Below are 49334 nucleotides of genomic sequence, written 5' to 3' on the forward strand. Positions count from 1 at the left end.
GCGCCGATGCTACTGGGGCCTGAGCCCTGGGAACGTAGGTCCACGCACCACACAACACAACAAACCCCACCGCCCGTTGGCAAAACCTGCCGACGGGCGGTGGGGTTTTTGGTTTTGTGGCTAGTGCGTATCTTTGTGCGCTTTATCAGCGGTATAAGGTGTAGTTCTAAATTCGTGTGAACTGACCAATTGATGCCGTAGGAGGAAGCCCGATGCGCATACGCAATGCCAGATGGTTGGGATGGATATTGATGATTGTCGGTTTGCTTGTTCTGGGCGGGGACCCAGTGTGGAGGCATACTGCGGCTCTAGCGAACCCCGCTGCACCCCTGATGCGCTATGAAAATGGACACCTGCTCTATGGTGAGTTTCGTGCGTATTATGAAGCACATGGCGATAAGGCAAGCTTTGGCTTGCCCATCACGAGTGTTTTTGTTGATGCGGGTGGACTGACCGTTCAGTATTTTGAGCATGCTCGCTTTGAGTGGCATGACCAGGTACGTCTTGCTCATCTTGGACGGTTTTTTGCTCAGCAGCATCAGATGGAGGGAGCCTTTACCTGGCGTGAGCCAGATGAAGCGCTAGAGGAGGATCGTCTCTATCTGGTTGATGCCGGGCATACGCTTCGTGGTGCTTTCCGGTGGTACTGGCAGCAAACTGGGGGGGTGCTCAGGCATGGGTTGCCGATTTCAGAAGAGTTCTATGAAGCGCAACCTGATGGGGTATCTCGTCTGACTCAATATTTTGAGCGAAGCATTCTGATCTATCAACCAGGATTTGAGGGCACATCAGATGAAGTGATCCGTGAACCTCTTGGGCTGCGCTATGCGCACCTCTATGTGGAACCCCTTCGCCTTGAACCAGAAGGTTCTTTGCAAATATTGGCTGAGGCTAGTCTGCCTTTTCATCCTACGAGTCCAGATGGACATAATATTGCTCTTGCAGCTAGTCGGCTTAATGGTGTTATGGTGCTTCCGGGTGAGCGCTTGGGGTTTCTCGCAACAATTGGCGAGGTTTCGGCGGCGAATGGCTACGTGCCTGGTAGTGGTATCGAAAATGGGGTCATTGTCAATAATATGATCGGAGGAGGGATCTGTACGGTCTCGACCTTGCTGTATCGCGCTGCGTGGTATGCCGGGTTACCTATTTTTGAACGCACAGGCCATCGTTACTGGCTGCGGGCCTATGCTGATCAGCCAGGGCTTGAAGCGGCTGTTGCGGTTCCAGATCTGGAATTATCGTTTGGCAATGATACGCTTGGGGAACTGATCGTCGAAGCCGAGGTGATCAATCAGTTGGTTCGTGTGCGGATCTGGGGGCGTTCTGATGGACGTACTGTGGTTGTTGCGCAACCAGAGATACGGACAGAAGGACGTGCATCAGCGCGCCGTGCTGCAGTGGCCGAGACTGAAGGGAGCAGGTCTAGCTTTGCGGCCTTGGAGAATACGCCACAACAGGCAAGGGAAGTGATCAACCGGCGCACCATTCGCGGTGCTGATGGCAGTATTGTCCGTCAGGAACAGGTATTGACACGGTATGCTACGCTTCCGGTGCGAGTTGCGCCAACCGTGACTCCTTCGCCCCCTTCGCCCTCTGAAGAGGTACCTGATGGCAATCGTGTCAAAGGTCGAGGGTGATGAGGGTGCCTTGCCAGCATGGGTGGGCTGAATGAGCGCATCTCGCTTGCTCATCCAGCCCACCCATGCGTTTAGTTTATGGCTTCATCGGCAGCTAGCGCTAGGGCGATATCTTTGTCGGTTAAGCCTCCCGCATCGTGGGTCGTGAGGGCGAGGGTGACTTTGTTGTAGCGAATGTCAATATCGGGATGATGTGCTGCGGCTTCAGCGAGAAACCCTATCTGGGTCACAAAAGCAATGGCTCGTGGAAAGTCAGGGAGTTTGAAGGTTTTGCTCAGCATATCACCCTGCCGATGCCATCCCCGGAGGTTCTCAAGGGCTAGGCTGATTTGTTCCTCGCTCAATTTTGTCATACTCTACTCCTGAGTCTAGTATCTGATCACGAATGAACCGGTATCTTCAGTATACACCAGAGTATCGTAGTGAGTTGGGAGGATGTAGATGTGTAGCCAGGGCTGGTATAATGATGGCACACATCTTCCGTCTATGTGACTGGCAGGGTGAGGAGTGAGTGGATGTACCTTCCAGATGCTGGTTGCAATGACGCCAATACAGGGGGCAGGTACCTATGCATGCATCAGTCAACTTCGCGTCGGCTTCCGCGCTCTCGATGGAAGCGCTGGCGGATCTATTTACGCGCTCGTTCGAGGCCTACTTCTATTCGGGGGTGACGACACCGGAGACTTTATCGCGGCGGATCGCATCAGAGAATATTGACCTGTTTTCTTCACTTATTCTATGTATTGATGGTCAGCCATCTGGTGTTGCGCTGCTTGCGCGGCGTGGCGCACGTGCCTGGTGTGGTGGGTTTGGCATTGTGCCCGAACATCGGGGTAATGGTTATGCCAAGCACCTCACCGCAGCAATGATTGAGCAAGCGCAAAAAGCAGGTGCTCGCCAATTGACCCTGGAAGTGTTGACGCGGAATATTGCTGCATTGCGGACATATGAGCATGCAGGCATGCATGTGACCCGTCGGTTATTGATTATGGCGTGGCATCTTGGGGATGATGAGTTTGGGCGCAGACCAAGGGTCGATGAACTTGAGGCCGAACCGCTCGTGCTTGACTATTTTGCTGACCTCCATCCGGCTCATGCCTCGTGGCAACGTGAGCCGGCTACCCTGCTGGCACTACCCAATTTACGTGGCATGGTATTGCGTGAAGATGGTGATGTAACAGCCTATGCACTGGTTACAGGCGATGAAATCAGTATGCGCCTGTTTGATCTGGGCGCGTGTGATGAGATGGCTGCGCGTGAATTACTTCATGCACTTCAGGCGCATACAGCCAGCTTAACCTGCATCAATGAGCCTGCTGATAGCCCACTGACGGGTGCCTTTTTGCGGTCTGGTTTTGTGGTGCCTGATGAGCAGTATGAGTTGACAATGGTGTTGTAAGATACGTGTAACCAGCATCATGAGTGACTCGTTGTGATGGTGGATTATGCTGAATAGATCATGGTAATGGAGCGCTACAATGCAACTTGGACCACGTATTACTGAAGGCAAAACGAAGATTGTGTATGCACACCCTGATGAGAGTGGGCTTTGCATTCTTGTGCATAAAGATGGCATTACGGCGGGAGATGGAGCGCGGCGTAATGAGATTTCTGGCAAAGGGGCGCTGGCTGGGCGGACGACGGCGAATGTGTTTGCCTTGCTTGAGCGTGCGGGTATTGCGACGCATTTTATCCAAGCCCCTGAACCAACGATTACGGTGGTACGTCGTTGCCTGATGTTGCCACTTGAGGTTGTGATGCGGCGTCTGGCGGCTGGTTCGTACCTGCGACGCCATCCCGAGGTTGCTGAGGGGACACGTTTTGACCCGCTGTTGGTCGAGTTCTTCTTGAAGGATGATATTGCGCACGATCCGCAAATTAGTGAACATGAGATTGCGGTGCGGAATCTTGCGACGTCTGATGAAGTTCGTCAGATGATTGAGCTTGGCGTCGAGGTCTTTACCCTGTTAGAACGAGCCTGGGCGGAGCAGGATGTGGCACTGGTTGATCTCAAGATTGAGTTTGGGCGTGCGGTCAGTACTGAACAGGGGGCAAACCTGCTGGTTGCTGATGTGATTGACAACGACTCGTGGCGGATCTGGCCCGGCGGAGAAGCGGGACGGATGCTTGACAAGCAAGTCTACCGCAATGCGGCCACGGTTAATGAAGGTGTGCTGGCGGATGTACGCTCACGGTATGAGCAGGTAGCTCAGCGGACTGATCGTTTCGCTGAGTTTGAGCTGAATTAAAACCCAGGTTGGTAAGAGCGATATGATTGCAGAGTGGCTCAGTTTGCTTCCGCTCGTAGGGGCTATTTTACATTGGATCCTCTTGATTGGCGCACTCTTTACGGTGCCGGTCAATCGCAAGCCCTCTTCGGCAACAGCTTGGTTGATGTTGATTGCGCTTTTTCCCTTTGCGGGACTCGTGCTCTTTTTGCTGATCGGGAGCCCCAAGCTTCCCTATGAGCGTCGGCTCAGGCAATTGACGATGGACGAGCTGGTGGCGAAGGTGATCAGCGAAGCGCGTGAGCATCCGGTGTTTGGCCCATTGTTGAATCCTCATGTGCCTGCACGGTATCTTCCGTTTGCGAAGCTCAATGCGCATCTTGGTGGTATGTCCGCATTTGCCGGTAATGATGTTGTGATCATTGACGATTACGATGAGATTATCCGTCGTTTGGCTGAGGATATTGACACGGCTGAGCGTTGCGTGCATATCCAGTTTTATATTCTCAACTATGATGAAGCGACCGAAGTGGTCTTTCGCGCCCTTGAGCGTGCGCATCAACGGGGTGTGCAGGTGCGCATCATGCTCGATGATTTTGGCTCAAACCGTTATCCTACGAGCAAGCAGACAGATGCTTACCTGAAAGCGGCTGGGTTTGGGTACGAGCGTATTTTGCCGATTCGTTTGCGTAAAGGCCAGTGGTCGCGACCGGATTTACGTAATCACCGAAAAATTGCGGTGATTGATGGCAAGCTTGGATATACTGGTTCGCTCAATCTGATCCGGCGCGACTATTTTCGCAAGGATGACCTCTATTATGATGAGGTGGTCGTGCGGGTGACTGGGCCAATTGTTGGGCAACTTGATGCGGTCTTTATCACCGATTGGTACAGCGAGACAGATACCCTCTTGACGCGAGATGAGCTTTATCAGGGTGAGGAAGCGATCGTTGCGACAGGGACGATGCTTTGCCAGGTCTTGCCGAGTGGTTCAGGACATGACGACGAGAACAATCTCAAACTCTTTACCGCGATGATCCATGGTGCGCAGCATAAACTGACGATTGTGAACCCCTATTTTGTGCCTGATGACAGTCTGATGCTGGCTTTGACCAGTGCGGCACAGCGTGGTGTTGATGTTACGATGATCAACTCGGAGGCACCGGATCAGTTTATGGTCTATTATGCGCAGCATTCGTTTTACGACGAATTATTACGTTGTGGCGTGAAGATTGCGCTCTACAAAAAGCCGATTCTGCTGCACTCGAAGTTTATGACGATTGATGATGATATTGCGATGGTTGGCTCGAGTAACTTTGATATGCGGTCGTTCCAGTTGAATCTCGAGGTAAGCATGATCTGTTACGACCGCAAGGTTGTAGCGGATCTGCGTGCAATTGAGGCGAAGTACCTCGAGCGGTCGATCATGCTCAACCGTGATGCCTGGGCGATTCGTCCGCTTTATCGTCGGCTCTTCGAGAATATTGCCCGTCTGACGGCGGCCTTGCAGTAGCGTCATTTATCCTTCTGGTGGGAGGGCGATGGTGCCCTGGGTATCGCTGACCCGATCGTTGAGCAACCATGCGGATAGCCCAACCGGATGCTGTTGTTCAGGGGGCAGGGGCGAGACGTAGGTAAAGCCGGCGGTACGGTGGTCAAAATCGGCGCGTACAGCGGCGCGCAATTCAGCATCAGTGAGGAGGTCGAGCGTCATCAGGGCGAGCACGTGCGCGGCGGCAACGGCACCTTTCAGCCCGATGGTCGTGCCCCCACAGGCGGTGACCGGCCAGGTGTGGAGAGCGACATGCAGCGGCATCGTTGGCATCGTAAGCCCCATTGTTGGTGTCTGCCAACTCACTTCGGCGACGTCAGACGACCCCCCAATTGTGCGCTCAGGCTGAAGGGGGAGGATCTTGGTGGCAAGACCGTGTTCGGGAAGGCCACACTCGTGTTGACAGGCCTGGGCGAAAGCTTGTTCTTCCTCGTTCCACTGCGGCACACCGACCTGTTCAAGATGCACGTGCATGCGTTCGGCCAGGGGGGTATTGGGCAAGAGATCGTGGACCCCGTAATAATGGTTGACGCGTGCCTCGGTCTGGGTGGCAAGGGCGGCCCCTGCGGCGATCTGTTCGACCCAGGTCGTGATAGCGGTCACGTGGGTGCGGTCAAGATCGCGTACCTTGAGCCAGAGGCGGGTATACGCAGGCACCACGTTGGGGGCGGTACCGGCGGCTTCAAAGACATAGTGGACACGGGCGGTTGGCTCGAGGTGTTCACGCATCAAATTGAGCCCGTGGGCGGCCAGTTCCATGGCGTGGAGGGCACTGCGGCCCTGCCAGGGTTCCATGCCGGCGTGGGCGGTACGACCAAAGAACTCGATCTTCAGCGAATTATTGGCCGCAGTACGCGCACTCGCGACAACGGCCATGGGGGCGGGGTGCCAGTGGAGGCAAGCGTCAAGGTCATTGAAGAGGCCTTCGCGGGCCATATAGACCTTGGCCCCTTCGGTCTCTTCGGCGGCACACCCATAGAGGCGGAGCGTGCCTGGGATTGCCTCGGTCTCCATCACATGCTTGACCGCGATGGCGGCACCGGCAAGCCCGGCGCCGAGGAGATTGTGCCCACAGCCATGCCCACTGGTCTTGCCATCGTCACGCGGCTGTTGGCGGGGTACTGGGGCATTGCCGAGCTCGGGCAAGGCGTCATATTCAAGCAGGAAGCCGACGATCGGGCCACCGGAACCCTGGGTCCACTCAGCGATAAAGGCGGTGGGGACGCCAGCGGTACCGACGCTGACCAGGGTGAAGCCGGCGGCCTGTAAGATACGCTGATAGAGTTGGGCTGACTCAACCTCGTGGAGGCTGAGCTCGGCCAGATTCCAGACTTCAGTTGCGAGTTGGATGATCGTTGGCCGGGCGAATTCGAGCGCCTGGAGCAGTTCAGCAGTGGGTAGTGTGGCTGGCATAGGATCTTCCTTGATGCAGCGCAACCATTGGTGCGAGGTCATTTTATTCGGCGGCGGCGGCGAATGAAGCGGAGGGCACTGATGTCCGTGTTTGCCGGGCAAAGCCGGGGACATCGACTTTGTATACCAGGATAACACAAATCGCAAGACCGATGGCTTCGAGAAAGAAGACGAGACCATAGGCAATGTTGAGTGAGCCCGTGGTGATCAGGCCGAGATCGCGGATCAAACCACCGAGGAAGATCCCGAGACCACGAAAGAGCAACTGAGCGACGGTCCAGAGCCCGAGGTAAGCCCCAGCGCGGTGGTCAGAGGTCATCGCCATCAAGAGCGAAACGGCACCGACGGTATAGATACCAAACCCGAGGCCAAAGGCAAAAAGCACCGGGATCAGCATAGCTTCGGCTTCGGTGATGGCAATCACGCCGAGGAGAGCGAGGGGGATGCTGGTAAGGATCAGGCCGATCATCGTGGTACCAGTTTGCTCGTGGGCCTGGCGGTTCCGGGTATAGATAACGGTACCGATGAGGCTGAGCACAACCCCGGTACCCCAATACGCATTGAAGCGGGTGGTTTCGCCAACCGAAAGTCCGAACACATCACCACCGAAGGGTTCGAGCACGGCGTCTTGTGCAAAGGCGCTGGTGGCACCGAGGGCGAGGAAAAGAAAGAAGAGCCGGGTACGGCGGTCGCCCCACATCTCGCGCAGGAGCGTACGAAAAGGCAGTTGTTCTGATGGAGCGTCGGCGACAATGGTACCATGGCGTTGTTCTTCGCCGAGCAGCGAGAAGAAGAAGGCCATCGTCGCAATGCCCATGCCAAAGAGCACAATCTGCCAGAAGGTGGCCGGATCGTAGACTGGCATCATCAGGCCATAGACGACCCCGGCGATAGGAAAACTGATCACAAGGAACGTCTGCACAATGCTCATAGCCTGCCCGCGTTTTTCTGGGGGAGCGCTATCACGCACAAGGGCGAGGAACGTGCTGCCCGAGAGCAGGGTACCGACGCCATAGATGAGGAAGGAGAAGACGGCGAGTGACCAGGCGAGGATCGAGCGTGGATTGGCGGCGAGCATGACCGTAATGATGGGGAGCAAGGGTAACGAGAGCACCATTGGAATGCGTCCACCCCAGATATAGGGCAGACGATGAAAGCCAAAGATCGGGCGGGTATCGGAGCGATAGCCAGCCCAGATGCTCAACGGGGCGAGCAGATAACGCAAGGCTGAGAGCAAGGCGACCGGGGCGGCCCAAATATTCAAGTCTGAAATCAGGATGCGATTGAGCACACCTGAAGTTAAGAGATCAACAAACGACGAACCAATATGAAAAGACCCGATCTTCATCGTGCGTAGCACACTAAAACGACGTGGCTCATCACTCACAGACAACTCCTGGGGTTCTATCACACGAGCTTATTGATAACTCTGGGCAACGGCGAGATGGACTTCATTGGCAACTTGACTGATACGGCGTAAGAGGCGTGCCCGGTCTTCATTGCGTGGCCGGGTCTCTTCGGAGAGTTGCATCGCCGAGTCGACCAGGGTATCACGAAAAAAGAGAGCGGCTTCGAGGGCCGCGGTCAGGGGCATGCCTGCACGGAGGGCCAGGGTGCCATACTCGCCGCCGATCCGTCGGGCCTCGCGCAGCAATTCTTCATCATCGTGGGGATTATTGATATAGTGCAGGACGACGCCCATCAACTGTTGCCCGATACGGCGCCAGGCCTCACGGTCAGCCTCGGGGATGCGGGTGAGCCAGGCGCGATGGGAATGGGGCGCAGCGGCAATTTCGCTCCGCGTTTGGGCGGAGGTACGCGTGGCGAGTTCTGAGCCAAACGCGCGACTGGTAAGCGACGTGCGGCGGGCAAGGGTCTCGATATCGTGACGGGCAAAACGGCGGTGCCCGCCGGGTGTGATGTAGACTGGCACCGAGCCTTCATCGGCCCAGCGGCGCAGCGTAGTGCTATGGACACCAAGCAACTTGCTGGCTGCGGAAAGTGAGAGAAAGGTGACCTCATCACGCTCGGGCATGGTGAACCTTTGATAAATCTATAGAAATCTTAGTAAACGTCTTTAATTATAGGCAAGGTTGGTTGTTTCTGTCAATTGCATTGAGATTTTTTTTCGCTCGTGGAAAAAGCCAGCTTAGCTGGCTTTTTCCACGAGCGAAGGGCGAGGGCCGGGTGTTTCGATAGCGAAGGGAAAGGGCCGGGGGGTTAGACGACGTAGCGCCCTGGATTGAGGCGGTTGGTCGGGTCAAACTGGTGTTTGATCCTCCGCATGACTTCAACGGTTGTGGGTGGTTGGCCCCAGGCTGGCATTTCGCGGCGCAGGTGGAGTGGGCCGCCGAGGACGGCGGTGGTGGGTTGATGGGCATACAAACGGTTGTGCCAGGTGCGGAGTTGTTCATCGTTGCCGCGTGCGCGGAGGTAGGCAACCCCATTCAATGACCGCGCACTCACGGTCAGGGTGATACCAAGTTCGTGGGCGGTGGTGCGTGCCCTGGTCAGGGCGAGGGCCAGTTGACTGGGGAGGGTCGTGAGTCGGATGACCAGTTCATCATCGGCGACGGTGGCAGTTTGGGGCAGATCATTGAGTTGTGCCCAGAGTTGGCGATGGGCCTCATCGTGCAGGGGATAGGCTTGTCCCCCGGCCTGTGCGGTACGCGCTGTTAGCTCGTGCAGATGGCGTTCGACGGCGGCGGATAAGCCTTCGGTGCGCAGGGCGACCTGGATGGTGCTGTTGGTAAAGGGCGCAAACGTGAGCCCCTCGACATATTCGAGCGCCATCGGGGTCAACTGACTTATTCGGACGCCCTCGATCAACTGAAAGGCCTGTTCTGGTGTGGCAAAAGAGCAGAGGAGGCTGGCCTCGGCATTGGGCCGAGGGATGAGTTTGAAGTTGGCGGCCACGATGATGGCGAGGGTGCCCAGGCTGCCGGTGTAGAGCTTCATCAGGTCGTAGCCACTGACATTCTTGACGGTCATCCCACCGGCCTTGCTGATGCGCCCGCTTGCCTCGACCACCTGGACACCAAGGAGGAGATCGCGACTGGTGCCGTAGCCCAGGCGGCGAGGCCCGTCCATCGCAGTGGCGAGGAGGCCACCGATGGTACTCTGGTGGGGCAAAGGCACATCAAGCGGGAACATCTGGCCATTGTCGGCGAGCGTTGCGTTGAGCGCGGCGGCGGTCATGCCTGCTTGAAGCGAAATAGTCAGATCATCGGGCTCATAGATCAAGACCTGATTGAGGCGTGTGGTGCGCACGACCACGACATTGGTACTGGCGACTGGTGCGCCCCAGGCCTGGCGTGTGCCGCCCCCATAGGGAACAACCGTCATGCCTTCAGCGGCAACAGCGGCGACGACCTGGGCGACTTCCTCCACTGAACCTGGCTCAACGACGAGGGCGGGAACCTGATGGTGGAGGGCAAACGGAGCGCAAGCTGCGGGGTCTTCCCGGAGATGGGCCTCACCAACAAGTTCGGACAACTGGCGGGCAAGCAGTGCATGTGACATTCGTTTCCCCAATTTTGTATCAGGAGTGGGCCAACCAAGCTAGGCAACGTCACGATCGGCGAAGGCCATGGAGTGGCGTTGTTCGGCGAGATCGCGTGCGTTCTGGGTTTTAGGGAAGATTTTGCCGGGGTTGAAACGACCCTCGGGATCGAAGCCCTGGTGGAGGGCGGCCATTGCGGCGAGATCGTCTTGATTGAAGAGGTAGGGCATAAACTCCTGTTTTTCCACACCGATGCCGTGTTCGCCGCTGATCACCCCGCCCTGTTCAATGCTGATGAGCATCATACGATTGACGGCCTGGAGGGCGCGTTCATTCTGGTCGGGATCGCGCCGGTCGAAGAGGATAATCGGGTGAAGATTGCCATCGCCGGCGTGGAAGACATTGGCGACCGGTAGATTCAACTCTTGGGCGATCTGGGCGACCTCCTCCATCATTTTGGGGAGGCGGGTACGCGGAACAACCGTATCAACGAGGTGGTAGGTTGGGGCAAGGCGGCCCATAGCGCCGAAGGCATTTTTGCGGGCAGACCAGACGCGCACCTGTTCGGCGGGGGTACGAGCGGGGCGGACATCAAGGGCACCATTTGACCAGCAGATCGCCACAATATCATTCAGCAGTTCATCGAGGCCGTCGGTGACCCCATCAACTTCTACAATCAGCAGGGCGCCAGCCTCATCGGGCATGCCGAGGCGATACATAGTATTGACCGCCTTGATCGCCAGGCGATCCATGATTTCGAGGGCGGCGGGCAAGAGTCCGCGGGCGATCACCTGGGAGACGGTACTGGTTGCCCCGGCGATAGTAGGATAGAGGGCGAGCACAACGCGGATCGCCTCGGGCAACCGGGTAAGGCGCAACCAGGTTGCGGTCACGATCCCGAAGGTACCTTCAGAGCCATTGATCACCCCGGTCAAATCATAGCCAGCGCAATCAGGTGTACCGTCCCCTGTCCAGATCACCGAACCATCGGCGAGCACCATTTCGACACCGAGCACGTGGTTGGTGGTCACGCCATATTTGAGGCAGTGGGGGCCACCGCTGTTATTCGCGATATTGCCACCGATGGTGCATGCTTTTTGCGAAGAGGGATCGGGAGCGAAATGGTACCCTGAGAGCGTAAGGTACTGGGTCAACTCCCAATTGATGACCCCTGGTTGGACAAGCACGCGCCCATTGGGGAGATCGAGTTCAAGGATTTGACTCATGCGGGAGGTGCCAATAATGATTCCGCCGTGCATCGGGGTTGCCCCGCCGGAGAGGCCGGTACCGGCCCCACGGGGAACCACAGGAACGTCGTGCTGCGCGGCCAGGCGCACGATTGCGCTGACCTGTTCAGTTGAAGTAGGGAGCACGACGACGTGTGGGGCGTGAGTATCCATAACACACCCATCGGCATCATAGGTCATCAAGGCATCAGGATCGGTGACGACACCAGTGACACCGACAATCTGCTTTAGCTCAGCGATCAACCGGGTAGGTTCCATACCTTATTCCTCCAAGAAGGGCAACAATGCGCTTCGCCAGCCCTGGTGTCAGGGCTAAAAGCTATGCTTGTGATGCTAAGACAAGGATAGAGCTGAATTGTACCATAGCCAGAGGCTTACGTTCATCGGCGGCGCGTTACGCCCTTAGGGCGATTGCATTATACGAAACCGGATGCAAACATACGCGCTCTGTGGCAGCATGTGCATGCAACCAGCGGCGCAAACGGCGGCCCCCGGCAACACCAGGGCACCCGCAAGGGGTGCCCCTACAGGCGGGGTACGGGCACCCCTTGCGGGTGCCCTGGTGGGGTGCATACACGGAAGATGCAATCGCCCTGGTTACGCCTCTCCTAGTTCTTTTCGCCTAGCTGCACCATCTGCTGTTGAGGCAAGGGCAATTAGCCTCGTGCGCTGATGGCAAGGCCGGGTGTAACCAGTATGCTTGGGGACAGGATATGGTTGAAACCGAAAAAGGAGTCTATGATGTGCCGTATTCAGGAGCAGACGCGAACTTCCCGTTACCCGGCTGAGGGTGAGACGGTGCAATTGGGGGCATTGGAAGGGACGAGTCGGCAGTGTGCGGGGCGTTTCCCGTGGTGGATGCTCTGGGTCGCCTGGCCGTTCTTTTTCCTGGTGAAGGGCTCGTGGCATATCGCAAGCCCGCTGGTAGCGTGGCTTGGGGAGCCGTTGGTGTTGACGGTGACGCCGTTGCCATTATTGCTGGTTGCGATGGGGCTTGCGGTGCTGGTGATTGATCGCGTGCGGCGGGGATAGGGGCACGGCGGCGCCGTGCCCGTACGGGGGGGGCTGAGATAGAAGAGGGATGCGCAATGGCTACTATATCGGCACAACCGATGACGGCGGAACTTGAGGGTGAGTTTGTGGTGTTTCTGATTGGGATGCGGATCAATCAGTGGTGGAATGTGCCAGCCTGGTTACCGGCATTTTTGGCGATGCCGCGGATGTTGCGTGAATTGCAGGCGCAACCTGAGTTGGGTTTTCTTGGTTCGATCGGGATGTTGCCAGTGATGGTACAGTATTGGCGCTCGTTTGAGCATCTGGAGGCGTATGCCCGTAGTCGTGAGCATGCGCATCTGCCGGCGTGGCAGGCTTTTCAGCAGCGGGTGCGCAAGAGTGGCGGTGCCGTGGGAATTTGGCACGAGACTTATCGGGTGACGCCCGGCAATTATGAGACGCTTTATGCCGGGGTTCCCGCGCTTGGCCTGGGCAAAGCTGGTCGTTTGACGCCGGTGGTGCGCGGCAAGCAGAGCGCCCGGGCGCGGATGGGGCAGGAGGTGCATACGGTTGTTGAGGCCGATGGGGGGTCATTGTTATAATGGGGATGAGGCCCACTTCCCCAACCCTCGCCCGCTGGAGGTTGAAGGGCAATACCTTGCAAAGAAGGCGGTTTTTTTGACACAAAGGCGCAAAGGCGCAAAGCTGTGTGGAGATGGATCAAACAAACCCAATCGGGCGCACAGGAGAGTTTAGGTTGTCTATGGTTGCAGAGAAGATGCGGCCTGATGATCCCTTGTTTGATCATCAGGATGTTATCCCCCATCGAAGTGCGCTGAATATGTCGGGGGTGCTGGCTGCGCTGGTGAGCGTTGGTTTGCCGTTGACAACCGGGGTGATCGAGGGATGGTCGTTGCTGCGGATGGTGGCCTATCTGGTGCTGGCGGCTGGCTTTCTTGGCCTCGTGATGGGCTATCTGCTCTGGTCGCGGATCACGTGCTGGGCGAACAGACGGATCGGGCTCTTTTTGACGCTCAGTGGACTTGCGGGTGCGGGGTTGCTTGTCATAAGCGGCGAGCATCGGACGCAGCCGCTGGCGTTGACGGTGCCGTTGGTGATTGCGGTGCTTAGCCTTTCTCCCCGTCAGGCAAGTTGGGTGGGTGTGAGCTACCTGATGCTCATCCTGGGTGGGCTCTGGTTGGGTGGGGTCAGAGTTTCTGAGGTGCTCTTTACATCGGTAGCGATCTACGCCTCGATCTTTCTTTTTATGTATGCGGTCGTGCAAATTGCATTGAGTCAGGCGCGACAACGGCAACAGGCGACGGCACTGGCAGATGAGAATGCGCGTCTGGCGCGTGAGGCGGGTGCTGCGGCGACGCTTGCCGAGCGCAACCGGATTGCTCGTGAGTTGCACGATACGATTGCCCAGGGGTTGACTGCGATCACGATGCAACTTGAGGCGGCGCAGCGAGCTTTTGAGCGTGACCCCGAACGGGCGCGTGTGCGGCTGGCGCGTGCTCACGAACTGGCTCGCACGACGCTTGGCGATGTGCGTCGGAGTGTCTGGACGCTCGCTGAGACTTCGCTTTCTGACCAGCAGATTGATTTTGTTTTGCAACAACAGGCATGCCAGTTTCAAGACCGGACTGGCATTGCGACGACGTGGATCTATGCTGGCCCAGGGCTTGCGTTGCCACCTGAGCAGGCTGAGCAGGTGGCACGCATTGTGCAAGAGGCTCTGGTGAATATCGAGAAACATGCATACGCCAGGCATGTTGAAGTGGGCCTCGATTCTGATGAGGCGGTGTATCGGGTCTGGGTACGTGATGATGGCGTTGGGTTTGATGCGGCGCTGCCAATTGCGAGCACGCATGGGGGCGGCTTCGGGTTGATCAGCTTGCGCGAGCGAGCGCGGCTTGCGGGCGGCGATCTCCACCTTGCGAGTCGTGTAGGCGGCGGCACGACGTTGAGCCTGATCCTTCCGGTAGATCAGAAACGAGATGAAGAACGATGAGCACGGCGACACCGATTCGTATTTTGATCGTGGAAGACCAACGCATTGTTCGTGAAGGCTTGCGCGCCCTGTTGGAGGATGAGACGGTGGTGTGCTTGGTAGGCGAGGCGGCGCATGGTGAAGCTGCGGTTGCGCAGTACGAGGCCTTGCGTCCTGATGTGGTCTTGATGGATCTGCAGATGCCGGGGATGGACGGGGCCGAGGCGACGCGGCGGATACGTGCGCTCGATCCACAGGCGCGGGTGCTGGTGTTGACGACGTATGCGACCGACGAATTTATTTTTGCGGCGCTGCGAGCCGGGGCGAAAGGCTACCTGCTCAAAGATGCCTCGGCGGACGAATTGATCGCGGCGATTCAGGCGATCTATGCTGGACAGACGCAGTTATCGCCTGCGGTTGCGGCGCGACTCGTCGCGGGCGTTGGTGGGGGTGGCCCCGAGCCACTGACCGCCCGTGAACTCGATGTGCTGACCTTGATCGGGCGGGGGCAGAGCAACGATGCCATTGCTGTCACACTCAATATTTCGCCGCGCACCGTCAAAGTGCATGTACAGAATATTCTTGGCAAACTCAACGCCGCGAATCGCACCGAAGCGGTAGCGATTGCGGTGCGGCAGGGGGTTCTTTCGCTCTAAGGCGTGCTCCGCACGCCTTAGAGCGGTTGGTGTGCTTCTCGCGCAGCGGATTACGCGGGTACGACCTCGAGGATCACCGGGGTGATGCGGCGAATCTTCCAGAAGAAGCCAAAGGCACGGTACATCAAACCGTACTTTTGCTGGAGGACTTGATGACCGACAGTGCCCTCTTCGAAGGAGAGCACACGGGTTGTGCCTGCGACTTCTTCGCCGAGCACTTTGCCCCGCGCGTCGCTGGGTGCCAGCGTGACTTTGCCATTGTTGCGGATGCGTTTGACCTTCCCCGAATTGTCCTCCGTCACAATGTACATCCGCTCACCTTGCAGGGCGAACCAGACCGGGGTGGGGACGCCTTCACCACTCTTGCGGTAGGTGGTTAGGTTGAGATACTTGTGACCCTGTAGATAGGCAAACGCTGTTGACTCGGTCATGATCTGGTGCTCCTTTGGTTGTCTTAATTGACATAAAACCTTTGACATAGGCAGATTTCCAGGCCATTGGTTGCTGGCAACCTTTCTGCGCAGCTTACGTGCTGATGCAGGTAGCATACACTGTTCTGATTCAGGGTACATCAATGTCAAGGGCTATGCTATCATACCTCAAGAGCGTAGGCTGCGTTTCTATCAAAAGAACTATGGGACGTTCATGTTTATTTCGACTGGTCAATTGCCTGCTGATGCACAGGTTCAGGCGCTTGTTGATGAGGCGTATGCACAGTTTCGGGAGCGTGACGAAGGCGAGAATGCACAGCATTATCCGGCACTTGCCCGGGTCCCCCGTGATCTCTTTGGGATCTGTGTTGTCGGGGTCAATGGCAAGATCTATGCCGTTGGCGATGCCGAAGTCGAATTTACGATTATGAGTGTGGCCAAGCCGTTTGTGCTAGCGCTGGTTTGCCAGGCGCTTGGCCCCGAGGTGGTGCGCGAGAAGATCGGCGTCAATGCAACGGGTCTGCCTTTCAATTCGATCATGGCGCTTGAACTCCATGCACAACGCTTGACGAATCCGATGGTCAACACAGGTGCGCTGGCGGCAACCAGCCTGATCCCCGGGGCGACGGCGGAACTCAAATGGCAACATATCCAGGAGGGGCTGTCGGCGTTTGCCGGGCGTTCCTTGACGGTGAACGAAGAGGTTTATGCATCGGCGTCGGCAAGCAATCACCGCAACCGCGGGCTAGCCGCGTTTCTCTGGGGCTACGACCGGCTCTATTTTGATGCGCCTGCGACGCTCGATCTTTATACGCGCCAGTCGTCACTCAATGTCACCACGAAAGATCTGGCGATCATGGGGGCGACGCTCGCTGATGGCGGGGTCAATCCGGTCACCGGGGTGCGGGTGATGGACGCAGGGGTGTGTCGGTATGTGCTGGCGGTGATGGCGACGGCCGGGATGTACGAGACCTCGGGTGAATGGTTGTATGCGACGGGCTTGCCTGGCAAGAGTGGGGTTGGGGGCGGCATTCTCACGATCGCACCGGGCAAAGGTGGCTTGGGCACATTTGCGCCGCCGCTTGATGCGGCAGGCAACAGTGTCAAAGGTCAGCTTGTGGCGCACTTTCTTTCGGCGCAGCTTGGCCTCAATTTATTTGCATCGCAGCCTTTATGAGCAAAAAGCATTTCTACGCGGTGGTCGCCGGGCATACGCCGGGCATCTATACGGCCTGGGTTGGGGCGAATGGGGCTGAGGTGCAGGTCAAAGGCTTTCCTGGCGCAATCTTCAAAGGGTTTGCCACCCATGCTGAAGCCAAGCGCTGGTACGAGCAGCGTGCCGACCGCGTTCGCCGTAGTGAATCGTCGGCCGATCTGGGAGGGAACCAAGCCGCCCCGGCTCACTCTGGGGAGCCTGGGCGTGCCTCTGAGGCGGTCGGGGAGGAAGCCATCCCGTCTGAGCCGACTCGTGCCTCCAGTTTCAACCCGAGCCTCCATGAAGAGGCGTTGGCGCAGGGCAAGGTGGTGCTTTACACCGATGGCGGGTGCCAGGGCAATCCTGGCAAAGGGAGTTACGGGGTGGTTCTGTTGTACAAAGATCACCGCAAGGAATTTTCGGCAGGCTATGCGTTTACGACAAATAATCGCATGGAGATCATGGCGTGCATTGCTGGCCTGAAGGCACTCCAAAAACCGTCACACGTCGTCCTGTTTAGTGACTCAGCCTATGTGATCAACACCATGACGAAAGGCTGGGCCAAGCGATGGCGTGCCAACGGGTGGCAACGCAAGGTAGAGGGCGAGTTTGTGCCGGCGCGCAATGCCGACCTGTGGCAAGCGATGCTGGATCTCTGTGATTATCACGAGGTCACATTTGTGAAAGTGCGGGGTCATGCTGGCATCCCTGAGAACGAACGCTGCCACGAACTCGCCTCGCTTGCGATGGGGCAGGGTGATCTGTTGATTGATCATGGATTTGTTGGTGGATGAGATGCCGACGATCTGGCTGCGGCGGTGCTGCCGTTCCTCCGGCAGACAGCCCGTGCGTGATTATGGTTGCTGCGGTGCTTGAGGGTGCGCATCGCCAGAGATCGAGTCGATCATTTTGAGCAACGTCTTTAGGTTTACTGGTTTGCTCAGGTAGGCGTTTGCGCCGGCCTGCAGACAGCGTTCGCGGTCGCCGGGCATGGTCAGCGCGGTCAGCGCGATAATTGGTGTGTTTGCAAAGCGCACATTGGCGCGTAAACGTCGCATCGCTTCCAAACCATCCATCACGGGCATCTGGATATCCATCAAGATCAGGTCTGGCGTGATCGCCTCCGCCATCTGAATGGCTTCCAGGCCGTTTTCGGCGCTAACCACGTTGTAGCCATAGCTTGCGAGAAAATCCTTGATCGTCATAACCGTCATCGCATGATCCTCGACCAGTAAGATCGTGCCCTGGTGCCTGGATGCAATGGGGGCGATCTTTAAGCCGTCGATGGGCGGGTGGGCCAGCGAGGATGCATTCTCCTCGCTCACCCAGGGCAAACTGACGGTGAAACAACTACCCTGGCCAACGTCACTTTCGACTGCGATACTCCCGCCGTGCAACTCGACCAGGCGGCGCACCAGGGCCAGACCAAGCCCGGTACCCTCCTGTGCTCTAGTGAGACTACTATCGACCTGGGTAAAGGGGCTAAATAGTTTGGGTAGTTCATCAAGGGCAATACCGATACCGGTATCACGAATGACAAAGCGTACCAGTCCCTGCTTGGCATCCGCGTGAACTTCAAGGGCCACCTTGCCGTTGGCTGGCGTAAATTTGACCGCATTGCTGAGCAGATTGACCAAGATCTGCTTGAGTCGGCGCGCATCGGCGGTGATGATGAGCGGGTTCGATGTGGCGCGGTAGCTGACCTCGAGGGCTTTCTTGAGGGCCATTTCTTTGATGAAGATCAGGCTGGCCTGACATATATCGTTCACGGATACCGTTTCGAGGTTGAGATTGATCTTGCCCGCATCGATCTTCGCGAGATCGAGGATGTCGTTAATCAAGCTGAGCAGGTGTTGTCCACTGGCATAAATATTTTTAACATACAGCTGTTGTCTTTCATTGAGCGGGCCGCGCAGACCTTCGTTTAGAACCTCGGCCATACCCATGATGCTGTTGAGCGGGGTGCGCAGTTCATGACTCATATTCGCCAGGAAGGCGTCCTTGGCTCGGTTGGCATGCTTGAGCTCGGCGTTTGTGCGATACAACTCGGCGGTGCGTTCAGCCACGCGCTGTTCAAGCTCGGCATTGGAGCGTTGGAGGTTCTGGAACAATTGCGCATTGTCAATGGCAATGGCAGCCTGGCCTGCCAGCGTTTCGAGAAATGCTAGCCAGCCCTGTTCGGGATGCAGCGGCGTGCCGTGATAGACCTCGAGCACGCCTTTGATCTCGTCTTTGGCAATGAGAGGAACGCCGTAGTAGTCAACAAACTCCTCGTTAGCAAGCCACCGAGCTTTGGAATCGTGACAATCTTCCTTCATCAAGCCCGTGAGATGGATCATTGTGCGTTCGAGCACAACGCGACCGGCATAGCCTTCACCCAGTGTCAGATTCCTCATGCCGACGTTAGGCGAGCGAAACCCGCGATTGACGGTATGTTCGAGCGTCTGGGTGTTGGGGTCGTACAAAAGGATCATGCTGGCATCGACATTCAACTCTAACAGAACCTGTTCGAGCACTACCTCAAGACTGACGCACAGGTCAACGCTCGAGCTAATCGCGGTATCGATCTTGCGCAGCCCGTTCAGGCGTCGCAATTGCAGGCGGATCTGTTCGTCCGCCGCTTTGCGTTCGGTGATGTCTTGCAGAATGCCGTGAATCTGTGGTTGGCCATAATCATCGAAAACCCGCTCACCGATCGCCCAGATCACCCGAGTCTCGTTCGTGCCTCTGGGGTGGATCGCGAATTCCTCTTCGAAAGGCACCCCGTCTGCGACGAGCGCAAACAGACATGTCGCAACGCGCTCGGCATTTGTTTGCGCGAGCAGCCCGTAGATGGCGTCGTACGCCATCACGGTATCTGGAGGGAACCCGTAGATGCGATTGACCTGCTCGGAGCCGCGGAATTCCATCGCGGCGGGATCGAAGGTCCAGTGCCCCATGCGACCCATGTGCTGCGCTTCACGGTAGCGATCGGTCAATGTGTGAAGCGCAAGCTCGGACTGCTTCCGTTCAGTCACATCGCTGTCCCAGCCCCGATAGCCGATGACGTTGCCTTGCTCGTTGCGTCTGGGCACACCGGCAGTTACGATCCAGATGACGCGGCCATCGCTGGTCAGGATGCGATGCTCATAATCCAACATGTCGTCACCGACCCGCATGATGCGAAGAAAATCTTCCTTGAGCGCCTCTCTCTCTTCAGGCGGCGCGAGATCGTAGAAGTGCTTCTTGCCGACAAGTTCGTCAGAGTGGTAGCCGAGGACACGTTCCACCAGAGGGCTAATAAACGTGTACAGGCCGCGCACGTTGACTTCCCAGGTGTAGGTGCCGCTCCGCGCCGCCACAACTTCATACCGCTCTTCACTCTCCTTCAGCGCCACTTCCACATAAGTGCGTTCGAGCAGCGCGAACATGATGTTGGCGAACATCTCGAGTCGGCTGATTGCCACCTCGGACATCGCTCGTTCCGTATTGGTGCTAAAAGCGAGTACACCGATCAGGGTGCCATCGGAGTCTTTCAGGGGCACGTTGATGTTGTTTGTCACGCTGAGGCGAGTGTACACCTCCTTGTCGCGGGCCGCTTCTATTGGTAACGCCGCAACATCGGTGATCGCCACGGTTGCGCCCGTCTTGCGCAGCTGCTCAAGCACCCACGGGAAGTATTCCTGGGCCTTGATCACATCAGGCAATGGCGGCCTGTTGTCCCGGTGGTACATGTACTTCAGCACCATCGTCTCCGGATTACTGCGTTCGGTGAGTTGCCAGATAGCCCCCATATCCAGGTCAACGCACTCACAGATGCGTTGCAGCGCATGCTCGATTTCACTGCCGCAATGTTCGGCATCGACGCTGACGAAGCGGGCAGCGAGGTCGGCTACCAGGCTCTCGATGCGCAGCCGCTCGTGTAGCTCGTCCTCGGCCACCTTCCTTGCGGTGATGTCACGCACCACGCCTTCTGTGCCGATGATGTGACCGTCCTCGTCCCGTATGAGTCTTGCGTTCATCGAAGCCCAGAAGGTCGATCCGTCTGAGCGACGCGCCTGAACGACCCAGTCGGTGATGGATTCCTTGCTACGCAATTCGTTGAGCAGCGCTTCGCGCTGTGCTCTGTCTGCGTACAGTTCCTGGGCTGGCATCCCGATCATCTGCGCAGCGGAGCTGTAGCCATAGGCCAAGGGAGCGGCAGGGTTGACGAACGTGAAGTGGCCGGACAGGTCGGCTCGGAAGTAGGCATCCTGGAGATTGTCAAGAATGCCGCTCAGTAACGCTTCGCGCTCGCGGATATTTTTTTCCACCAGCATCCGCTCGGTAATGTCCCGAATATAGCCGTGCCAGAGGATGCTTCCGTCGGGTAGGGGCATGGGTGTAGACGTGCCCTCGACCCAGATGGTTCGCCCGTCCGGGTGGTTGACACGATATTCGGCATGCCAATCGTTGAGTGTCTGGGCCGACGTTTCAACACTCGCGATAACTCGCTCTAGATCGTCAGGGTGGAGCACGCCGAGCACAGGCGAGGCGTCGTGCGCGACCTGATCGGGGGTAAAACCGTAGATATCGCGGATGCCCGCCGTAGCATAGGGGAAATAGGCGCTTCCATCGGGTCGGCGGCAGTATTGATAGAGTGCCCCAGGGACATGCCTGGCCAATAATTCCAGGCGGGTAAAGGCCTCTTGCAGGGCTTCCTCGGATCGCTTTACATCGGTCACATCGCGGGCGATGCCAAGATACCCCGTGATTGCGCCATTGGCATCGCGCAGTGCGGAGCCATTGGAAACATGCCAGCGCCAGGTACCGTCCCGATGCTGAACCCGGTATTGCACGCCGCTTTGCTTCGCGCCAGTTGTAAGCGTTTTCTCCAGAAACTCGCGGCAGAGGTGCACATCTTCAGGATGGACGTACGGTTCGAAGGAACGGCCAAGCGCTTCTTCCGCCGGCTCGCCCATAAATTCGCGCCAGTTTGGGGAAACAAACGTGAATAGGCCCGCAGGGGAGACCGCGTAGATAATGTCGTTGGCATGCTCGATGAACGAGCGGAAGTGTTCATAGCTTGCCCACTGTTCTGCTGCTAAGTGCTTGCCTTCAGAGATATTCATGTTCGTACCGGATGAAGGCTCATGCAACTTCGCGCTATGGTCGGGATTTTTTGGCATGCTGTCGTTCCTGCTTACCCTGCTTGCGTCTGGATGGTCAGCGCCTAGCGCTGATGCCACAGGTACACCGGCGCACTTCCCACGTCGATCCGTATCTGCCCGCCCTGGGCTTCGACGGTGCGCACGTTACCCGAGCGATCAATGATGCGCCCGCTGTTCGCCCGCGTTGCCAGGTTGACCCACGCCCCCGGCGGTGACCAGAGAATGTCGAGGGCTTCGCTGCCCCGTTGGAGGCGCAGATCATACACCTCGTAGCCGGTGATGACCGTGAGATCATCGAGCCAGATGGTTCCGCTGCCAACAAAGCTGTCTACAATGTCGTCAAAGACAATCGTCACGAGTGAGGCCGGAAAATCGACCCGTCGGTTTCCGCCTGGGACGATGACGTTGCCTGGTTCGACTTCGCCCAGGATCGGGACACGCAGAAAGTGCCAGCCTGGTGCTCCTGCCGGGCCAAGCACGAATTGTAAGACTTCGCCTTCGGCATCGCGGATCAAGACCTTCAGATTGTGCGGGCTGCCATCTCCATAGACCCATACGCCGACGGCATAGGGTTCGCCAAGGAGCGGCAACGCTGGTTGACGTTCAAAAGCGACGTAATCATTGCCTGTCGTCGCAAAATTATAGCTCAATTCTGCCCCGTTGCGTCCACTCCGCGCACGACTGCTCGGGCGTAGCGTGCCGTTGGGTTCGCTGACCCGCTGCCAGGTGGCGAAGGTTTCAAAGTTGTCAACCACGTTCATTTGAAAAAGATCACGCCTGCTCACATACGTTGCCCCGGCTAGCTGCTGGTTGAGGGTGCGCAAGGCGTCAAAGGCTGGTTTCCGTAAGCGGTAGTCGGCGCGCCCACTGCCATATCTGATCAGGCCATAGGGGTTGTGCGCGTCATCCTTGAAGCTGTACCAGAAGATCTTCTCGACCCCCGCTTCCCAGAGCATCAGGTTGGCGCGGACAAGGTAATCGGCCTGCATCTGCTCGTTGGTTCGCCCCACCGCATCGCGATCGCCTGGCCCACTTGCCCAGCCCACCTCGGTGACCCAGATCGGCTTCTGTCCGTGCTGGGTGGCAACGGCGCGGACATCCGTGAGTGCTGCCGCCAGGTTGCCATCCTCGGGTCCGTAGGGGTCGACGTACGGGTGGATTGCCAGGACATCAAAGCTGTTCCAGCCACCCTGTGCCGCTACGTTGCGCAAGAACGTCGTATCGTAGGGGTTGATCCCGCCAATCAGAATCGTTGCACTTGGATCAGCGGCGCGAATGGCCGTGGCTGTTTTGATCAAAAGCCGCGTGTAGGCCGCAGCATCAGGTGCAGGCCGCCAGAAGATCGGGTGATCCGGCTCGTTCCAGATCTCCCAATGATTGACATAACGACGATAGCGTGTGACGACACGCTGGGCGTACGCGGCAAAGGCGTCGGGATCAGGGGCGTAGTATGAGACATCGTTATTCGGGTCGCCTGGGTACGGGGTTGCCCAGCCGACCGAAGGACCCAGGACGCCAAGGACGTTGATGTTGCGACTCAAGAGGGCGCGCATCGCTGCGTCGGTAAAGGTCCAGTCCCAGACGTCGGGCTGGGGCTGGACACGGTGCCAGTGAAAATCTTCGCGCACCCACGTGACGCCTAGTTCGCTCACCAGCGCCGCTGGAATGTCCATCGTGGTTGCGTCGGGATAACGGGTAGCCAGATGGGAGTTGAGTCCGAAGACCGCCGAACCGGTGGGGCCATGTACTGGAACTGAGCCTTGCTGGGCATAGCCTGTACTTGGAAGGATGCTTGCGATGAGCAGCGCCACTATGAGTATGCTCAGGCCCCGCCGCGGAGGATAAGGTCGCATGATTTCTTCTCTCAAGGATGCTCACTCCCCGCGATCCGCGGATCTGCGGAGTGAGTCCATAGCTTCACGGGGCAAGCGTAAGAACTTCGTCAGTCGTTACGCTCACGCCTGCTTCAGGTTCGTAGAGGGCTTCAAGTTGTGCTTCGGGGCCGCTGTAACGCCCAGCAAGACGGGCGCGCCCGGTGATCGTGTGGGTGTAGACCCCCGGCACAAGGTTGGTGCCGCCGAGCCGAATGATCTGTCCGTCGTGGCTCGTTGCCGCTGCGTGGATCCACGGTGCTTGCGCTGATAGGTCGAGCGGCTCGATGCCGGCAGGGAATTTGACGCGCAGGTCGGCCCGCAGGGTCGGTTGGATAATGACGGTCGTCAGTCTGATGCTGATCAATTGGCCTACCTGAAGGTTGGCGGGATCAAGTGGTGCGCCATTGGTTGGGTCAAGCAACGCTTGTTCGAGGACAAAGAGGCGCGCCTTGTCTGGAGGCGCGACTGCAAGCAGTTGATACGCCAAGAGGTAAGGCTCGTCACGCGATGTTGTCATGCGTAGTTCAGGCTGCGCGGCTAGCCCAGTTGTGGCGAGCTCAGTGCGTACCGTTCGCGTTACGGTTGCCTCGGTGTCAAGTACTGGTACGCCATCAACGGTGAGGCGCACCGAGGTTGCCTCGGTCGCTGGTGAACCGGGCAGGAGTGCAACGGCCACCCGTGCCGCGTCATAGGCACTCGGCCATCCCCGGGCCGTCCAGGCTTCTAGGAGGGACTGGCTGGCCCCTGGCAGATCGGCCGATCCAGGCCGCCGATTGCGCAAGGCCTGGGTGACGGCACCAGTGATGGCGGTGGGGCTACGGGGAAGCGCACCGGGCTGTTCGCTGTGCCAGTGAATCGCTGTGCTTGCACCGGGGCGCGCTGGTTCACGCACGGCCAGGCTGCTGAGTTGGTCGATCAGCGGCGCGGCCTGATTGACTGGCAAGGTCAGCGCCAGAAACGCTAACCCATCGGCTTCGAGCCCTTCGCTGCGCACGCCTCCGATCCCTGGATCGCTTCGTCCAGCCCGATGCAGCACATAGGTGAGATAGGCTCGGGTGTCGGCATCCACGGTTGAGCCGACCCGTCCCAGGTAGCTGATTGCCCGCAGGTCGGGTGGGCGCGGATCGTTGAGCAGCGTGCGCACGGCGAGTTGCGCTTCCAGGGCAAAGGCAGTCACAAAGGGTTCGGAAGTTGTGCCCGGCCACCATCCCCAGCCCCCATCGCTTGCTTGCGCCCCCTCGAGCTCGGCCAGCGCATCACGCGCTACGTCGACCCACAGGCGCGCTTCAGGCTCATCATTGCTACTGGCCAGACCTGCGGCAATCAGGGCAAGGGCAGCTACTTCTTCGTTGGAACGGTCGCTGATCTGGACGAGCGCTTCGGCCTGGGTGGCAAGCGCGGCCCGTAGACCAGGCGCAAAGGCTAGCACAAGCCGCTCGCTCTCGGCAAGGTCAACCCGCGTTGTCAGGGCTCCACTCCTTGCCACGGTGATGCTCTGCTGGGTGAGAGTGGGGAGCAGCGTGGTCCGGGTGAGCGTATGTTCAAGTCGTTCACCCAGTTCATCACCGTTGATCGCAAGGCGTACGCTCCCCTCGTTCACCTGAGGTTCCAGGCTTGCCTGCCACGCTAGCGCGGTCGTCTCGCCGGGGGCCAGGCTGATCGTCTGTCCACCTGCACTGACCGGGGTCAGTTCGAGGGCGCTGGTGGTGGCGCGCACGGTGAGCGTGCGGCTGAAGGGGCTCGTATTGGTAAGCGCAAGATCGATCTGACCTTCATCGGTTGGCCCCAGGATGACTGGTGCGATCAGCCGGGTTGCAATCGGAAGAGTTGTGGTAAGCGTTGTTGCGTCGGCAACAGGACGTGCGTTTGACCCGAAGGCATACGCAGTGAGCCGCCACGTCCCAGCGGTGGTCGGCGCATCAAGTGTGCCTGCGAACACCGTCTCGCCATCTGGGCGCAATGCGGGGACACGTCGGTAGGCCAACGGCATCAGTTGGGGTTGGGGCGTATTGAGGCGTGCTGGGGCCACGGTTGCGCCCTGTGGAGGAACGGCAGCGATCACTGGTGCCAGCGACGGTTCGGGCGCAAAGAGACGCAGATCAACCGCGTTGGGCAGGTGCTCGACTGCCCCGAGCGTGACCAGGAGGTCGGAGGCAGCCTGGCCTGGGTCGGCGCTCGTCGTAAGTGTGAGCGCTACTGACGCCCCGGGGCGCACCTCGGTGGGACTGGAGGCAATGCGTAGCGCCTGGGCCGCTTCTTCCCCCTCCACCAACAGACGTGTCGTTCCGGCAAGATAGGTGCTGCCTGTATCAATCACCGCCCCGAGTACGATACCTGGGGCCATCTCTGCCGTGATCGGGAGGTTAAAGACCTGGCCGGGTTGCACCGTCAGTACCTCGACCTGTTGCAAGCCATCGCCCGCGATCGTCAACAGGATGTTGCCTTGACTGACCGGAGCAGCGATCAACAGCCGGGCAAGATCACCAGGCTGATACCGCTCACGATCAGTCACCAGCGCAAATCTTCGCTCATTTGTACTCCACCCGATAAAGCGCTGCCCATAGACCCAGAGTGGTTGCTGGTGGGTGACGGTGCCGCTCCGCACGAGCACATTGTACTCACCAGGATTCAGTTGCACCACTTCGGTGCTGGCGAGGCCATCAGCGTCGCTCACCATCTGGCGGGTCAAGATCGGGGCAGTTGCGTTGTCTGCGCGCAAGACTTCGAGTTGCACCGGGACATTCGCGACAGCCTGACCACGCCCATCGCGTACCAGGACTTCGACCTGGCTGCGCTGGTCGGTTGCCACAAGGCGGCGCGGTAGGCGCAGCGCAAGATTGTTGCGGCCTGGTGTAAGCACACCTTCGACCATGACAGGCTCAGGCTGACCATCGATGGTAACGAGCAGCACATAGGTCATTGCGTGCAACCCTTCGCCAGATGTTGGCAGACTCAACTTCAGACGCCCCTGGGCATCGGTTTGGCCCTCGCCGGTGAGGGTCAGAGGTGTCGGCAACGCTGGTGTGTCGGCCACAAAGCCGTCAGGCGGTGCGGGTGGGGCCACGGCTTCGAGCGTAAGACTCCAGGCAAGTCTGGTCTCAAGTGGGGGCAGGCCATTCCGCTGCACCGTCACTTCGAGTTCACGCTCATTCAGTGGCGTAGCCTTGAGCTCAAACGAGGGTGCTCCAGGTGACACAACGCGCACGGGCATCAGGATCTGCGCATCCCCGAGCGTTGCGGCGAGCCGGTATGGCCCGGGTGCCGTACGGCTCGCCAAAACCAGTGTCCCACTCACGAGACCAGTGGTTGGCTCGAATTGGCAGGTTGTTGCGAGGCCGACCGGGTTGCCAATTGGCTGGCGCAGTTGGAGGCGGCATGTTGGTGGGCTGGCAAGCAGGTTGCCTGATTGTTGGCCGGCAAACCCGGTCACCGTGATCGTCTCACCAGGATGATAGATTGACTGATCGGGAAAGAGCAGCGCACTGAACGAGGGACGGGTCGCATCTGGGGTCACCAGGCGCCAGTCAGTCTGCACAACCGCCGGTTCGCCATCCTCTGTCAGTGCGAGCAGGCTCCCCGTGTTCTCTGTGAGCCCCGAGGCGATCCAGGTTCCATTGGCATCCGTGCGTCCACGGGCGACCAGGCGTTCGTTGCGAAACAGGGCCACCGGCAGATCGCCACGCGGCGTCCCGGCACGATCACTCGCCCAGATCAAGACCTGGTTGGGGTAGTGCTGTACCAGGAGGCGGGTCGTATTCACGAGCACAACCAAGTCGGCTCGCGGCCCTTCAGGGGTTGTCAGCCGTACATAGTAGGCCCCGGGATCAAGCGGTTCGCCATCAACCGGCCCGATGGGCAAACTCTGGCGCACAAGTTGATCGGGCCCCGTTGTGCCTGGCGCACGCCAGATGCGTGATGGTGCCTGCCCGTAGCGCTCGGGGACAAACCCGGCGCGTTCTTCAGGGCGCAACGCCATAAAGCGCAAGAGGGCAGGCTGATCGAGCGGATAGAGACTGACATTCAGTCCCGAGACATTGCGCAGCGCGAGATCGAGCGTTGCCGGCATAGAAGGTTCGAGGCTGACCAGATCAGCAAAGGCACCAGGAACCGCGAGTGACGGCGTGGCCGGGGCCGTGCGGAGCGACACAACTGCATCAGTTCCGAGGGGCTCACCATTGCGATCGCGTGCGTCAGCGGCAACGGTCAACGTATAAAGGGTTGACGGTTCAAGCTCGGGTCGCAGCAACACCTCGCTCGAACTGGTTGTCAGCGCGAGATCAGCGACTGGTGGCTCAAAACGCACATTTGCCTCAAGCGACGTGGCGTCCATCGGCGTACTAAAGATCAAGCGAATGGTCTCTTCTGGCGGCAAGATCTGGCCCTGGCCGGGAAAGAAGGCAATCAAGCGGGGTTGTGGTTCAACCTGAAAACGCCAGATCTCGGCGGCTCCTCGCTGACCTGACGGTGACTCGCCCAGTTGCACCGCATAGCTCGTCCCGTAGGCCCAGCCTGATGTGGGGGTAAACGTAACCACCTGGGTTGCCCCAACTTGCGCCGTGGCTAACTCACCTTCGATTGTCGGACTCATCACGAGCGCCTGCCGTAACTGTTCCAGCGGAACCGGAGCATCGAGCACGAAGCTCAGCGTGGTACGAGGCGTGACTGCAGACGCCCCGGGTTCAGGCGTTCGTGAGTGCCATACGGGCCAGCGTGTGGCAAACGCCCAACTCACTGGCGTTCCCAGTTCAATGCCACGCAGGTCGGTCAGCGTTGCTGCCACGGTCACGGTATAATCGGTTGCGGGAAGCAACGGACGCAGGGGCCGGATCAACAGGGTAAATTGATCAAGCCACTGACCGGCAACTTCAGCTGACGGCTCAAGCTGCAGAAAGGTTGGCGTGAAGGGTTGTTGCACCTGATCAGGCGCGACCATTGGTTGACTAAAGACCAGGGCCACCGCCGTATCGAGCGCAATGCCGTCCCCTTTGGGCAGTGCCGCAAGGACGGCAGGTTCAACTGCGGTACGGAACACCACCTCGACGGGGTCTTCGAGTGGTCGCCACCAGCGGCTCAGGGCCACCTGGTCAAGGCGCACCGTATAGGTCATGGCCGACGTCAGGCGCTCGGTAGGGCGCAAGGTCAGCGTCTGGGCATCAGGTGACCAGAGCAGATCCCCCGGGACTAGTGGCTCAATCGAAAGGGCCTGCTCAACACTTGCCCGATTCATAGGCACCGCAAACTGCAGCGCAAGGGCATCACGCGGGCGCACATCAACCGCACCATCAGGCGGGTTGATCGCAAGCAACGTGGGGACTGAGGCCCATGGCGTCAACGGGATGAACCAGCGGGCTAGAACAGCAAGCACCAGCACGAGTGTGGTGGTACCAAGTAAAACGAGCCAGATCCGAGCGAGGAGGCGCAGTACGGCCATCGCGGACACACCCTCCATCGTATGCGCAGGTCGTACTATGAGTATAGCATATCAGGTTGCGCAATCAATTGATCATTGTTATGCTATAACCTGTTATCCTCATCAAGCTACGCCTTTCGGCGGGGGTTTGGGGGCCAGAGGCCCTCAAAGGGTTGCACCTGACCTACGCATGGCTGCTTGATAGAGCGTCTACCGCAGCGGTGCTTGCCACGCCGTGTTTGGTACAGGATGGCCCAGATCTGGGTTCCCGCGTATGCGGGAACGACACGCGGACAGCATAGGATACCTGTGAAACAGATTACTGTTGTGAAAGTTGGCGGCAACGAGCTTGACGACCCGGCGTTCCTGACCGAGTTGACCGAGGCAGTGGCTGCGTTTGCTGGGCCACTGGTGCTTGTGCATGGCGGAGGCAAAGAAATCACGGCGGCACTTGCGCAGACTGGTGTGCCCAACGAGTTCATCGCTGGGCTACGGGTCACTTCCCCCGAGGCCATGGCTGTGATGCAGCAAGTTGTGTGTGGGACGATCAACCAGCGCGTTGTTGCGAGCCTGGTACGGGTTGGCGTGCGAGCGCTCGGGCTCAGCGGGCTTGATCTTGGCCTGTTGCGCTGCGTGCCTCATCGTCCTGACGGGATCAACCTTGGGCGTGTCGGCCTGATTACCCTGGTTGATGCTACTGCGCTTCATGGGATGCTCACCCAGGGTTGGGTTCCGACCTTTGCCCCAGTGGCGCTTGGCCTCGACGATGGGCTGAGCTACAATGTTAATGCCGATATGGTAGCTCAGGCGGTGGCTGGTGCGCTCGCCCCGAGCGAACTGGTCTTTGTGAGCAATGTTCCCGGTGTGATCCTTGATGGCGAGGTTGCGCCTGTGCTTGATCAGGCCGCAGTTGAGCAGGCCATTGCCCGTGGTGCGATCAGCGGGGGTATGATCCCCAAAGTGCGGGCTGCGCTTGACGCCCTGGCAGCGGGGGCAACCCAGGTGCGCATCACCAATCTTGCGGGTTTTGCCTCGGGCGGTACCCGGTTTTTTGCCTCATGAGTAACGAACCAGCAATTCACTATGTTGTCGCGAGCGATATCTTTCGTGACCTGAATCCGACCGAGCGGGCTGAAGTTGAACGGCTGATTGCCTACAATGTCTATCCGCCCGGCCAGATCTTTCATGCGCCCAATGAGTACGGTGAGCAACTCTTTGTGCTGCGTTCGGGGCGCGTGCGCATCTACAAACTGTCACCTGAAGGCCGTGCGCTCACGTTGATGGTGCTCGAACCAGTGACGATCTTTGGTGAAATGACCATGGTCGGACAGTGGCTCCACGACACCTTTGCCGATGGCATGACCGAGTGTGTCATTGGTGTGATGGGTCGTGACACGTTGCGCCGGATTATCGAGCGCTACCCCCAGGTCGCCCTGGCGTTTATGGAATTGATGGGCCAGCGCCTCCAGGCGATGGAAAATAAACTCGCTGATATTGCCTTCAAGAGCGTTCCGCAGCGGCTTGCCAGTGTGCTCCTCAATCTGGCCGGGGTGAGCGCGATGTCGCAACCTCAACCACTCCCCCCCCCGAGTGTGGTGCGCTATACCCATCAGCAACTCGCCGAAATGATCGGCTCGTACCGCGAGACGGTCACCAAAGCCATTGGTGAGTTGCGCGAGAGTGGCATGATCCGCATCGAAGATGAAGCGATTATTTTGATTGACCTGCCCCGCCTGCGCAAATTGGCGCATCGCTAAGCGAGGTGCTGGAGCGAGCAAAAACCGGCTAGCATTTGCTAGCCGGTTTTTGCTCGCTCCAGCAGTTGTGCCTAGCGTCAGGCGCTTAGCGCCGTGCACGGGGGCGATTGCGCATGCTATTGTAGTAGTTGTCAATAGCTTTGCGACTGGCGTCATAGAGTTCACGCCAGTTCATCAGTTTCACATCGGGAACTTTGCGGCGTCGCTCGATGAATACCCATGACCAGAGTGCACCCTGTGCGATGATTACAAAGGCCATGATTCCGAACATAATCCAGCCATCCATAGAGGCCCTGCCTTTCCTGCGGACTCATCATTTGACATATCATACCGCGCTCTGACGGTAGATGCAAGTCTTTTGCGGGCGTTGACCACGGTTTAGGTAAGGTTTCTTCTGCGAACATTTGGATTATACAATTATTCACACTCTCCCGACAACTTTTGATGAGATATGCTATAATCCTCCACAGTAATATCCCCCGTGTTTTAGTATGGCTTGTGCGACATAAGAGGAAAGTATCTTGCTCAAGTATTTCTCAACTTGACCTGTGCTCTGCTTTGTGATGATTAGGCACGTGCATGATCGTGGTGCGTGTCTCAGGAAAAAGGAGTTTTTGCGATGACGCATGACCCCGCGGTCACTACGCCAGACTCAGCCCATTCCGAAGATCCGGCTCTCTTCAGCGAATTTCCACCTACGTCGTATGAGGCCTGGCGCCAGGCTGCCGAGAAGACGCTCAAGGGGGTGCCGTTCGAGAAGAGGTTGATCACAAAGACGTATGAGGGCATCGATCTGCGCCCTCTCTATGTTCGTGCTGATACCGCTGAACTGCCCCATATCAAAGCGCTGCCCGGCCTGCCCCCCTATGTGCGTGGCACCAGTCCGCTCGGTTTTACCGTGAAGCCCTGGGCTATCGCGCAAGAACTGCCCTATGGTTCGCCCGCTGAGGTCAATGCGGCGGCACGCGCCGATCTGCCCCGCGGCCAGACGATGCTGAATCTGCCCCTTGACCAGGCGACGCTGGCTGGCCTGACTCCGGCTTATGCATCACCCGATCTGGTGGGGAAGGGTGGGATGTCCCTCGCTTCGGTTGAGGATGTCCTGACGCTGCTCGATGGCCTTGACCTTGCCAGTCTGCCGCTCTTGATTGCCGCTGGGGTGCATGCCTTGCCGGTTACGGCGCTGATTATGGCTGCCGCGCAACGCCTCGGTGTTGCGCCTGAGCAGGTGCAGGGCTGCATCGGTATGGATCCGCTGGGGAGGATGGTGGCAACAGGTGGTTTGCCGATGCCCCTTCATTTTGCCTATGATCAGATGGCCGCGCTGACGGCCTGGGCGATCACGGATGCCCCCCAGTTGCAGACCATTCTGGTGCGCCTCGATCCCTATAGCAACGGCGGCAGTAGCGCGGTGCAGGATCTGGCTTATGCGCTCGCAACGGGTGTGGCCTATCTGCGTGCGATGCAAGATCGTGGCCTTTCAGTTGACCAGGTTGCGCCCAAGATGCGCTTCTCGTTTGCCATTGGCGGCCAGTTCTTCATGGAGATTGCCCGCCTCCGGGCGGCACGGCTGCTCTGGGCACAGGTCATCGCGGCCTTTGGGGGTGGTGCCGAGGCGCAGAAGATGGTGCTTCATGCCCGTACCGCAACCTGGACCAAGACCCGTACCGATGCTCATGCGAATATGCTGCGGGTGACCTCTGAAGCCTTTGCGGCGGTGATGGGCGGCTGCGATAGCCTGCATATCAGCCCCTTCGATGAGTGCATTGGTCTCCCCGATGAGTTCTCGCGCCGCATTGCGCGCAATGTGCATATCATTCTGCAGCAAGAGTGCAATTTTATGCACTTGATTGATCCGGCCGGCGGTTCGTCAGCCGTCGAGACGCTCACCGATGAACTGGCCCGCAGCGCCTGGGCGATGTTCCAGGCGATCGAGGCTGAGGGCGGTATGGCGGCCTCGCTGGCCCTGGGTACCCCGCAAGACCAGGTTGCGCAGACGCGTACGGAACGCTTCAAGGCGGTTGCCCAGCGCAAAGATGTGATTGTTGGTACCAATATGTACCCCAATCTCAAAGAGCGCCCGCTTGTGGTGCGGACGACCGATAGTGTGGCCCTACAGGCGGAACGTGGCGCTGCTTTGCACAAGATGCGTGCTACCGCCGACGCTACGGTGCGCGATCAGGCTTTGCAGTCCCTCGCCCAGGCGGTGGCGCTGCGCTCGGATCTGGTGCCAGCGACTATTGCAGCTGCCGATCATGGGATCTCGCTCAGCGAAATCGCCACGATTTTGTGCAGTGTGGGGCCGGGTCCGCGTTTCAAGGCTATTCCCGCCCATCGTGCCTCCGAGCAGTTTGAGGCGCTGCGTGCCGCTGCCGATGCCTTTGCCGCCACGAGTGGTCAGCGCCCGACGATCTTTCTGGCGAAAATGGGGCCGGTTGCCCAGCACAAGGCTCGCACCGAGTTTGCCACCGCTTTTTTTGAGCCGGGTGGCTTTGCAGTCGTTGGCGACCAGGCCTTCGAGACGCCTGAGGCCGCCGCTGAAGCTGCCCTCGCCGCTGAAGCGCCGGTGGTGGTGATCTGTTCGACTGATGATACCTACCCGACGATTGTGCCGGCGCTCACTGGTGCGATCAAGGCTGCCCGCCCTTCGACGACAGTTATCCTGGCGGGCTATCCCGCCGATCAGGTTGACGCTTATAAGCAGGCCGGGGTGGATGATTTCATTCACCTGCGTGCCAATTGTTACGCTGTCCTGGCCCGCCTCCAGCAGCAACAAGGAGTAGCCCTATGAGTGCAACGCCGGATTTTACGACGCTGCCCTATGCCGGCGGCGGTTCGACACCCGATTATGCGACGTGGAAGGCTGAAGCAACCAGCGCCGCTCAGGCGGCTGGGGTCTCGCTTGACGAACTGGTCTGGCGTACGATCGAGCAGATTGACGTCAAACCGCTCTATACCGAGGCTGATCTTGAGTCGCTTGGTCACCTGGGCTATCTGGCAGGTGTGCCGCCGTATCTGCGCGGCCCTTACCCGACGATGTATGTGGCCCAACCCTGGACGGTGCGCCAGTATGCCGGTTTCTCGACGGCTGAAGAGAGCAATGCCTTCTATCGCCGGAACCTTGCCGCCGGTCAGAAGGGCCTCTCGGTGGCCTTTGACCTTGCAACCCACCGTGGCTATGACTCGGATCATCCCCGCGTGGTCGGTGATGTGGGCAAGGCCGGCGTCGCGATCGATTCGATCCTCGATATGAAGATCCTCTTCGATGGCATTCCGCTTGACCAGATGTCGGTCTCGATGACGATGAACGGCGCGGTTGTGCCGGTGCTCGCTTTCTTCATCGTTGCCGCCGAAGAGCAGGGGGTTCCCCAGGCGAAGCTGACCGGTACGATTCAGAATGATATTCTGAAAGAGTACATGGTGCGCAATACGTATATCTATCCGCCTTTGCCTTCGATGCGCATTATTGCCGACATCTTCTCGCATACCTCGCAACATATGCCCAAATACAATAGCATCAGTATCTCGGGCTACCATATGCAAGAGGCTGGCGCAACCGCCGATCTAGAGCTTGGGTATACTCTGGCTGACGGCCTCGAATATGTGCGCACCGGTCTCCAGGCCGGGATTCCGATTGACTCGTTTGCTCCGCGCCTCTCCTTCTTCTGGGCCATTGGCATGAATTATTTCATGGAAGTGGCCAAGATGCGCGCTGGCCGCCTCATCTGGGCCAAGTTGATTAAGCAATTTGATCCCAAGGATCCCAAGTCGATGGCGCTCCGTACCCATTCACAAACGTCGGGGTGGAGCCTGACCGAGCAGGATCCGTTCAATAATGTGGCCCGTACCTGTATCGAGGCGATGGCCGCCGCGCTCGGGCATACCCAGTCGCTCCATACCAATTCGCTTGATGAGGCGATCGCCCTGCCCACCGATTTCTCGGCGCGCATTGCGCGCAATACCCAACTCTTCCTGCAGGACGAGACGGGGATCTGCAAGATTGTTGATCCCTGGGGTGGTTCCTACTACCTCGAAGCGCTCACCGATGCGCTTGCGCGCCGTGCGTGGAGCCATATTCAGGAAGTTGAAGGGCTCGGTGGGATGGCGAAGGCGATTGAGGCCGGGGTGCCCAAGTTGCGCATCGAGGAGGCCGCCGCTCGGCGTCAGGCCCATATCGACTCGGGCCAAGAGACCATCGTCGGCGTGAATCGCTACCGTATGACGAAGGAAGATCCGATTGATATCCTTGAGGTGGATAATACCGCCGTGCGCGAGTCGCAGCTCAATCGGCTCGCTCATCTGCGCGCCAATCGCGATGAGACCCGCGTCAAGTCGGCGCTCGGGGCGATCACCGAGGCGGCCGCAAGCGGTGAAGGCAATCTCCTTGGCCTGGCGATCGAGGCTGCCCGTGTGCGGGCAAGCCTCGGCGAGATCTCGATGGCGATGGAGCAGGTCTTTGGGCGGTACAAAGCCCAGATCCGCTCGATCTCTGGGGTGTATGGCAGCGAATATAGCGATGCCGAAGCGATCCGCACGGTGCGTGCGATGACCGATGACTTTGCCGAGCGTGAAGGACGCCGCCCCCGTATTCTGGTCGCCAAGATGGGCCAGGATGGGCACGACCGCGGGGCCAAGGTGGTCGCAACTGCCTTTGCCGACCTCGGCTTCGATGTTGATATTGGCTCGCTCTTCCAGACCCCCGATGAGGTTGCCCGTCAGGCGGTCGAGAACGACGTCCATATCATTGGGATGAGTTCCCTCGCCGCCGGGCACAAAACGCTGCTCCCCCAACTCGTTGACGCACTTCGCGAACAGGGTCGCGAGGATATTATGATCATCGTCGGCGGCGTCATTCCCGCGCAAGACTACGACTTCCTGCGCGAGCACGGGGCCTCGGCGATCTTTGGGCCGGGCACGGTCATTCCGGTTGCCGCCGAAAAGATCTTGCACGAACTCAACCATCGGCTTGGTGAGTCTGAAGAAGAGAGTCCGCTGCCATCGGCGCATCCCGAGGCGATGGCCGGAGATCGGGGCACCGCATGACCGACCGCAGACATCCAACAGAGTGGACTCCGGAAACGGGGGCTGAAGGCTTTGCCACTCATGTCATGGATGGCGTGACCGGTGGACACGATGGTCTGGCGGGTTCATCCACCAGGCCATCGCTCCCTCCTTCTAAACGACGGCCTCCGCTCTCAGTGGAAGAGAGCATTCAGGGGGTGCTGGCGGGCAATCGCACGGTACTGGCGCGCACGATTACGCTCGTCGAGAGCAATGCGCCTGCCCATATTGCCAAAGCCCAGCAGGTGATCCAGGCGATCTTGCCTTATACCGGCAAGTCGATCCGGGTTGGCATTACTGGTGTGCCCGGGGTGGGCAAAAGCACCTTCATTGAAGCGCTTGGCACCCCGCTTTGCCAACGTGGTCACAACGTCGCCGTGCTCGCCGTTGACCCGAGCAGTACATTGACACGGGGCAGCATTCTTGGCGATAAAACGCGGATGGAGGTGCTCTCGCAGCAACCGAACGCCTTCATTCGGCCTTCGCCAACCAGTGGTAGCCTGGGTGGCGTGGCGCGCAAGAGCCGCGAAAGCATGCTGCTTTGTGAAGCGGCTGGCTTTGATGTGATCCTGGTCGAAACCGTCGGCGTCGGTCAGAGCGAGATCGCCGTGCGCTCGATGGTGGATTTCTTTCTCTTATTGATGCTGTCGGGCGCCGGCGATGAGCTGCAAGGCATCAAAAAGGGCATCATCGAACTGGCTGACGCGCTTGTGATCACCAAAGTTGACGGTGCCAACCGGGCTCAGGCCAAAGGTGCCCAGGCCGAGTACAATCGTGCTTTGCACTACCTGACCCCCGCTACCGAGGGGTGGAAACCGCGCACCTATACCTGCTCATCGCTGAACGGCGAAGGCATCCCGGAAGTCTGGACGATGATCGAGCGTTTCCGCGAAATAACGACCGCCTCGGGTGTCTTTGCGGCCCGCCGCCGCGATCAGGCGCTCGCGTGGGTCTACACGATGGTCGAAGATCAGCTCAAAGCCAACTTCTTTGCCCATCCCGCCGTCAAAGCCCAACTCCCCCAGATCGAGCGGGACGTTGTCGAAGGCAAGCTTCCTGTCACCGTCGCCGCCCAGGCCCTGCTGCAAGCCTTTGACCACCAACCCTGAGCTTCCCTCTGCCCCGTTAGGGTCTCAGTGCCAGCGTAGCTGGCACTGAGACCCTAATTAAAGATCTGCCACAGATCAAAGCTCAGCGAGCCGAGAATGAGCAGCAGAATCACGCCCGACAACGGGAGCATATCAAAGCGACGTGGGTGACGATTGCGCCAGAAATAGCGCAGGCTGCTGATGAGCAGGCTCAGCGCAATCACATCAAGCAGAAGCACCAGGGCCAACGAAAAGTCGCCGGCTAGCCCAATCAGCGGGAGTACCACCGGCAAGACCATGTATTGCAAGGTACAACGCACCCCCGAGATAATCAACGACAGCCCAAAGCGCCGCTCAGCAGGTGCGCTTGGCACTTCGGCCCCTTCCTCAAGCACGTCGACGGCTTCAGCCTCAACAACGGGCACAGGGGGCGGCACCGTCACAAAGAGGATCTTGCCCATCCACTGATCAAGGGTTTCGGTCAGTTGCATACGCTGCGTACTCCTCAAAATGATCGCGATCACGCCGGTATTATAACCCAGGATGCTCACGTTCGCCTGCGTCGGCAGTGTTCCGAGCAGTAGCGTACCTCGTGCCAGTTAGCGGCCCATTTTTTGCGCCATTCAAAGGGTCTCCCGCACGTTGCACAGCTCTTCGTCGGGAGTTGACCTTTGCGTCGGGGGGTGTCAAGCGTCGCGTTGGTTTTATGCGTACGTGCCATTGGTTGTTGTTTCGGCAAGCTTGCCGTTGATAACGTGAAAGACGCGATCAGGTTCAAGGTAGAGCCCATCGGTATTGTTCTGGTTGGCCTGATACGGCTCAGGATGCCGTTGGAACTGAGCGTGCGTGACCATCACGATGGTCTTCCCAGCCTGCCGCGTCAGGCGATCAAGCAGATCGAGCACCTGACGTCCGGTTTCCGCATCGAGGTTGCCCGTCGGTTCGTCAGCCAGGATCAGCGCCGGGTCATGCACCAGGGCCCGCGCAATGGCGATCCGCTGCTGTTCTCCCCCGCTGAGCCGGTCAGGATAGCTTGCCCCTCGGTCACCAAGCCCGACGGCCTCTAGCATCGTCTGGGCTTTACGCTCGGCCTTGGGGCCAGTTTGTCCATTCAGTTCAAGCGGCAAGAGCACGTTCTCACGAACGGTGAGCGTTGGTACCAGGTTGAAGAATTGAAAGACAAACCCGACGCTCCGCCGCCGAAATAAGGTTCGCGCTCGTTCATTGAGTTGGTTCAGGGTCTGGCCGTCAACGCAGACCTTGCCTGCGTCGGGTTGGTCAATGCCACTGATCAAGTTGAGGAGGGTACTCTTGCCGCTGCCACTCTTGCCCATCAGCACGACCAGTTCCCCCCTGTTCACCTGGAGACTCAGTTCGTGCAACACAACCCGTTTCCGTCCTGCCTCTTCGTAACTCTTGCTGACCCCGTCAAGTTGGATCAGGGTCTTCCCCTGTTGAGCATGCATGTGATCACTAGTTCCAGGCGTTCTGGTGGTATGTCAGGCAGAACGCGGTGTGCTGAAAAATCCTTCCATTTCAGCATACCATGATTTTGTCGTGGCTCACAGGGGCGCAAAACGAAGCGGCGACCCAGTGGGTCGCCGCACTCGCACGGATTACAAGAAGTTCGCTGTCCCTCTCGATTCTGGCGAGCCAGAGGGGATACTGTGAGGATCATGAAGAAATACGAAGGAATAATAGCAAGTTGTTGGATCACAACGGAAGGCAGTTGCTTGCCACTCATCAAGTGGGGCCGCGTTCTTCTAGATGTTCTTAGCATACCCGATCCTGGCCTGACTCTCAATAGTCCCTTACTCCCCCTTTGCCATGACCCATGTGATGGGGTGAGGCCGTGTTCACGGCGCCGCCGTGCCCGTACGGGCGGGCGCCGCCGTGCCCGTACGTGGGGGTGATGGCAGCCGCTGCCGTCATGGAATAAAATACAGACATCTCCAGAGGAATTTGGAGTGCGCTATCACGACAAATCATTAGTAGATGAAAATGGTACCACCTATGCTCCATGCTGTTACGCGCCTTCGCCCACTGTTGTTGGTGCTCATCCTGGCTTTGACCCTCGCCGCTTGTGCCGATGAGCCAGAACCCGTCTCGGTCGCGCCCACCAGTGCGCCGGCTACGTCCATATATGCCTCTACCGCAACCCCACTGCCTGAAGACTTGGCTGACTATGCAGCCTATCTTGAAGAGACCGACTGTACGGAACTCCTGGGGCTACTTGACCTCGAGCTCGAGCTCGACGAACTCGGTGTATCCTGTGGCTACCTGATCGCCCCCGAAGAGCGCAGTGATCCAGAAGGGGCCGAAGTGGCTCTCGCGCTGGCGCTTATCCCCAGTCGCAGCGCAACGCCCCGGCCCGACCCGATCATCTATCTTGATGGTGGCCCCGGTGGCAGTGCCCTGTTCGGCATCGCCGACTGGATCGATAGCCCGCTGCGTGACGAGTACGAGATCATCCTCTTCGATCAACGCGGCACCGGCCTCTCGTGGCCGAGCCTCAACTGCATTGAAATGGAAGAAGCTGAGGATGACGAGGCAACCTTTGCGGCCGCAGAAGCCTGTCGCGATCGCCTGGCCGACGAGGACGTGAACCTCAACGCCTATCATAGTATGGCTAATGCTGCCGATGTGGCTGACCTGATTGCGCAACTTGGCTATGACGAAGTCAATCTGCTCGGCATCTCTTATGGTACGCGCCTCGCCATGACCGTGCTGCGCGACAATTTCGCTGGTGTGCGTAGCGTCATCCTCGACTCGCCCTATCCGCCTAACGTCAATGCGTATAACGAGCAGGCGCTCAATGCCGGGCTCGCCATTCAGGCCACGCTACGTGGCTGTGCGTCCGATCCTGAGTGTGCCGATGCCTTCCCTGACCTTGAAGAGCGCTTCTATAGCTTGGTCGACCTGCTTGACGAGGAGCCGATTCTGTTTGAGGTGGAGGACGAGGATGGTGAACTGCTCGAAGTGGAAGTCAGCGGTGCTGACCTGGTCAGCCATATCTCTGACTGGCTCTACATCACCGACCTGATCAGTTATATCCCGCTGATGATTGACGAACTTGACCGCAGTGAGACCGCAGTGCTCAGTTTCCTCTATGAGGAGAGCGGCACAGGCTTTGGCCGTCAGGGTGCTGCTGAGGGCGACCTGAGTGATAGCGAGGCTATGTTCTATGCAGTCGAGTGTCGCGAAGAGGCACCGTTCAGCACCATGAACCAGGCCCGTGCCCAGGCCGCCGATATGCCGCCCCAATTAGGCGAAGCGCTGCTTGGGAGCGTCGAGAACTTCTTTGAGCTCTGCCCAATCTGGGATGTAGCATCGGCCACAGTCCGTGAACGTGCGCCAGTAGCGAGCGCGGTGCCTACCCTGATTCTGGCTGGTGAGTATGATCCGGTCACGCCACCGAGGTGGGGCCTGCTTGCGGCTGAGGGTTTGTCAAACAGCTACTTCTACGTGCTGCCCGGCGGTGGCCACGCCGTCATTGATGCCAGCGACTGCATGATGTCGATCAGCAAGGCTTTCCTCGACACCCCCACACGCGAACCTGATGCGAGTTGCCTGGACGACCTGACCCCCTTCTTCGCGTACGAATTGCCGTGAGTCGTCCACGAGGGCACGGCGCGGCGGTAGGGGCACGGCTCGCCCGTGCCCACGGCTCGCCCGTGCCCACGGCGGCTCGCCCGTGCCCCCGGCTCGCCCGTGCCCCCGGCTCGCCCGTGCCCCCGGCGGCTGTGGTACAATTCAAGCCAAATAGATTAGCCTCAGCAGGTGATCTCGTATGCCTCCAAAACGCGGCTCGACAGGTGGTCCGACGCTCTTTGATGCGCAACGTGCGCAGGCGCTTGAACATCAGGCTCCCCTGGCGGCACGGATGCGCCCACGTACTCTTGACGAGTATCTTGGGCAAGAGGAGTTGGTTGGCGAGGGGCGCTTGCTGCGGCGGGCGATTATGGCCGATCAGCTCTTTTCGATCATCCTCTGGGGGCCGCCTGGCAGTGGCAAGACGACGCTGGCCCGCATTATGGCGGCGAGTACTAGTGCCCACTTCGAGCCGCTGAGTGCGGTGAGTGCCGGGGTCAATGATCTGCGGCGGGTCATCCAGGAGGCGCAGGATCGCCTGGGGATGTTTCAGCAGCGGACGGTGCTGTTCATTGATGAGATCCATCGTTTCAATAAGGCGCAGCAGGATGCGGTGTTGCCCTTTGTCGAAGATGGGACGATCACGTTGATTGGGGCCACGACCGAGAACCCCTCCTTTGAGGTGAATAACGCCCTGCTTTCACGGGCGCGGGTCTTTACCCTGCAGGCGCTCAGCGATGAGGCCATGGTGCAACTAGTTGATCGGGCACTGGCCGATGAGGTTCGCGGGCTCGGTTCATTCAAAGTCATGCTTGCTGCCGATGCGCGTGGCTATCTGGTCAATATGTCCAATGGCGATGCCCGTACTGCACTCAACGCGCTCGAAGCTGCGGTCTTGTCCAAGCCACCGAGCCTTGGCGACAAACGCCTGATTACGCTCGATGATCTTCGTGATGCCTTGCAGACCCGGGCGACTCGCTATGATAAGCACGGCGAACTGCATTACGATGCGATCTCGGCCTTGCACAAAAGCGTGCGTGATAGCGATCCTGATGGGGCGCTCTACTGGCTTGGGCGGATGCTGGATGGGGGCGAAGACCCGCTCTACATTGCGCGGCGCATCGTCCGCATGGCCCTGGAAGATATTGGCATGGCTGATCCCGCCGCGTTGCCGCAGACGATTGCGGCGCAGCAGGCGATCCATTTTCTGGGCCAACCCGAGGGTGAGCTGGCGCTTGCGCAGGCGGTGGTCTATCTTTGCCAGGCCCCCAAGAGCAATGCCGTCTATCGGGCGTATGGGGCAGCACTCAAGGATGTCGCTGAAACCCGTAACGAACCGGTGCCCCTGCATCTGCGGAATGCCCCGACCCGTTTGATGAAGGGCCTCGGGTATGGTAAGGGCTACGAATATGCCCACGACCTTGCCGAAGGCCGGAGCGATCAGACGCACCTGCCCCCCAATCTTGAGGGCCGCGTCTATTACGAGCCGACTGACCGCGGCTTCGAGAGTCGTGTACGCGAACGGCTGGCGTGGCGTGCGCAACGTCAACCTGCTCGTCCATCGCCCCCGCCAGCATCGGCTGCTCTTGACCCTCAGGCCCTCTCAGGCGAAGAGTCGCAGGAACCGCCCGAAGAAGCCCCCTCACCTGGCGAGCACAATAAAAGAAGAAGGTGAAGAACGGGGTTCTTCACCTTCTTCTTTGTATTTGCACGCGAGGTTCTACAGCAATCTATTCTTCACTAGCGTCAGAATTTGCTATACCTTCAACCGTCTCATTCTCAAGATGAATATCGGCAAGTTCGCGTAGGGCTGTAAAGAGATCAACATCAAGGATGACACCAGTTGGATAGCCTTTTTGCGTCACAATAATGGGCTGATGGTTGGCCCGCGAACGCTTGATTAATGCGGCCAACGATGATGCGGCCTTGGAGATCGGCACGACACCCTGCTTCAAGTCGACGTCCAGCGTATAATCCTTCAGATCTACCATTCTAAACCTCCGCTACAATCTTCTCACCCTGACGAACCACACGGCCAACACGCTTGTTGACGATGCTGACGATACCTCTACCCGCTTACCCGCATGTGGTGTCAGTTTGTACTGTGGATAAGACCGTGCGGGGCTACATGGTAGAATAAAACAACATAGTTTGTTAACCTGAATCTTATGCTGTTAGTCGTACAATTATAACACCTTTTTTCTATTTGTTGAAGAAAAATCTAGATCTATATATTATGATAATGATGCATTTTGTGAGTTTAAAGACTAGGATTCGCTTCAGAGCAAGGGATCGTTCCAGGTTTTGAACTGGATGTGACAGGTGCCTACGACCATCTGGATGACCCTTAACCAAATATTAACTATTATACATGAAGCTGACACATTATACAAGGCGCACATGTATAAGTTGAGGTACAATGAAAATAGCCCTTGAGATAGTGACTGTTACAAGATGTAGAGATAAAGGTATAACAGAGGATGATTGACCAATCGCGTTTTCGTCAAGTGATGGGGCGGTTTCCTTCCGGAGTTACGGTGGTTACTTCGGTCTATGAAGGTCGGCCAGCCGGGTTGACCGTTAGTTCGTTTACCTCACTTTCCCTCAATCCCATGCTCGTGCTCGTCTCGATTGATCATCGCGCAGGTAGTCACGCGGTGATCAGTGCCTCGGGTCGGTATGCTGTCAATATTCTGGCCGAAGATCAAGAGTATATCTCGCGCCGCTTTGCTAGTGAAGAGGCTGAGAAGTTTACCAGTGGAACGTTTGATATGTCGCCCAATGGCTTGCCGCTCTTACGTGGGGTGCTTGCCCATATCGAGTGTGACGTTCACAGTACGTTGCCCGGTGGCGACCATACGATTTTTGTCGGTGAGGTGATCGCTGCGCAGTGCTACGAGGGTAATCCGTTGCTCTACTATCGCTCAGGCTATCATCGCCTTGGCTAAATGCTTCCAAGCTGCGCTTGCAGCATGGAGTGGGTTCGTAATGGATTTTTCAGGGAGGGCAAGCCCTCCCTGAGACCCTCCCTACCGCTAGTTCTTCTTTTGTTCATAGAATGCAAAGTTTGTTCTTTTCGTACATGTCACCGATAATGTACGCTAGATCTTTATACGTTCTGTGCCTAAGAAGCGAGGTGAAGCAATGGCGCATGAGTTTGTGATGGTACTGGGTTTGCAGCGTTACAGCCAGGATCTCTTTACGGCGGCTGAAGCTGAGGTACGTAAAGAGGTACCGAGTTTTCGGCTGCGTGTCTTTGAAGATCGTGATATTCAACAGCGACCCGATGAGGTTGAGGCGGCGATCGCTCGTTGTTCATGTTTCTTTTCTTCACTGATTACGCTCGCCGAAAGCACCGAGTGGCTGGTTCCTGTGGTTCAGCGCCACGATCCGCCGATTGTCTTCTCTTTCGAAGGTGTGCCCGAGGTCATGCGTCTCACCAAGGTTGGCAATTATGCGATGGGTGGCAAGGGCGGCGGCGGCGGGATGCCCAAGCCTGTTCAGAATGTCGCCCGGTTGCTCGTGGGTAACCGCGAAGAAGATGCTTTCTATGGCTATGTCAAGCTTCAGAAGATTACCAGCAAGTTGGTCAATTTCCTGCCAGGCAAGCGCTTGACCGATTTCCGCAACTGGACGAATGTCACCACGTATTGGAATACACGCAATGTCGCCAATACGGCGAGTATGTTCAAGCTCATTCTTCGTGAGTATTGCAATATGCCCAAGTTGCAGGTGCCCCCTCCCGTCCAGGTGCCCGATATGGGATTTGCGCATCCCGATGCACCAAAATATTTTGCGAAACCTGATGAGTATGAGAAGTGGGAGCGCGAGCGGCGGAAACGGAGCAATGGCGGTAAGAAGAAGGCCGAACCACTCGGCACCGTCGCAGTGCTCTCGTTCCGGAGCCATATCCTCGGTGGGACGCATTACCACAATGATGTTGTGCGTGCCCTCGAGGCGGCCAATCTCCGTGTGCTGCCCATCTTTGTCCAGGGTATCGAAGGCCACGTCGTTGTCCGTGAGTGGCTTGGGCGGATGCACGTCGATGCGGTGATCAATACGATGGGTTTTCCCCTCGTTGGTGGCCCCGCTGGTTCCACCAAGGCTGGTCTGACGGTTGCGGTGGCCCGTGAGTTGCTGAGCAAGCTTGATGTTCCCTATATCGTCTCTTCGCCGCTCTTTGTGCAAGATGAAGAGAATTGGCGCGAACATGGCGTCGGGCCGATCCAGGCGACGATGATGTATGCGTTGCCCGAGATGGATGGCGCGATTGCGCCGGTGGTGCTCGGTGGGATGCGTGGGAGTGAGATTGGGACGGTGCCCGACCGCCTGAATCGCCTCGGTGAGCAGGCTAGCGGTTATGTGCGGCTGCGCAAGACGCCGAATCGCGACAAGAAGGTTGCCCTGGTGGTCTACAATTATCCGCCTGGGCAGGGCAATGTGGCAACGGCAGCCCTCCTTGATGTGCCGTCTAGCTTGATTGCGCTGCTTGATCGGATGCGTGCCGCTGGCTATACGGTCGGTGATTATCCGCGTGATCCCGTTCAGTTTGCCCGCTGCCTTGAGGCCACCCTGCGGGCTGATATGCCTGAGCTGCCCCCCGGCCATCCGCCCCTCAATCTGCCGACAGTCAATAACGAGGCGTTCTATCGCTGGATCCGCCCCCAGGATCAAGAGCGCATCAATAGTCGCTGGGGCGCGTTCCCTGGTGATATTGCCCCCGCTGGCCGCGACCGGGTGCGCCTCGGTGGGATGCACCTCGGCAATGTCTATATTGGTATCCAGCCGATGATTGGCATGCCCGGTGACCCGATGCGGCTGCTCTTTGACCGCGAGAATACGCCCCACCATCAGTATGCGCTCTTCTATAAGTATCTCAGCGAAGAGTTCGGTGCCCATGCGCTTGTCCATGTTGGGATGCATGGGACGTCTGAGTGGATGCCGGGGGTGCAACTCGGGATGACCGAGCATTGCTGGCCTGATGTATTGCTTGGTACCTTGCCCAATTTCTATGTCTATCCGATCAATAATCCGGCTGAGGCTAATATCGCCAAGCGCCGCGGGTATGCGACGATCGTCGGCCACGCCATCCCGCCCTATGGCCGCGCCGGGCTCTATAAAGAGTTGCAGGCGCTTAAGGATCTGCTTGATGAACAGCGGAGCCGCGGTGAGCGTGGTGAGGTTGAACCTGAGCCGGGTGAGCATCCGGCAATGCAGGCGATCCAGCAGAAGATCGAGTTGCTCAATCTTGACGTAGAGCTGGCGCAGCTTCCTGATGAGCCATTCAGTGCGTTTGTCTCACGGGCCTATGCCTACCTCCGTGAACTCGAAAATACGCTGATTACCGATAGTCTGCACGTGATGGGGAGTGCGCCGCCCCCCGATCAGCAGTTGACCCTGATTGCCGAGGCCCTCAAGATTCCGCGTGATGGCAATATGGGCCTTGGTGATCTGGCGCTGACTGCGGTGGGCAATGGGCCAGATAGCAATGGTGTCGTGTCGAGCTTTGGTGATTATACGGGTATGCTGGCGGCGGCCCGCCGCGGCGATGTCCATGCTCTTACGCTGCGTGACCGTATTGAGGCAGGGTGCCATGCGTTTGTGCGCCGGGCAATCCTCGATGGCGAAAACCCCGATAGTGCCTGGCGGGCGATCTTTGGGCTCACCGAGGTTGTCCCGTGGTCGATGGCGCTCAATCCGCTGGCCGAACACGGGCGGGCGATGCTCGCGGCCCTCCGTGATAATACGCAAGAACTTGATTATTTGCTCCACGGGCTGGAAGGCAAGTATATTCCCGCCGCTCCCGGTGGCGACTTGATCCGCGATGGCATGGCCGTGTTGCCCACGGGCCGCAATATCCATAGCCTCGACCCCTTCCGTGTGCCTTCTGATAGCGCCTATGAACGTGGTGTCCGGATCGCTGAATCGCTGATTGCGGCCCATGTGGCCGAAAATGGTGAGTACCCCGAGACGATTGCGCAGGTGCTCTGGGGCCTTGATGCGATTAAGACCAAGGGTGAGTCGATCGGCATTGTGCTTGGCCTGATGGGTGCCCGCCCGGTCAAAGACGGCCAGGGCAAGATTGGGCGCTATAGCCTGATTCCGCTGGAAGAACTTGGGCGCCCGCGCATTGATGTGTTGATGACCGCGTCGGGCATTTTCCGTGATACTTTCGCCGGGACGATCGATATCCTCGACCGGCTGGTGCGCGAGACGGCGGTGGCCGATGAGCCCGAAGACCAGAATTTTATTCGCAAACATGTCAATGCGATGCTCGCTGAGGGGAAGACCCTGGAGGCCGCAACCGCGCGGATCTTTACGCAGGCCGAGGGTACCTATGGCACCGATGTTGATGAGGCGATTGATGGCAGTGCCTGGGAAGATCGCCAGGAGCTTGAAGAGCTCTTTATTAAGCGCAATGCTTTTGCGTTTGGTGGCGAGAAGGCGGGCGGTGCTCAGCCGGAAGTCCTGCGTTCGTTGCTTGGCACCGTGGGCCGGGTTGCCCAGGAGATTGATAGTGTTGAGTATGGCCTGACCGATATGCAGCACTACTATGGTTATTCCGGGGCGCTCAAGGCGGCGGCTGAACGCGCCACCGGCCAGCAGGTGCCGCTCAACTATGTCGAGAGCTATACCGCCGAAACCAAGATACAGAATCTTGACCAGGTGCTGCGCGTTGAGTACCGCACCAAGTTGCTCAATCCCAAATGGTACGAGGGGATGCTCAAGCATGGGCACAACGGGGCTGCCGAGATTGCGCACCGCTTTACCTATATGCTCGGCTGGAGTGCGACGACCGAGGCGGTGGACAATTGGGTCTATGATGAGGCAGCGTCCACCTTTGTGCTCGACGATGCGATGCGGCAGCGCCTCGAGGCGGCGAATCCCGAAGCAACCCGCAATGCCGTCGGGCGCTTGCTCGAAGCTAATACCCGTGGTATGTGGCAGACCGATGACGAGACCCTTGATCGCCTGCGCGAACTCTACGCCGATCTCGAAGATCGGCTGGAAGGGGTCGTTTAAGTGTTGGTTGGACTACGCCCGCAGGCCAGCTTTGCTGGCCTGCGGGCGTAGTCCAGGAAAGCAAAGCTCATGCGGTGGCGTACCTATGGTGAACCACTTGCGCTGACGATCCTCGTTCTGCTGGGCATCAGTCTGGTGCCCTTGCTCCTCCTCGGTCTGATTACGCCGCTTCAGTTGCAACAGTCTGCGATTGTGCTTGCGTGGGCGGCGGTTTCGCTGCTTGCCTTGCGCCTCCCTGCCCTGTTGCAGCGTGAGAGTCGTCGGCTTGGCCTGCTCGTCGCGATGGTGGCTCTGGCCGGGATTATCGTTGGCGTCACGGCCTTGCCCCCTGCGGCATCTGCGCAGAGCCAGGGGTTGACCTTTCGCGCCGCGCCCCGGATCTCACAGACCAATTTCAGTCGCATCCTGGCGAATGCCGGTTCGCCCGCCGCCCCGTATGGCAACGAACTCTACGATATTATTCGTGGCTATGGGCTTGATCCGGCGGTTGCGCTCGCCTTTTTTCAGCACGAGAGTCAGTATTGCATGACCGGGCGCTGTGCCCGTTCGGGGTTGCAAAACTGGGGCATGCTGCGTCGGCATATCAAACAGGAACGCAACGCAGGCATCGTTGATGGCTTTGCGCGGTATGCCACCTGGCAAGACAGTGTCCGTGACTGGTCAGAACTGATGCTGGGTTATATCAATCGTGGTATGGATACCGTCGAGAAAGCCGTGCCTGTCTATGCGCCCACGTCGGACGGCAATGTTCCGACGGCCTACATCAATGCTATTCGGCGGCAAGTCGCCTCGTGGAGTGGCAGTGCGAACGCCGGTGCCGATGTCACGCTCCGCGCTTATACTGGCCCGCTCGATCAAGCGCTGATCAGCGAAACCTTCCTGGCCTCATCGGTTGTCTACTACCCCAACTGGGCCTTTCATCAATACATGCTCGCCGAAGCGCGGGCCGGGCGACCCCTGGGCGTCCCGATGGACGAGAGCCGGATCATCACGCTTGACGGGCAACGCTTTGCCGTGCAAGTCTTTGCCCTTGACACCCTCTACACCCCGATTGCCCCCGTTGAAAGCCAGACCAACTGGAGCGACGTGCGCCGCCTGAGCGACCTGCTGGCTCCCCCGCCTGCCCCGGGGCCAACGGCAACACCGCAGGTTGCGCCGGGGAGGTAAAGGTTCGAGTTCAGGGATTGCGTAGTCGAGGTAGGGTGTCTTTTCTTCGGCAAGCAGGCGGATGAAGTCGAGGTGCTTGATACTGAGCAGTTCGGCGGTTTTGCCTGAACTGATACGGTCACGACAGTACCTCGCAGCCTTGAACTGTCATCATTCTGACTACGAGTATACCACGAGCAAGCGTTTTGGTGTCGCCTCTACGAAGTGACCGTAGGGCTACGCTGAACATGGGGGAACTTGGTTCCCCCATGTTCAGCGTAGCCCTGGAAGCGACCTTTACAGAGACAGCCCGTAAAGCCCAGGTGCTTTCGAGACTGCTGAAAAATGTGGCCTGCCGTGGTACGATGGACTCCACGCAAGGAGTGCGTTATGTTGAAGCCAACCTCT

The 49334-nt window shown here is 58.4% G+C and carries 35 protein-coding genes and 1 pseudogene; 20 read left to right on the forward strand and 16 right to left on the reverse strand.

Annotation, left to right across the window (positions count from 1 at the left end; translation table 11 throughout):
* Window positions 1–332: 332 nt before the first annotated feature.
* Window positions 333–1637 (forward strand): VanW family protein, encoded by a 1305-nt coding sequence (locus A9Q02_RS13010; RefSeq protein ID WP_172450944.1) that lies wholly within the window; start codon window positions 333–335, stop codon window positions 1635–1637.
* 71 nt (window positions 1638–1708) lie between these two features.
* On the opposite strand, the gene A9Q02_RS13015 is transcribed toward A9Q02_RS13010, so the two are convergent.
* Window positions 1709–1990 carry a 4a-hydroxytetrahydrobiopterin dehydratase gene (locus A9Q02_RS13015; RefSeq protein ID WP_097653520.1) on the reverse strand — a complete coding sequence of 94 codons (282 nt, stop codon included), beginning with the start codon at window positions 1988–1990 and terminating at the stop codon, window positions 1709–1711.
* A 215-nt stretch (window positions 1991–2205) separates the two neighbouring features.
* On the opposite strand from A9Q02_RS13015, the gene A9Q02_RS13020 reads away from it, so the two are divergent.
* From A9Q02_RS13020 to cls, 3 genes are all read left to right on the forward strand, one after another.
* Window positions 2206–3036, forward strand: coding sequence for a GNAT family N-acetyltransferase (locus A9Q02_RS13020; protein ID WP_097653521.1), 831 nt, complete (start codon window positions 2206–2208; stop codon window positions 3034–3036).
* 79 nt (window positions 3037–3115) lie between these two features.
* Window positions 3116–3886: a phosphoribosylaminoimidazolesuccinocarboxamide synthase gene (locus A9Q02_RS13025; RefSeq protein ID WP_097653522.1), complete on the forward strand. Its 771-nt coding sequence runs from the start codon at window positions 3116–3118 to the stop codon at window positions 3884–3886.
* A gap of 22 nt (window positions 3887–3908) precedes the next feature.
* Window positions 3909–5378: a cardiolipin synthase gene (gene cls, locus A9Q02_RS13030; protein WP_097653523.1), complete on the forward strand. Its 1470-nt coding sequence runs from the start codon at window positions 3909–3911 to the stop codon at window positions 5376–5378.
* A gap of 6 nt (window positions 5379–5384) precedes the next feature.
* On the opposite strand, the gene A9Q02_RS13035 is transcribed toward cls, so the two are convergent.
* The 5 genes from A9Q02_RS13035 to A9Q02_RS13055 all read right to left on the reverse strand — a co-directional run bounded on the left by A9Q02_RS13035 (window position 5385) and on the right by A9Q02_RS13055 (window position 11837).
* Entirely contained in the window at window positions 5385–6830 is a 1446-nt protein-coding gene (locus A9Q02_RS13035) for an amidohydrolase (RefSeq protein WP_097653524.1), read from the reverse strand.
* A gap of 43 nt (window positions 6831–6873) precedes the next feature.
* Complete coding sequence (locus A9Q02_RS13040) at window positions 6874–8217, reverse strand: BCD family MFS transporter (protein WP_245860535.1); 1344 nt, start codon at window positions 8215–8217, stop codon at window positions 6874–6876.
* 30 nt (window positions 8218–8247) lie between these two features.
* Window positions 8248–8865: a MerR family transcriptional regulator gene (locus tag A9Q02_RS13045; RefSeq protein ID WP_097653525.1), complete on the reverse strand. Its 618-nt coding sequence runs from the start codon at window positions 8863–8865 to the stop codon at window positions 8248–8250.
* A 185-nt stretch (window positions 8866–9050) separates the two neighbouring features.
* On the reverse strand, window positions 9051–10352 hold the full coding sequence (locus tag A9Q02_RS13050) for an FAD-binding oxidoreductase (protein ID WP_097653526.1): 1302 nt from the start codon (window positions 10350–10352) through the stop codon (window positions 9051–9053).
* A 39-nt stretch (window positions 10353–10391) separates the two neighbouring features.
* Complete coding sequence (locus A9Q02_RS13055) at window positions 10392–11837, reverse strand: FAD-binding oxidoreductase (RefSeq protein WP_097653527.1); 1446 nt, start codon at window positions 11835–11837, stop codon at window positions 10392–10394.
* 480 nt (window positions 11838–12317) lie between these two features.
* Here A9Q02_RS13055 and A9Q02_RS13060 point away from each other — a divergent pair, with 480 nt between their 5' ends.
* The 4 genes from A9Q02_RS13060 (at window position 12318) to A9Q02_RS13075 (ending at window position 15221) form a co-directional block, all read left to right on the forward strand.
* A complete protein-coding gene (locus A9Q02_RS13060) occupies window positions 12318–12611 on the forward strand; it encodes a hypothetical protein (RefSeq protein WP_141508889.1) in 294 nt (97 codons plus the stop codon).
* A gap of 56 nt (window positions 12612–12667) precedes the next feature.
* Complete coding sequence (locus tag A9Q02_RS13065) at window positions 12668–13174, forward strand: DUF4188 domain-containing protein (RefSeq protein ID WP_097653529.1); 507 nt, start codon at window positions 12668–12670, stop codon at window positions 13172–13174.
* Between the two features lie 161 nt (window positions 13175–13335).
* Window positions 13336–14586 carry a sensor histidine kinase gene (locus tag A9Q02_RS13070; protein ID WP_172450946.1) on the forward strand — a complete coding sequence of 417 codons (1251 nt, stop codon included), beginning with the start codon at window positions 13336–13338 and terminating at the stop codon, window positions 14584–14586.
* Window positions 14583–15221, forward strand: coding sequence for a response regulator (locus A9Q02_RS13075; RefSeq protein ID WP_097653531.1), 639 nt, complete (start codon window positions 14583–14585; stop codon window positions 15219–15221). Before A9Q02_RS13070 ends, A9Q02_RS13075 begins: the two co-directional genes overlap by 4 nt.
* 50 nt (window positions 15222–15271) lie before the next feature.
* On the opposite strand, the gene A9Q02_RS13080 is transcribed toward A9Q02_RS13075, so the two are convergent.
* Window positions 15272–15652 (reverse strand): PPOX class F420-dependent oxidoreductase, encoded by a 381-nt coding sequence (locus A9Q02_RS13080; RefSeq protein WP_097653532.1) that lies wholly within the window; start codon window positions 15650–15652, stop codon window positions 15272–15274.
* Window positions 15653–15866: 214 nt separating this feature from the next.
* On the opposite strand from A9Q02_RS13080, the gene glsA reads away from it, so the two are divergent.
* Both glsA and rnhA read left to right on the forward strand, forming a co-directional pair.
* On the forward strand, window positions 15867–16829 hold the full coding sequence (glsA, locus tag A9Q02_RS13085; RefSeq protein ID WP_097653533.1) for a glutaminase A: 963 nt from the start codon (window positions 15867–15869) through the stop codon (window positions 16827–16829).
* Window positions 16826–17641 (forward strand): ribonuclease HI, encoded by an 816-nt coding sequence (rnhA, locus tag A9Q02_RS13090; RefSeq protein ID WP_097653534.1) that lies wholly within the window; start codon window positions 16826–16828, stop codon window positions 17639–17641. Before glsA ends, rnhA begins: the two co-directional genes overlap by 4 nt.
* Before the next feature lie 60 nt (window positions 17642–17701).
* On the opposite strand, the gene A9Q02_RS13095 is transcribed toward rnhA, so the two are convergent.
* The 3 genes from A9Q02_RS13095 to A9Q02_RS13105 all read right to left on the reverse strand — a co-directional run bounded on the left by A9Q02_RS13095 (window position 17702) and on the right by A9Q02_RS13105 (window position 29281).
* Entirely contained in the window at window positions 17702–21994 is a 4293-nt protein-coding gene (locus A9Q02_RS13095; protein ID WP_097653535.1) for a PAS domain S-box protein, read from the reverse strand.
* Window positions 21995–22038: 44 nt separating this feature from the next.
* On the reverse strand, window positions 22039–23829 hold the full coding sequence (locus A9Q02_RS13100) for a glycosyl hydrolase (protein WP_097653536.1): 1791 nt from the start codon (window positions 23827–23829) through the stop codon (window positions 22039–22041).
* Window positions 23830–23893: 64 nt separating this feature from the next.
* Window positions 23894–29281, reverse strand: a complete 5388-nt coding sequence (locus A9Q02_RS13105; protein ID WP_172450948.1) for an Ig-like domain-containing alpha-2-macroglobulin family protein — start codon at window positions 29279–29281, stop codon at window positions 23894–23896.
* A gap of 288 nt (window positions 29282–29569) precedes the next feature.
* Between A9Q02_RS13105 and argB the strand changes: the two genes are divergently transcribed.
* Together argB and A9Q02_RS13115 are read left to right on the forward strand one after the other, a co-directional pair.
* Window positions 29570–30322 carry an acetylglutamate kinase gene (argB, locus tag A9Q02_RS13110; protein WP_097653538.1) on the forward strand — a complete coding sequence of 251 codons (753 nt, stop codon included), beginning with the start codon at window positions 29570–29572 and terminating at the stop codon, window positions 30320–30322.
* On the forward strand, window positions 30319–31017 hold the full coding sequence (locus tag A9Q02_RS13115; RefSeq protein ID WP_097653539.1) for a Crp/Fnr family transcriptional regulator: 699 nt from the start codon (window positions 30319–30321) through the stop codon (window positions 31015–31017). The genes argB and A9Q02_RS13115 overlap by 4 nt, the downstream gene beginning before the upstream one ends.
* Before the next feature lie 85 nt (window positions 31018–31102).
* On the opposite strand, the gene A9Q02_RS23725 is transcribed toward A9Q02_RS13115, so the two are convergent.
* Window positions 31103–31303, reverse strand: coding sequence for a hypothetical protein (locus A9Q02_RS23725; protein WP_141508892.1), 201 nt, complete (start codon window positions 31301–31303; stop codon window positions 31103–31105).
* Between the two features lie 333 nt (window positions 31304–31636).
* Here A9Q02_RS23725 and A9Q02_RS13125 point away from each other — a divergent pair, with 333 nt between their 5' ends.
* Genes A9Q02_RS13125 through meaB form a run of 3 tightly spaced genes read left to right on the forward strand, consistent with a single transcriptional unit; the run spans window position 31637 to window position 37187 of the window.
* The gene (locus A9Q02_RS13125) at window positions 31637–33808 is read left to right on the forward strand and encodes a methylmalonyl-CoA mutase family protein (RefSeq protein ID WP_097653540.1); all 2172 of its coding nucleotides are present in this window, start codon (window positions 31637–31639) and stop codon (window positions 33806–33808) included.
* Window positions 33805–36060: a methylmalonyl-CoA mutase gene (scpA, locus tag A9Q02_RS13130; RefSeq protein ID WP_097653541.1), complete on the forward strand. Its 2256-nt coding sequence runs from the start codon at window positions 33805–33807 to the stop codon at window positions 36058–36060. The genes A9Q02_RS13125 and scpA overlap by 4 nt, the downstream gene beginning before the upstream one ends.
* On the forward strand, window positions 36057–37187 hold the full coding sequence (meaB, locus tag A9Q02_RS13135) for a methylmalonyl Co-A mutase-associated GTPase MeaB (RefSeq protein WP_097653542.1): 1131 nt from the start codon (window positions 36057–36059) through the stop codon (window positions 37185–37187). Before scpA ends, meaB begins: the two co-directional genes overlap by 4 nt.
* Before the next feature lie 53 nt (window positions 37188–37240).
* Here meaB and A9Q02_RS13140 read toward each other — a convergent pair whose 3' ends face one another.
* The 3 genes from A9Q02_RS13140 to A9Q02_RS13150 are packed head-to-tail and all read right to left on the reverse strand — an operon-like array spanning window position 37241 to window position 38632.
* Window positions 37241–37657 (reverse strand): hypothetical protein, encoded by a 417-nt coding sequence (locus A9Q02_RS13140; RefSeq protein WP_097653552.1) that lies wholly within the window; start codon window positions 37655–37657, stop codon window positions 37241–37243.
* Window positions 37658–37713: 56 nt separating this feature from the next.
* Complete coding sequence (locus A9Q02_RS13145; protein ID WP_483862430.1) at window positions 37714–37956, reverse strand: DUF2256 domain-containing protein; 243 nt, start codon at window positions 37954–37956, stop codon at window positions 37714–37716.
* The gene (locus tag A9Q02_RS13150) at window positions 37871–38632 is read right to left on the reverse strand and encodes an ABC transporter ATP-binding protein (protein ID WP_097653544.1); all 762 of its coding nucleotides are present in this window, start codon (window positions 38630–38632) and stop codon (window positions 37871–37873) included. Before A9Q02_RS13150 ends, A9Q02_RS13145 begins: the two co-directional genes overlap by 86 nt.
* Window positions 38633–39179: 547 nt before the next feature.
* On the opposite strand from A9Q02_RS13150, the gene A9Q02_RS13155 reads away from it, so the two are divergent.
* Both A9Q02_RS13155 and A9Q02_RS13160 read left to right on the forward strand, forming a co-directional pair.
* Window positions 39180–40778, forward strand: a complete 1599-nt coding sequence (locus A9Q02_RS13155; protein WP_172450950.1) for an alpha/beta fold hydrolase — start codon at window positions 39180–39182, stop codon at window positions 40776–40778.
* A gap of 178 nt (window positions 40779–40956) precedes the next feature.
* Entirely contained in the window at window positions 40957–42432 is a 1476-nt protein-coding gene (locus A9Q02_RS13160; protein ID WP_097653546.1) for a replication-associated recombination protein A, read from the forward strand.
* Between the two features lie 55 nt (window positions 42433–42487).
* On the opposite strand, the gene A9Q02_RS13165 is transcribed toward A9Q02_RS13160, so the two are convergent.
* Complete coding sequence (locus A9Q02_RS13165) at window positions 42488–42748, reverse strand: type II toxin-antitoxin system Phd/YefM family antitoxin (protein WP_097653547.1); 261 nt, start codon at window positions 42746–42748, stop codon at window positions 42488–42490.
* A 489-nt stretch (window positions 42749–43237) separates the two neighbouring features.
* On the opposite strand from A9Q02_RS13165, the gene A9Q02_RS13170 reads away from it, so the two are divergent.
* From A9Q02_RS13170 to A9Q02_RS13180, 3 genes are all read left to right on the forward strand, one after another.
* Window positions 43238–43705, forward strand: a complete 468-nt coding sequence (locus A9Q02_RS13170) for a flavin reductase family protein (protein WP_097653548.1) — start codon at window positions 43238–43240, stop codon at window positions 43703–43705.
* 196 nt (window positions 43706–43901) lie between these two features.
* The gene (bchH, locus tag A9Q02_RS13175; protein WP_097653549.1) at window positions 43902–47780 is read left to right on the forward strand and encodes a magnesium chelatase subunit H; all 3879 of its coding nucleotides are present in this window, start codon (window positions 43902–43904) and stop codon (window positions 47778–47780) included.
* Window positions 47781–47849: 69 nt separating this feature from the next.
* On the forward strand, window positions 47850–48947 hold the full coding sequence (locus tag A9Q02_RS13180; RefSeq protein WP_097653550.1) for a glucosaminidase domain-containing protein: 1098 nt from the start codon (window positions 47850–47852) through the stop codon (window positions 48945–48947).
* Window positions 48948–48962: 15 nt separating this feature from the next.
* Here the strand turns inward: A9Q02_RS13180 and A9Q02_RS25330 are convergent.
* A pseudogene (locus A9Q02_RS25330) lies at window positions 48963–49064 on the reverse strand (hypothetical protein); the annotation flags it as partial.
* Between the last annotated feature and the right edge of the window lie 270 nt (window positions 49065–49334).

The organism is Candidatus Chloroploca asiatica (genome assembly GCF_002532075.1).
GTDB classification, from domain to species: domain Bacteria; phylum Chloroflexota; class Chloroflexia; order Chloroflexales; family Chloroflexaceae; genus Chloroploca; species Chloroploca asiatica.

Excerpts from the sequence above, each read along its gene's own strand:
- A9Q02_RS13010 (WP_172450944.1), top strand. The coding sequence starts at position 333 with ATGCGCTATGAAAATGGACACCTGCTCTATGGTGAGTTTCGTGCGTAT.
- A9Q02_RS13015 (WP_097653520.1), bottom strand. The coding sequence starts at position 1,990 with ATGACAAAATTGAGCGAGGAACAAATCAGCCTAGCCCTTGAGAACCTC.
- A9Q02_RS13020 (WP_097653521.1), top strand. The coding sequence starts at position 2,206 with ATGCATGCATCAGTCAACTTCGCGTCGGCTTCCGCGCTCTCGATGGAA.
- A9Q02_RS13025 (WP_097653522.1), top strand. The coding sequence starts at position 3,116 with ATGCAACTTGGACCACGTATTACTGAAGGCAAAACGAAGATTGTGTAT.
- cls (WP_097653523.1), top strand. The coding sequence starts at position 3,909 with ATGATTGCAGAGTGGCTCAGTTTGCTTCCGCTCGTAGGGGCTATTTTA.
- A9Q02_RS13035 (WP_097653524.1), bottom strand. The coding sequence starts at position 6,830 with ATGCCAGCCACACTACCCACTGCTGAACTGCTCCAGGCGCTCGAATTC.
- A9Q02_RS13045 (WP_097653525.1), bottom strand. The coding sequence starts at position 8,865 with ATGCCCGAGCGTGATGAGGTCACCTTTCTCTCACTTTCCGCAGCCAGC.
- A9Q02_RS13050 (WP_097653526.1), bottom strand. The coding sequence starts at position 10,352 with ATGTCACATGCACTGCTTGCCCGCCAGTTGTCCGAACTTGTTGGTGAG.
- A9Q02_RS13055 (WP_097653527.1), bottom strand. The coding sequence starts at position 11,837 with ATGGAACCTACCCGGTTGATCGCTGAGCTAAAGCAGATTGTCGGTGTC.
- A9Q02_RS13060 (WP_141508889.1), top strand. The coding sequence starts at position 12,318 with ATGATGTGCCGTATTCAGGAGCAGACGCGAACTTCCCGTTACCCGGCT.
- A9Q02_RS13065 (WP_097653529.1), top strand. The coding sequence starts at position 12,668 with ATGGCTACTATATCGGCACAACCGATGACGGCGGAACTTGAGGGTGAG.
- A9Q02_RS13070 (WP_172450946.1), top strand. The coding sequence starts at position 13,336 with ATGGTTGCAGAGAAGATGCGGCCTGATGATCCCTTGTTTGATCATCAG.
- A9Q02_RS13075 (WP_097653531.1), top strand. The coding sequence starts at position 14,583 with ATGAGCACGGCGACACCGATTCGTATTTTGATCGTGGAAGACCAACGC.
- A9Q02_RS13080 (WP_097653532.1), bottom strand. The coding sequence starts at position 15,652 with ATGACCGAGTCAACAGCGTTTGCCTATCTACAGGGTCACAAGTATCTC.
- glsA (WP_097653533.1), top strand. The coding sequence starts at position 15,867 with ATGTTTATTTCGACTGGTCAATTGCCTGCTGATGCACAGGTTCAGGCG.
- rnhA (WP_097653534.1), top strand. The coding sequence starts at position 16,826 with ATGAGCAAAAAGCATTTCTACGCGGTGGTCGCCGGGCATACGCCGGGC.
- A9Q02_RS13095 (WP_097653535.1), bottom strand. The coding sequence starts at position 21,994 with ATGCCAAAAAATCCCGACCATAGCGCGAAGTTGCATGAGCCTTCATCC.
- A9Q02_RS13100 (WP_097653536.1), bottom strand. The coding sequence starts at position 23,829 with ATGCGACCTTATCCTCCGCGGCGGGGCCTGAGCATACTCATAGTGGCG.
- A9Q02_RS13105 (WP_172450948.1), bottom strand. The coding sequence starts at position 29,281 with ATGGCCGTACTGCGCCTCCTCGCTCGGATCTGGCTCGTTTTACTTGGT.
- A9Q02_RS13115 (WP_097653539.1), top strand. The coding sequence starts at position 30,319 with ATGAGTAACGAACCAGCAATTCACTATGTTGTCGCGAGCGATATCTTT.
- A9Q02_RS23725 (WP_141508892.1), bottom strand. The coding sequence starts at position 31,303 with ATGGATGGCTGGATTATGTTCGGAATCATGGCCTTTGTAATCATCGCA.
- A9Q02_RS13125 (WP_097653540.1), top strand. The coding sequence starts at position 31,637 with ATGACGCATGACCCCGCGGTCACTACGCCAGACTCAGCCCATTCCGAA.
- scpA (WP_097653541.1), top strand. The coding sequence starts at position 33,805 with ATGAGTGCAACGCCGGATTTTACGACGCTGCCCTATGCCGGCGGCGGT.
- meaB (WP_097653542.1), top strand. The coding sequence starts at position 36,057 with ATGACCGACCGCAGACATCCAACAGAGTGGACTCCGGAAACGGGGGCT.
- A9Q02_RS13140 (WP_097653552.1), bottom strand. The coding sequence starts at position 37,657 with ATGCAACTGACCGAAACCCTTGATCAGTGGATGGGCAAGATCCTCTTT.
- A9Q02_RS13145 (WP_483862430.1), bottom strand. The coding sequence starts at position 37,956 with ATGGGCTCTACCTTGAACCTGATCGCGTCTTTCACGTTATCAACGGCA.
- A9Q02_RS13150 (WP_097653544.1), bottom strand. The coding sequence starts at position 38,632 with ATGCATGCTCAACAGGGGAAGACCCTGATCCAACTTGACGGGGTCAGC.
- A9Q02_RS13155 (WP_172450950.1), top strand. The coding sequence starts at position 39,180 with ATGCTCCATGCTGTTACGCGCCTTCGCCCACTGTTGTTGGTGCTCATC.
- A9Q02_RS13160 (WP_097653546.1), top strand. The coding sequence starts at position 40,957 with ATGCCTCCAAAACGCGGCTCGACAGGTGGTCCGACGCTCTTTGATGCG.
- A9Q02_RS13165 (WP_097653547.1), bottom strand. The coding sequence starts at position 42,748 with ATGGTAGATCTGAAGGATTATACGCTGGACGTCGACTTGAAGCAGGGT.
- A9Q02_RS13170 (WP_097653548.1), top strand. The coding sequence starts at position 43,238 with ATGATTGACCAATCGCGTTTTCGTCAAGTGATGGGGCGGTTTCCTTCC.
- bchH (WP_097653549.1), top strand. The coding sequence starts at position 43,902 with ATGGCGCATGAGTTTGTGATGGTACTGGGTTTGCAGCGTTACAGCCAG.
- A9Q02_RS13180 (WP_097653550.1), top strand. The coding sequence starts at position 47,850 with ATGCGGTGGCGTACCTATGGTGAACCACTTGCGCTGACGATCCTCGTT.